Here is a 56,470-nt window from a genome sequence, read left to right as displayed (position 1 = left end):
ACGGGCTCGGTGTCGGCCGCGGTGAGCGCGGACCAGGCCAGGGCGCCGTCCGGGGTGGCCGTGCCGAGCAGCGGGATGTGCACGACGGCGCGCAGCGAGGGCAGTTCGGCCCGCAGCTCGGCGACGGTGTCGCGGCGGTCGTGCTCCTTGCCGCCGTAGCGGTAGCCGTCGACGGTGAACAGGACGACCGGCTCGACCTGCTGGAAGCGGTCGAGGACGCTGCGGGCGCCGAAGTCGGGGGCGCAGGAGGTCCAGACGGCACCCACGGCGGCGGTCGCCAGGAGCGCGACGACGGCCTCGGGGATGTTGGGCAGGTAGCCGCTGACGCGGTCGCCGGGCCGGACCCCGAGGCGGCGGAGTTCGTCGGCGAGGGAGCCGACCTGGCGACGGAGCTCGGCCCAGCTGATCGGGGTCGGCTCATGTGTCTCGTCCACATGGAGCAGTGCCGTGTCGTGGGGGCGTTCCTCGGCGGCGCGCAGCGCGTGCTCGGCGTAGTTGAGGGTGGCCCCCGGGAACCAGTCGGCGCCGGGCATGGAGCGGTCCCCCAGGACCCGCTCGTAGGGGGTGGCGAAGCGGAGGTCGAACCACTCGGCGACGGCTCCCCAGAAGGCTTCGAGGTTCTCGACGGACCAGTGGTGCAGGGCCTCGTAGCCGCCGTCGGCGGGGGCTCCGTGGCGCTCGGCCGCCCAGGCCTGGAAGCGGGTGACGGCGGCCGCGGCGATGCGGGCCTCGTCAGGCTGCCAAAGCGGCTCGGTCTGGGCTGATGTCATGGGTCGGCTCCCTGGCTGTACGCGGGGTCTGCGTGTGTCTCGCGCACGTGCGGGGGTGTGCGCGTGACGCGGCTGACAGGGACGATGCCATGTGATCCTCTTTCGCACCAGGGTTCCCCGCCCATGGTCGGGCAGCTGAATATGTGCTCCCACCACGGGTGAACGACAGTTGAACGAACCCCGCACGGCCTCACTCGGATGGCAGGGTGAGCTGCATGGACGGTCGTGAGCTGGTGCGCTCGGTGAAGGTGCTGGGTTCGGTGCAGGGGTTGCGGGCGGTGCGGTCGGCGTGGCGGCAGCGCCGTACCGACGCGCGGGCGCTGCCGCCGAGAGGGGCGGAGCGGGCTCGGGTTCCGGGTCCGGTGGGCGAGGTGGAACCGCTGCCGGGCGGCGGGATCGTCCGGTTCGCCCGTTCCGAGCTGCGGATCTCGGTGTCGGCGGGCGGCACCGTCTTCTGGGGCTGGGACGGGGCCGGTCCGCTGCCCTCGTACGCGCTGGCCGGCGAGCCGCCCGAGCCCGATCAGCGGGCCGTCCTGGAGCCGGACACGGACGGCGGCTGGCGGGTGGTGTCGGAGCGTGTCACGGTCGCGGTGTCGCGGCACGGGGCCGTGGAGGTGCGCACCCCGGGCGGGGTGGTGCTGCGCCGGGACCTGCCGCCGCGCTGGTGGGAGCCGGTAGGGGGCGGAGAGGCGCGCTGGGTGCAGCGCAGCGAGGTGCCGGCGGACGCCCGGTTCTTCGGCCTGGGCGGCCGTTCCTCGGGGCCGCGGCTGCGGGACGGCGCGTACCGCCTGTGGAACACCGATCCCCAGGGGAGCTTCGCGCCCGGCGACGATCCGCTGTACATCACCATGCCGGTGCAGCTGGTGGTGGCGGACGCGGGCACGCATCTGGCCTTCCACGACAACTCCTGGGACGGGCGGGTCGTCCTCGCCGAGGGCGAGGAGGGCGCCGGGTCCGGGCACGACCGGCCGGGGACCAGCGAGGTGCGGATGGACGGCGGTCCGCTGCGCTGCTGGGTGGTGGTCGGCACCCCCGCGCGCGTGCTGCACGGCTGGGCGGCGCTGACCGGCGCGCCCGCGCTGCCGCCGGGGTGGGCCCTCGGGCCGCAGCACGCGCGCTGGGGCTTCGGCAGCGAGCGCGAGGTGCGGCGGGTGGTGGACGGCTACCGGGAGCGGGGGCTGCCGCTGTCCGTGCTGCACCTGGACATCGACCACTACGACGGGCACCGGGTCTTCACCGTGGACCGGGAGGGGTTCCCCGACCTTCCGGGCCTCGCGGCGGAGCTGCGCGGGCGCGGGGTGCGACTGGTGTCGATCGTGGACCCGGCGGTGAAGGCGGAGCCGGGGAACGAGGTCTACGAGGGCGGCCGTGCCGTCGGGGCGTTCGTCCGGGACGACCGTGGCGAGGAGGTGCACGGGGTGGTGTGGCCCGGCGAGTGCGCCTATCCGGACTTCACCGATCCGCAGGCGCGGAAGTGGTGGGGGACCCTGTACGAGGAGCGGCTGCGGCAGGGCTTCTCCGGGGTGTGGCACGACATGAACGAGCCGGTGTCCTTCGCCCCCTTCGGTGACCAGACGCTGCCCCGCTCGGCCCGGCACGGTCTGGAGGGCCGCGGCGGGGACCACCGCGAGGCGCACAACGTGTACGGGCTCACGATGGCCCGCGCCGGGTACGAGGGGCTGCGCGCGCTGCGGCCCGAGGAGCGGCCCTTCCTGTTCTCCCGGTCCGGATGGGCGGGGATGCAGCGGTACGGCGGGACGTGGTCGGGCGACGTGTCCACGGGCTGGCCGGGGCTGCGGGCCTCGCTGGCCCTGGTCCTCGGGCTCGGCCTGTGCGGGGTGCCGTACTCGGGGCCCGACGTGGGCGGTTTCGACGGGAGCCCGTCACCCGAGCTGTTCCTGCGCTGGTACCAGTTGGGCGCGTGGCTGCCGCTGTTCCGTACGCACGCGGCGATCGACGCGGGGCGGCGCGAGCCGTGGGAGTTCGGGCCGGAGGTCCTGGAGCACGCGCGCGTGGCGCTGGCCGAACGGGAGCGGCTGCGGCCGTACTTCGTGACCCTGTCCCGGCTCGCGCGGATGACGGGGGCGCCCTACGTGCGCCCGGTGTGGTGGGGCACGCCGGAGGACCGGGCGCTGCGGGACTGCGAGGACGCCTTCCTGCTGGGCGACTCGCTCCTGGTCGCCCCGGTGCTCTCGCGCGGCGCGGACCGGCGGGCCGTCCGGCTGCCGCGCGGGCGCTGGTACGACACGGCGACCGGGCAGCCGTACGACGGGCCCGGGCAGGTGCTCCTCGACGCGCCGCTGTCGCGCGTGCCGGTGCTCGCCCGGGCGGGCGCGGTCATCCCGGTGCGGGGCGAGGACGACCGGGAACCGGCCCTGGAGGTGTGGGCACCGGCCCCGGGACGGACGGGCGGCGGTCTGGTGGTGCGGGACACCGGGGACGGCTGGGAGCCGGCGGAGATCGAGCGCTACCAGTCGCGGCTCGTCGACGGGCGGGTCGTGGTGGAGCGGGTGACGGACGAGGGCGTGAGGGAGGCGGAGCCGGCGGTACGGGTGCGGGGGCTCGTGGGGTGATCGGATCCGATGCCGGATCCGGGACCTCTCACCCGTAATCCCCCGCGAAGAACCGTCGCACCGCCTCCGTGTGCAGCGGGAACGCCAGTTCCTCCGGTCCGTGCAGCAGGTGGTGGCCGCTCGTCTCGTCGGTGGCGGTGGGGGGCGGGAGGTCGGCGGCCGGGCGGGCCGGGAGGAGGCCGAAGAGGAGGAGGTGGCCGGCCGGGGAGCTGAGGGCGTCGGCGAGCCGGACGTCGGCGGCGGTGGCCTCGATGCCGGTCTCCTCGCGCAGTTCGCGCGCCACCGCCTCCTGCCAGTCCTCGCCGAAGTCGATGAAGCCGCCGGGCAGGGCGACCCGGCCGGACTGCGGCGGGATGGTGCGGGTGATGACGACGAGGGCGGTGCCGCGGGCGTCGGTGACGGGCAGCAGGGCGACGGCGACCGGCAGCGGGTTGCGGTAGGCGGTGGTGCCGCAGGCCGTACAGGTGCGGGGCCATCCGGCGTCGGCAGCGTGGCGGGCGCCGCAGGACGAGCAGTGGGAGTGCGGTGAGGAGTCGGTCACGAGCCGACCGTATGCGATCACCCTTTCCCGCCGCTGCCGTACCTGATAGACGGTCACCATGACAGGACCGAAGCGACTGACACGACGTGCCTCCCTTCTCCGCGGCCTGGGCGCGCTGGCCGCCGCCGCACTGCTCGGCTGGACGGCCGCCGTCCCCTCGGCCAGTGCCGCCGGCGTCGCCGGCCGCGGGCCGGAGCCGAAGGCGCCGCGGGAGTTCGTTGCCCTCGACCGGGTGGACCGGACGATCCTTCAGGAGATGCGCTACACCACGGAGCACAACTTCGTGGGCGAACGGATCGACGGGTACCGCCAGCCGGTGTGCATCCTGACCCGGCCGGCCGCCGAGGCCTTGCACCGCGCCCAGGTGAAACTGCTGGCCCGGGGCTACACCCTGAAGGTGTACGACTGTTACCGGCCCCAGCGGGCGGTGGACCACTTCGTGCGCTGGGCGAAGGACCTGGCGGACGAGCGGATGAAGCGGGAGTTCTATCCGCTGGTCGACAAGTCGCGTCTGTTCGCGGACGGTTACATCGCGGAGAAGTCCGGGCACAGCCGGGGCTCGACGGTGGACCTGACGGTCGTGCGGCTGCCGGCCCTGCCCACGCGCCCGTATGTGCCGGGCGAGCCGCAGGTGGAGTGCTTCAGGCCCCAGGCCGAGCGCTTCCCGGACAACTCCGTCGACATGGGCACCGGCTTCGACTGCTTCGACACGCTCTCGCACACCGACGACCCGCGGATCGGGGGCGAACAGCGGGCCCACCGCGATCTGCTCCGGGGCGCGCTCGTCGAGCAGGGATTCGTCAACCTGCCCGAGGAGTGGTGGCACTTCACCTTCAAGCCGGAGCCGTTCCCGGCCACCTTCTTCGACTTCCCCGTGGCGCGGAGGTCGGTGGCCGGGCACTGACGTCTTCCCCCGCCGGGCCCTCCGTGCCAGACTTCTGACACATCGTCAGATCTTGGGAGGGGCGACGGATGGCACGGACGCGCAGGCCGGTGGTGGCCGGCTGGTTCACCGACTGCCCCGACGCGGCGGTCCCCGGCTGCGGGTTCCGGCTCCTGGGCACCCGCTGCACGGCCTGCGCGTCGGTCTTCTTCCCCCGCGAGGACGACTGGTGCCGCAATCCGCGCTGCCCCGGCGGGGGCGAACTGGCCGAGACGCCGCTGTCCGACCGGGGCACGGTCTGGTCGTACACCGACGGCCGCTACCGCCCGCCCGCGCCGTACGTCTCCGATCCGGACGTGCCCTGGGAGCCGTACACGCTCGTCGCGGTGGAGCTGGCCGCCGAGGCCATGGTGGTGCTCGGGCAGGCCGCTCCGGGTGTGCGGACGTCGGATCTGACGATCGGCGCGGAGGTGGAGCTGGTGCCGGGCGTGCTGAACGAGGACGCCGAGCACGTCTGGACCACCTGGCACTGGCGGCCGGTCGCGGAGAGGGGTGGGGCATGACCGACGTCGCCGTCCTCGGCGCGGGGATGCACCCGTGGGGCAAGTGGGGCCGCCCGTTCGTCTCGTACGGCACGGCGGCCGCCCGGGCCGCGCTCGCCGACGCGGGGCTCGACTGGCCGGACGTGGGGTCGATCGTCGGCGCGGACACGGTGCGCGGCGGCTATCCCGGATACGTGGCGGGCGCCACCTTCGCCCAGGCGCTGGGCTGGCAGGGCGCCCGGGTCACCAGCGTCTACGCGGCCTGCGCCTCCGGCGCGCAGGCCATCGGCACCGCCCGGGCACAGATCCTCGCCGGCCTCGCGGACGTGGTCCTGGTGGTGGGCGCGGACGCGGCACCGAAGGGTTTCTTCGCCCCGGCGGGCGGCGACCGCCCGGACGATCCGGACTGGCTGCGCTTCCGGGTGCTCGGGGCGACCAATCCCGCCTACTTCGCGCTCTACGCCCGCCGCCGGATGGCCCTGTACGGGGACACGCCGGAGGATTTCGCCCAGGTGAAGGTGAAGAACGCGGCGGCCGGCGCGCTCAATCCGCTGGCCCGCTACCGCAAGCCGGTGACCGCTGGGGAGGTGGCCGCCTCCGCGGTCGTCGCCGATCCGCTGCGGCTGCTCGACATCTGCGCGACCTCCGACGGGGGCGCAGCGCTCGTCCTGTCGAGCATGGAGTTCGCCCGCCGGCACGGGCGCCCGGACCCGGTCCGCATCCGGGCGGTGTCCACGGTCACCCCGACGTACCCCAAGGCGGTCCTGGACCTGCCCGACATCGCGACGGACTCGGCCGCCGCGGTCTCCCCCGCACCGCACACGTTCCGGGCCTCGATCGCCCGCGCCGCCTACGAGGAGGCGGGGCTGGGCCCGGAGGACCTGGCACTGGCGGAGGTGTACGACCTGTCCACGGCCCTGGAGCTGGAGTGGTACGAGGACATCGGCCTGTGCGGGCAGGGCGAGGGCGCGAAGCTGGTGCGGGACGGGGTGACGGCGCTGGGCGGGCGGGTCCCGGTCAACGCGAGCGGCGGTCTCGCCTCGTTCGGGGAGGCGGTGCCGGCGCAGGCGATCGCGCAGGTCTGCGAGTTGACCTGGCAGCTGCGGGGCTCGGCCGGCGACCGGCAGGTGCCGGGTGCGCGGGCCGGCATCACCGCCAACCAGGGCCTGTTCGGCCATGGTTCGGCCGTGGTGGCGGTGCGCTGACCCCGGGGGCACCTGCTCAGGACGGCAGCGCGCCGAGCTGGCGCAGCTGCGTGAGGACGTCGACGACGCCACGGATCTCCGCGATGCGCCCTCCGGCGAAGCGGAAGATGAAGATCTCGCTGTAGCGGACGGTCCTTCCGGTGGGCGGCACGCCCTGGTACGCGCCCAGGTGGGTCCCGGTCACCGTGTTCCGGGCGACGACCTTGTCGCCCTCCGCGATCGTCTCCTCGACGGCCACGTGGAGGTCGGGGTAGGCGCGCAGCAGCACCGCCCACACGCGTTTCAGGGCCGCCGCGCCCGTCAGGCCCGTCGGCACCGGCGCGTGGAAGACCACGTCGGGTGCGACGAGCTCGTCGATGAACCTCTCGACGGCGTGCGGGTCGCCGCTGTTCGTGGCGGAGTGGAACCGTTCCAGCTTCGCCTTGTTGCTGATCGCCTCGGTTGCCGACATGCGGGTCTCCTCTGCTCCGTGCCGGACGGTGTGTCAGCAGGAGGACGAGACGGCGGCCGGGAATGTGACGTGCGCCGGGGAGGCGGGGCGGGCCGCCTCCCCGGCTCAGGTGGCGACGGGCGCCGGTCCGTGCCCGGCGAGCACCAGGGCGTGCTCGACGACGGCCACGAGGACGTTCTTGACCGACTCGCGGTCGCGGGCGTCGCACATGAGCAGTTCGACCCCGGGGTCGAGGTCGAGGGCGCCGCGGACGGTCTCCGGCGGGTAGCGGCGGGCGCCCTCGAAACAGTTGACGGCGACGGTGAAGGGGATGCCGCGCCGCTCGAAGTAGTCGATGGCGGCGAAGCTGTCCTCCAGGCGCCGGGTGTCGGCGAGCACGACCGCGCCGAGGGCGCCCTGGGCGAGCTCGTCCCACAGGAACCAGAAGCGGTCCTGTCCCGGAGTGCCGAAGAGGTACAGGACGAGGTCCTCGCGGAGCGTGATCCGGCCGAAGTCCATGGCGACGGTGGTCGTCGACTTGGACTCGACGCCGTGCAGGTCGTCGACCGGCCGGCCGGCCTCGCTGAGGATCTCCTCCGTACGCAGCGGCCGGATCTCGCTCACCGCACCGACCAGCGTGGTCTTGCCGACCCCGAAGCCGCCCGCGACCAGAATCTTCAGGGTCACCGGCTCGACCGGCGGCTGCTTGCGGCTGGAGCTAGAGCGCCCGAAGGCCATTGATCACCTCGCGAAGGATGCTCACGTCCGGCAGCTCGGCCGGCGGAACGGGGCGGGTCACGTGCACGAGCTCGTCGTCGACGAGGTCGCCGACCAGGACCCGAACCACCCCGACGGGGAGGTCGAGTCCCGCGGCGAGCTCGGCGATCGACTGCGGCTGCTCGGAGCAGCGTTCGACGATCTCCACGTGCTCGGGGGACAGCGTCTGGTCGCGGCCGGGGTCGTCGGCGGCCGGTTCGGGCACCACCACCGCGATGAGGTCGAGCCGGTGGCGGGTCGCGGCGCTGGTGCGGCCGCGGGTCATCGCATAGGGGCGGACCACCGGGCCCGCCTCGTCGTCGAACCAGTGGCCGACCGCGTCCTCGTGGGACTGGTCTGCGTCGGTCATGCCGTCCCCCTTACTCATCCTCCGTTGGGCAGCCCGGTCCTGGGCGCCGTGGCGAGATGCGCTCCGACGCGCTTCACCATCAGGGTCATCTCGTAGGCGACCTGACCGACGTCCGAGTCGGCGTCGGCGAGAACGGCCAGGCAGCTGCCGTCTCCGGCGGCCGTGACGAAGAGGAAGGCGTCCTCCAGCTCGACCACGGTCTGCCGGACCCGGCCGGCCTCGAAGTGCCGGCCCACGCCCTTGGCCAGGCTGTGGAAGCCGGAGGCGACGGCGGCGAGGTGCTCGCCGTCCTCGCGCGAGAGGTCCTGCGAGGCGCCGGTGGGCAGGCCGTCGCTGGAGAGCACCAGGGCCTTGCGGATGGAGCCGACCCGCTGGACCAGCTCGTCGAGGAGCCAGTTCAGCTCTCCGTTGCCGTGGGCGGAGCTGTGGGTTGCTGCGGCGTTCGGTGCGGTCATCGACCGTCCCCCTCGGGTGTCGTTCCTGGTGCTGTCGTTTCGGCGTTCTGCCGCCGGCCGCGCTGCCAGCCGCGCTGCATGGACGCCATGCGGCTGCGCACCTCTTCGGCGTCGCGCTCGAAGGAGTCGGACTCGGTGGCAGGGGATCCGGCCGTGGCGGCCGGCTGGTCGTCGGGGCGCCCGTCGGTGGCGCGCAGCTGTGGCGCGAGGCTGGCCTGCCGGACGCGGCGGGGCAGCCCGCCGAACGGGGCCGGGCCGTCCGGCGGTACGGGGACGAGGGTGGGCCCGGGCCGTACGCGGGCCAGCTCCATGGTGTCGTCGGCGCCGGAACCGGCGGCGGGCTGCCCGGACCCGGCGTCGGCGCGGAGGCCGGACCGGGCGTCCGGCCGGGAGCCGTTGCGCGCACCGTTGCGGGGCTCGTCCTCGTCGGACGGACCGCCGGCCGGGTGGGCGCGGCCCGCCTCGTCGACGCGCCGGCCGTGGTCGACGACGAGTGTCGGCGGGCGGCGGCGGGGCAGCGGGACGGGCGCCGCGGGCGTGTCGTCGTCCCCGGGGCCGCCGGAGCGATCGGGGGTCTGCTGGTGCTGGTCGCCGCGGCGGCGGTGCTCGCGCGCCCGGAACAGGCCGCCGCGCTCGCTCTCGGTGTCGAGGAGGTCGGCCGCGCCGCTCAGGAGATCGTCGAAGCCCTCGCCGAGCGGGGCTTCGAGCTCGACGGGGCCGTCGAGGCCCGCGTCGCGCACCTGGGTGAGGGCGGGGCGGCGGCCCGGCAGCCCCTCGGGGCCGGAGACGCCCTTGCGGTCGGCGTCGTTGCGGTCCAGGTTCTTCCGGTCGAGGCGGAAGCCCGCGCCCTGGGTCTCGGGCGCGTCGGTGAGCAGGGCGGCCGGGATGAACACGACAGCCGTGGTGCCCCCGTACGGCGAGGGCTGCAGCGAGACGCGGACGTTCTGGCGCTGGGCGAGGCGGCTGACCACGAACAGGCCGAGGCGGTCGGTGTCGGAGAGCTCGAACTCGGGGGTCTCGGCGAGCCGGAGGTTGGCGTCGAGGAGGGCGTCCGGGTTCATGCCGAGGCCGCGGTCGTGGATCTCCAGGGTGAAGCCGTTGGCGACGCGCTCGCCGAGCACCTGGACGGCGGTGTGCGGCGGCGAGAACACGGTGGCGTTCTCGAGGAGTTCGGCGATCAGGTGGGTGAGGTCGGCGACGGCGGGGCCGCCGACGCCGAGGCGGGGCAGTCGGCGGACCTCGATGCGCTCGTAGTCCTCGACCTCGGCGACGGCGGCGCGGACGACGTCCATGAGCTGGACGGGCTTGCGCCACTGACGGGAGGGGGCGGCGCCGGAGAGGATCACCAGGCCCTCGGCGTGACGGCGCATGCGGGTGGTGAGGTGGTCGAGCCGGAACAGGTCGGCGAGCTCGTCGGTGTCCTCGGTGCGCCGCTCCATGGTGTCGAGGAGGGTGAGCTGGCGGTGCAGCAGGACCTGATTGCGGCGGGCGAGGTTGACGAAGACCTCGGCGACGCCGCGGCGCATGTCGGCCTGCTTGACGGCGGCCTCGACGGCGGCCCGCTGGAGGGTGTTGAGGGCCTGGCCGACCTGGCCGACCTCGTCGTCCTCGTAGCGGAGGTGGGGCACCTCGGTCTCGACGTCGACGTGTTCACCGGCGGCGAGGCGGCGCATGACGCTGGGCAGGCGGACGCCGGAGACCTCCTGGGCCTCCTTGCGCAGCCGGCGCAGGTCGCGGACGAGCTCGCGGCCGACGCGGACGGAGACGATCACGGAGACGAGCAGGGCGACGAAGCCGAGGACGCCGGCGACGCCGGCCTTGAGCAGGACGCTGTAGGCGGCGGGCTGGACGCGCTCCTGGTAGCGGTCGCCGGCCGCGGTGTTCTCGCGGGCGAGTTCGTCGAGGACGGGGCTCGCCTGCTCCTGCCAGCGTTCGGCGGTGACGGCGCGGGGGTTCTCGGTGGCGCCCGCGGCCATGAGCGCCTCCTCCGACCTGCGCAGGGGGGCGGTCTCGGCGCCGGCCCAGTACTTCTCGAAGCGGTCGCGCTCCGAGCCGGGCAGGATCTCCAGGTTGCTCTCGTAGTAGACCTTGCGGCCCGCGACGAGGTCGCCGATCGTGCGGATCTCCTCGGCGGTGACGCGCTCGGCGAGGAGCGCGGAGACGACGAGGGCGTCCTCGCGGGAGAAGAGCTCGCGGGCGCGGGTGACGCCGACGAGGGCGCGGCCCTGCTTGTCCATCTCGACGTTCTCCAGCGCGTGGAGGCTCAGCAGGAAGCCGTAGCAGGGGTCCACGAGCCGGCTGTAGAAGTCGAGGGCCTGCATGCGGCCGATGCTGCGGTTCTCGACGGAACGGCGCAGTGAGGAGAGGCCGTCGAGGGCGTCCAGGAGGCTGTTGAGCCGCTGGGCGGTCACGGGGTTCATGTCGCCGCGGACGCCGGGCTCCGCGGCGTTGCGCCGGATCAGCGCGATCTGCCGGTCGGTGGCCTCGCGTTGCACGCGCAGCTTGGTCAGGGCCTCGGCGGCGCGGGGGTCGGCGAGGTAGACGAGGGACTGGCGGCGTTCCTTCTGGATGACGCGCGCGGTGTCCTCGATGGGATAGCCGATCCTGTCGACGATGTAGGCGACGTCGAGGAGTTGGGCGGCCTCACGGCCGGTGAGGACCGTGGCGAAACCCCACAGGCCGGTCAGTGAGACGAGCGGCACCAGGAGCAACGCCACGATCTTCCTGCGGATGGACTTCCCGCGAAAGCGCATGGCCTCCCCCAGCTCGGCCCCCGCCGCCACGGAGGTCTCTCACGTCGGCACGCCTCGGCGTCAACACGAAGCGTCAATCTTCATCTTCAACAAACGGCGGCGTGAGCCTACTACTGCATCACAGCCATCTCGAAGACGCGTCCGGGCGATTTTCAGCCGGTCGAGTGAGTGTTGATCATGAGATGTCCCGGTATTCGGGGAGTTGGGTTCCGGCAGTGTGGCGTAGGACACCTGACAGTCCAGCATTTCACGCCCTCGAAAGGGTGTCTGACAGATGGCTGGAACTGTTCGTTCCGCTCGTGGGCGTGGGGAACCCCGGCGAAACCTTTTCCCTCCGTCGTACGTCATTCTGTACCGGGGAGGGTTGTGTCCGCGTAAAGCGACGCAAGACGGGCAGCAGCCACCTTGGAGACGTCGGTGGTGGGGAGAGACAGCGCGATGGAACACGAGGCGCGACCGGTGCGGCAGTTGTGGGTGGATGACGAGAAGGGCCGGCGGCGGATGCCCGACCCGGTCCGCAGGGCGGCGGTGCGGGCGTTGCTGCTGACCTCGGTGACGATGATTCAGGGGATGGTCGCCTTCTTCTGTTCGATCACCGGGTCGTGGCTGGCGTTCCCCGTGACCCTCACGGCGGTGGCCAGCACCGTGGTGGCGACCTGGAGCGTGCTCGACGTGTGGATCACGCGTCAGGTGTGGCGCCAGCGCAACGGGGTGGTGTCGAAGCCGAGCAGCGCGGCCCGCGTGCCGCGCGCCGAGAAGCGCCGCGAGGACCGGGCGCCGCTCACGGAAGCCGCCTGACGCGCGGCACGAGGAAAGGGTCCGGCCCCCCGTGGGGCCGGGCCCTTTCCCGTTCCGTCAGTCCTCGGCGCTCGTTCCCGCCGCCGCCTCCACGGGCGTGCGGCGGAACATGCGCGTCGCCGTGATCTCCCCGTGGATCGCCTCGCCCTCCGCGCTCGGCTGCGGCAGGCCCGGGCGCAGATGCTCCTCCACGCTGATGTACTTCAGACCGGCCCGCAGGTCGGCGTCGTTGCGGAGCCTGATGACCAGCGGGAACTCCGCGAGCGCGGTCGTGTCGAACAGGCCCGTGGTGTACAGCAGCTGCACGCCCAGCGCGTCCGAGACGGCCCGCTGGAGCTCCAGCAGGTACGTGGCGTTGGCGCGGCCGATCGGGTTGTCGAGGAACAGGGTGCCCGCGTGGCGGTGCTTGTCGCGGCCCCGGTCGTTGGAGCGCAGCGCGGCCATCGTGCAGTAGAGGGCGATGGCGGCGGTGAGCAGCTGGCCGCCGGAGAACACGTCGCCCATCTGCCCGACCGGGACGCGCTCGGCGCGCAGCACCGCGTCCGGCTTCAGGATCTCCACGGCGATGCCCTTGGGTTCGAGGGCGGCCTGGACACCGCGGAGCAGCAGGGACATGCCGTCCCGGCGCAGGTCGGAGTTCTTCTTCACGGCGGCGCGGGTGGCCTCGTCGATGACCTCTCCGAGCCGCTCGGTGAGCGTGGCCTGGTCGGGCTCCTCGAAGCGGATGCGCAGGAACTCCTGCCCCGACCACTCCCCCAGGCCCTCGGGCAGCCGGGAGAGCCGCTGGGCCGAGCGCAGGGTGGCGAGCGCGGACTCCACGAGTCCGCGCAGCCGGTCCACGATCGAGTCGCGGTTGCGCTCCAGCTGCGCCAGCTCGTCGGTGAGCACACGCAGCCGCGGCGCGAACGCCTCGGCCCACTTGGCCGCGTGCTCCGGCAGGGCGGCCGCGGGCAGCTCGCGGATCTGCTGCCGGGCCGGGGTGCGGACCTGCTCGAAGCGGGTCGCGTTGGCGTGCCGTACCAGGATGTCGCCGGCCTCGCGGACGGCGGCGTCGGCGGCCGACAGCTCGGCGGCGCAGCCGCGCAGCGAACGCCGCGCCTCCGCCGCGGAGTCACGGGCCTCGGCCAGCGGCCCCGGGTACGGCTCGGGCTGCTCCTGCTCCTCCTCCGCGTGGTCGCGGAGCAGGTCGCGCAGCAGGGCCGCGGTCTCGTCGAAGCCGCCGGCGGCGTCCTCGGCGGCCCGGTGCGCCTGGAGCAGACCGGTGTGGGCGGCGCGCGCGGCCTCCAAAGCGTCGGTGCGGGCGGCGAGTTCGGTGGTGGCGGTACGCAGCAGGGTCTGGGCGTGCTCGGCGTCCGCCGGGACCAGCTCCTCGGGCAGCTCGGTGTGCTCCTCGCCGTCCTCGGGGGCGAGCCGCTCGGCCTCGCCGCGCAGCCGGCCCAGCTTCTCGCTGGCCTCGGAGGCGCGTGACTCCAGCTTCTGGACCAGGGCCTCGGCACGGGCGGCGGCGGCCTGTCGGGACGGGCCGTCGGCCCCGTCGGTCGACTCCAGGAGCTGCTCGGCGCGGGTGCGGACCTTGTTGGTCAGCCGGTCGAGCTCGGCGAGTGCGGCGGACTCGTCGCTCTCGGCGCGGGCCTGCTCGGCGCGCAGGTCGGCGCCGACACCGACCTTCTCGTACACCTGGGAGGCGGCCCGGTAGGCCTCGCGGAGGGTGGGGAGCGCGGCGCGCGGGGCGTCGGCGTCCTCCTCCGGGAGGTTCTCGGGCGCGCCGGCGATCTCGGCGCGCTCGGCACGCAGGGCACGGGCGGTGCGGTGGGCGTCGTCGGCGGTGCGCTGGGCGGCGCGGCGGTCCTCGTCGGCGGCGCGGGCGCGCTCCAGGCAGGTCTGGGCGCGGGCCTCGGACTCGGCGGCGTCGTCGGCGAGCTCGCGCAGCTTGGCCTGCCAGGCGGAGCGCTCGCGCAGCCGGAACGCGAGGCCCGCGAGGGCGTCGGCGGCGCGGCGGGCCCGCTGGGCGGCCTCCTGGCGCTCGTCGCGCACCCGCACGGCGTCGGCTGCGGCCTCGTCGGCCTCGGCCCGGACCGTGCGGGCCTCGGCGAGGGCGGCGACCGCGGCCTCGGCGGCGGTGCGCGCGGAGGCGGCGACGGCGGTCAGCTCGGTGAGCATCCCGGGCGGGCAGTCGGCGCGCCAGGCGCCGATCCGGGCGGCCAGCGAGCGGTCGCCGGTGAGCCGGGCGGCGAGGGTACGGATCTCCTCGTCGCGGGCGGCGGCACGGGCCCGCAGCGCCTGGCGCTCCTCGTCGGCGGCGTGCTCGTCGTGCATGGCCGGGTTCGGCGGTACGAGGAAGACGTCCGCGTCCTGGCCGGCCCCGGGCGCGGGCACCGGCGCGAGCAGGGCCGCGGCGGTGCCGACGGCCACGGTGGAGCGGGGCAGCAGGGCGGCGGCGCCGAGCACCTCGCGGGCGCGGGTGTACGAGACGGGGTCGGTGATCACGACACCGTCGACCAGCTCCGGGCGGGCGGCCAGGACGGCGGCGTGGTCGGCCGGGTCGACGGCCTGGGCGAGGTAGCGCCAGCCGGGGAGGGCCGGGATGCCGTGCTCTCCCAGGTACTCGACGGTGGCGAGCACGTCGGGTCCCGGCGGCAGCAGGCCGCCGTCGCCGAGGGCGCCGAGGATCCGGTTGTCGTCCGCCGCCGCGGTGCGCAGGTCGAAGAGCTGGCGCTCGGCGGAGGCGATGGACCCGTCGAGCAGCGAGCGCAGCTCGTCGGCGTACCGGTCGAAGTCGGTGACGGTGAGCGGGCCGCCGTCGGATCCGGCGCCGGGGCCGAAGGCGGCGCCGGGGGCGTGGGCGGACGGGCCGCCCGCGGTGGAGCCGGAGGCGTCGGCGCCCTGGCCGTCGCCCGCACGCTGGCCGGGCAGCGGGGAGCCCGCGCCCTGCGCCGTGCCGGGGGCCGTGCTCGGCAGGGAGAGGAGTTCGGCCAGGCGCGGGTCGGCGGCGAGGGACTCGGCGGCGCGGCGCTCGGCGTCGTACGCGTTCTCGGCGGCCTCGGCGGCGTCGGAGGCGCGGGCGGAGGCGAGCTCGGCGCGGGACTCGGCGGCGGCGGCCTCGCGGGCCCGCTCGGTGGCCGTGCGGGCCGCCTCGCGGGCCGCGTCCCAGGCGGCGACCGTGGTCTTCTCGGCGTCGCTGGCGGCGAGCGCGGCACGGGCGGGGTCGGCGTCGGGGGCGGAGTCGTCGAGCCAGCCGGCCCGGACGGCCTCGGCCGTCTCCTGCTCGACCTCGGCGAGCCGCTGCCGCAGGTGGCCTGCCTCGCTGCGGGCGCGCTGGGCCTCGGTCGCGGCGGCGGTGGCGTCGCGGTGGGCGGCCTCGCCGGCCTCCTGGAGGGCGGCGGAGCGCTCCTCCTCCTCGGCGGCGTGCCGCTCGCCCTCCTCGGCGGCGGAGGCCAGGGCCCGTACGAGGTCGGCGGCGGCCCTGGCACGGGCGGCGAGCGCGGGCGCGGCGTCGCGCTCGGCCTCGCGGATGGCTGCGGCGACCCGCGCGGACCGGTCGCTCGCGGCGCGGTGGCGGAGCACGGACTCGGCGGCCTGCCACGCGGAGTGCAGGGTGCGGGCGTCGGTGAGCTCGCGGCGCTGGGCCGCGGCGCCCTTCTCGGCGGCGGTCAGGGCCAGCGAGGCGTGCCGGAAGGCGAGCTCGGCGGCGATGAGGGCGCTGCGGCCGCGCGCGGTCTCGGCCTCGGCGACGGCGTGGGAGGCGTGGGTGACCTGCTGGGCGAGCTCGGCGGCGCGGCCGCGCTCCTCGGCGGCGCGGGCGGAGAGCCGGCGGGCGAGGGTGCGGGTGCGGCGCTCGGCGCCGGCGTGCACGTCGCGGGCGCGGGCGCGGGTGTCGGCCGCCTCGACGATGCGGGTGAGCAGGTCGACGGAGCCGGCGGTGAAGTCGCGCTCTGCGGTGAGCTCGGCGCGCCGGCCGAGCTTGTTGCCGAAGCCGCTGACCAGGTCGGCGAGGCCGTCGGTGTCGCGGGTGTCGGTGACGGCGCGCAGCAGGAGGTCGGTGAAGTCGGAGTCCTTCTTGACCGCGAAGAGGCCGGCCGCCTCACCCTCGTCGGCGTTCATCTCACGCTGGTAGCGGAAGAGCTCGGGGTCGAGGCCCAGGTCGCCGAGGTGCTCGTTCCAGCGGTCGTGGATCTCCTCCCAGTAGACCTCCAGGTGCGGGTAGGCCTTGCCGGCCTCGGTGAGGGCGTCGCGGAAGCCCTTCATCGTGCGGCGGCGGCCGGTGGCGCCCGAGCTGCCCTCGACGGGCGGACGCACGGACGTGGCCTCGGCGACCGGCAGGTTGTCGAGGCTGAGCCCGGGGCCGGGGCGGAAGGAGTACCAGGCCTCGGCGAACTTCCGCGGGTCGTTGGAGACCTGGCGGCCGCGCCACTCGCTGGCCTTGCCGACGACGACGAGTTCGCCGGTGAGGGTGTGCTGCCATTCCAGGGCGACGTGGCCGCAGTCGTCGGCGAGCAGGAACTTGCGGAGCACGCCGGAGCTCGCGCCGCCGAGGGTGTTGCGGTGGCCCGGGAGCATGACCGAGAAGATCAGCTTGAGCAGGACGGACTTGCCGCCGCCGTTCTCCAGGAAGAGCACGCCCGCGGGGGCGGGGCGGCGCGGCGGGCCGACCGGCTCCTCCTCGAAGAACTCCGCCTGGGTGGGGGCGGGGTGCGGCACGGGCGCGCCGACTCCGCGCAGGTCCAGGACGGTGTCGGCGTAGCGGGCACCGGCCGGACCGATGGAGTAGAGGCGGACCCGGGACAGCTCGTACATGCGGCGGACTCTCGTCGTGTCGTTCGTGGATCGGGCGGCGTGGAACGGGCGGCTTGATCAGGCGTGGAAGGGCAGGCCGGCGTCGGCGGCGATCTCCAGGTCGTCGCCCTCGGGCGGCGGCAGGAGGGTCGCGGAGCCGTCGCTGACGGGGACGACGCCCAGTTCGATGAGCTCGGCCAGGGCGGCGCTGCCGGCCATGTCCCGGACCTGGAGCTGGTAGCGGGCGGTGGTGCGGTAGGAGCCGCCGGACTCGTCGCCGGTGCGCTGGAGGAAGCCGGAGTCGGTGAGGAAGGCGACGGCCTTGCCGACGATGCCGGTGGTGGAGCCGGCGAGGCGACGCGCGTCCTTGGTGGCGCCGGTGGCGCTGCGGCGGGCGTAGATCCGCCAGGCGGCCTCCAGGCCCGGGGCGTCGGTGGCCGGGTCGGTGTTCTCGCCCCGCTCCTCGGCGCGCTCCTCCAGGCGGCGGCAGGCCTGGCGGACGAAGGCGTCGACGCCGTTGACCGTGAGCCGGCCGATGTAGCCGTCGTCGGCGAGGTCCTCCGGGCGCGGGAAGGCCATCGCGGCCACCGCGAGGTGGGCGAGGCCGTGCAGGAAGCGATCGGCGGAGTCGGTGGAGGCGCGGCGGGCGTAGTCGCCCATCCGGACGGCGAAGACGGAGTCCTCGCCGGCGGTGACGGCCATGCCGGCGCGCGGGGAGACCTCCAGGACGACGAGGCCGAGGCCGGTGGCGACGGCGTCGGCGAGGCGCGCGAAGCCGGGGTCCTCGCGGTAGCGGCGGAGCAGTTCGGCGTACTCGGCGTCGCGGGCGGGCAGCAGCTTGGGCTGCAGGCCGAAGGAGACGAGCCGGGCCGCGTCGGCCGCGTCGGCGGGCGTCACGGCGCTGCCCGCTGTCGAGGTCTGCGGGGCCTCCGGCTCGCTCCACGCGTCGGTGTGCTCGACGTGGTGTTCGCTCACGGCTGGGGCTCCTCGGTACGGCGGTTCGGTGACGCGGGTCGGGGCAGGGGCAGGCGCACGGGCGTGACGGTGACGGGCGGCGGAGCGGGCACCGGCTCGGCGGCACGCCGCTTCCCCCGCGGCAGGGGCACGGGGCGCACGAACGGCCGCGGGGCCGGCTCGGCCGGCGGTCCCGCGGGCAGGGGGACGGCCCGCACCCGCGGCCCGTCCGGGTCGGTCTCCTGCTCCTCCACGGGCGGACGCGCCACGGCGACCCGCGCCACCCGGGGACCGGGGGCGCGCTCGGCACCGTCGGCGGTGGCGGTGGCGGGCGCGGTGACCGGCGTCGGGCCGACCGGCGGCGCGGCGACCGGCGGCGCGTCGGGGAGCGGCACGGCCGGGACGGAGCCGGCGAGGGCTGCCGGGTGCGGCTCGGCGTCCGCCGGGGCGGTGAGCGCGTCGGGGACCGGCCCGACCGGGGCAGGGCCGGGGAGCACGTCGGAGACCGGCCCGACCGCCGCCGGAGCGGCAGGCGCGTCGGGGCCTGGCCCGACCTCCGCCGGAGCGGCAGGCGCGTCGGGGCCTGGCCCGGCGGGGGTCGGGCCGGGCGGCGCGTCGGGGCGCGGCTCGGCGAGGACGGGGGTGGCGGGGGCGCCCGGGTGCGAGTCGGCGTCCGCCGGGGCGGGGGGTGCTTCGGCGGGCGGCGCCGGGACGGCCGTCGCCTCGGGGCGCGGCGCGGGCACCACCGGGGTGGGGGGCGCGTCAGGGCACGGCACGGCGAGCACGTCCGGGCGCGGCACGGCCTCCGTCCGGACGGGAGGTACGTCGACACGCGCCGCCGCTGGCACGGCGAGCACGTCCGGGCGACGTTCGGCCTCCGCGGGGGCGGTGCGGACGTCGCGGTGCGGCGCGGCCGACGGCCCGCCCTTGGGCGGGTCGTCGGGACACGGGGAGTTCGTGGCGGAGGTCTCGTCCTCCGTGGGCGGGGCGGTCACGTGGCCTCCGTGCGGTCGGCGGCCATGCCCACGGCGTCCAGGAGGGCGGTGCCCACGATGAGGTCGGCGCCGCCGAACTCGGGGTCGTCGAGGGGCGTGCCGTCGTCCACGGCGAAGAGGAGGCGCTCCTCGCCCTGGCGGTACGCCGTGCCGACCGGAGGGCTCGCGGCGTGCACGGCGAGGAGGGCGACCAGGTACGGGAGGTCCGGATCGCGGCGGCGGGCGTCGGCGAGGAGGCCCGACAGGCGGCGCGGCGCGTCGTGCTCCAGGTCGAGGAGTTCCATGGCGCTCGTCAGCTGCTCCTCGCTGAAGCGGCTGTCGTCGGGGGTGGCGATCAGGTCCGGCTCGGGCATCTCGGCGCCGAGGTGCTGGCGCTCCACCGGCGGGGTGAGCAGCAGGTCGACGAGGTCGCCGACGCGGACGGACACGGGCGTGCGCAGTCCGGTGCCGTGGGCGAAGAAGGCGTCGGTGACCTTGCCGGCCTGTTCGACGGGGAGCGGCAGGATCGGGGCGACCAGCTGCCCGTACAGGTCGAGGCCCGTGTACGCGGTGGGGGCGGCGAAGGCCTGGCGGTCCTGCTCGGCGCGGAACAGCGGACCGGCCTCCAGGAGGCGGGACTGGAGCTGGGTGTGCCGCCGGATGCAGTCCTTGACGATGTCGACGAGCTCGGCGGCCCGGCGTTTGTGCTCCTGGTCCTCGGCCTCGTCCCGGGCCTTGCGGATGTTGGTGAGGATCGCGTTCTCGTGGCGGTAGCGGTCGGCCACGTGGTCGAGCGCCTCGGCGATCATGTCGGGCACGGCGTTGAGCCAGTCGACCGCGCGGACGTTGCGCCGGGTGGCCTCCAGGGTCTTGCGGAGGGTCTCCGCGTACTGCACGGTCCGGTAGCGGGCCTGCTCGGCCGCGAGCTGCGCGTCGGCGAGGCGGCCCCGGCTGATCAGGACCTCCAGCTTCACCTCGGCGGCGATCTGGGCGCTGGTGACGTCGGTGTCGAGGGCGCCGACGAGCACGTTGACGGCCTCGTCGGTGGTGCGCAGATAGACCCCGCCGCCGTAGCCGGGGACCTCTTCGATGAGCTTGAAGTCGTAGTCGCGACGCGTGTAGACGCCGTCGGAGCCGAAGGTGCCGTAGACGGCGCGGAAGCCGCGGTCGACACTGCCGACGTTGATCAGGTTCTCCAGGACCCAGCGGGCCACCCGCTCGTGCTCGGCGGCGGGGCGCTCGGGGGCCTGGGCGGCGACGCGGGGCAGCAGGCGGGCGATTATCTGCTCGCTGTCGGCTCCGGTGTCGAAGTCCATGTTGAGGGTGACCAGGTCGATCGCGGCGAGGGCGACCTCGGCCATCGCGTAGACCGAGTACTCGCCCGCCAGGTTCGCCTTGCGCGTGTCCAGGTCGTGCAGCGGCGCGGTGCACGCGAGCGCGCGGAGCCGCCGCGCGAGCCCTTCGTCGGCGGCCGGGCCCTGCGCGGGGCGCGGCCCCGCGCTGAGCTGGGGCGGAGCGAGGTCCGTCGAGGCAGGCGAAGTCACGGTGCACAGAGTAGGTCCTCGCACAGACAACGGTCGAAACGGCGCTTATACGACCCCGGCCGGCCCCCGGCCTGTACGACCCGGTCGGCCGGCCTGCACGACCGCCGCCGCGCGGCCCGTGCGCCCAGTCCGCGCGCACCGCCCGCACGCCCCGCCCGGGTCCGCAGGCAACGCCCCCGTGCCCCGCTCACCCGCCCCGCTCACCGCTGCGGCTCGTCGACCGCCTTCGCGTACGCCTCGCCGATGCGGGTGCGGGAGTCGTCGAGGTAGCGGGCCAGGAGGTGCTCCGCCCGGTTCCGGTCGCCGGCCCGCAGGGCGTCCAGAATCTCCCGGTTTCGCAGGAGATACGGCTCATGGAGCCCGCGCGGGTCGTCCACGATGTGGAAGGCGAGGCGGAGTTCGGCGAGCACGCCGCGCATGAGCTCGTCGGTGCGGGCGCTGCCGGCCAGGGCGACGAGTTCCCGGTGGAAGTGGATGTTGGCGGTGGAGACGCCCTTCCAGTCCTCGTCCCGCGCGGCGCGCTCACCCTCCGCGACGGCGGCCACGAGTCCGTCGACGGGGAACGGCGGTGCGCCCAGCCCGCGGACGACGGCGCATTCGACGAGCCGGCGGGTGCGGTAGATGTCGGCCACGTCGTCGACGGCGAGGACGCGGACGAACACGCCCCGGTTGAGCTGGTGGACGAGCAGCCGCTCGTGGGTGAGCAGCCGGAAGGCCTCGCGGAGGGTGTTGCGGGAGACCCCGAGGGCGCCGCCGATGCTGTCCTCGGAGAGGCGGGTCCCGGGCGGGAAGAACCCTTCGGCGATCCGGGTGCGCAGGATGTCGGCGACCCGTTCCGCCGTGCTCGTGCGGCCCAGCAGCGCGCGGTCGTCCGCCAGTTCGCCGATTCCGTCCATCGTGCCTCGTTCCCTCCGTCGTTCGCGGCGAGTCAATCGCAGGACCCCCTCCGAGACAAGGACATGCCTCCGCGAGGGTTGTCGGATCGTTGAACGATCCCTACATTGAACGACACCGCACAGCCCGTCAGCACGCCTCTCCAGCACCCCTCCTCCCCTCTGTGAGGTGCAGATGAGCACGACTCAGACCCCGCGGCAGACCCTCGGCGAACGGCCGGACGACACCGGCGCGTTCGCCTGGCTGCACGCCCTCGGCCCGCGCGGCAGGCGCGCGTTCGGTGGCGCCTTCGGGGGCTATGCCCTTGATTCGTACGATTTCTTCACGCTGCCGCTGTCGATGGTGGCCATCGCCGCCTACTTCGGCCTCGACAAGGGGCAGACCGGTCTCCTGACCACCGTCACGCTGGTGGTCTCCGCCGTCGGCGGCGCGCTCGCCGGCATCCTCGCCGACCGCATCGGGCGGGTGCGGGCACTGATGATCACGGTCGTCACGTACGCCCTCTTCACCGTCCTGTGCGGCTTCGCGCCCGATTACGAGACCCTGATGGTCTTCCGCGCCCTCCAGGGCCTCGGCTTCGGCGGTGAGTGGGCGGTCGGCGCGATCCTGGTCGCCGAGTACGCCTCCGCGAGGCACCGGGGCCGTACCCTCGGCGGCATCCAGAGCGCGTGGGCGGCCGGCTGGGCGCTCGCCGTGGTCGTCTACACGCTGGTGTTCCAGTTCGTCGACGCCGACACCGCCTGGCGGGTCATGTTCTGGACCGGCGCCCTGCCCGCCCTGCTCGTGGTCTACGTGCGCCGTAACGTCGAGGACGCCCCGCAGGCCGCCGAGGTGCGGCGCGCGAGCGCCGACCGCGGCTCCTTCGGCGCCGTCTTCAAGGGTCCGCTGCTGCGCACCACCCTCTTCGCGGTGCTGCTGTCGACGGGCGTCCAGGGTGGCTACTACACGCTCGCCACCTGGGTGCCGACCTATCTGAAGACCGAGCGCGGGCTCACCGTCGTCGGCACGGGCGGCTACCTCACCTTCCTGATCTCCGGGGCCTTCGTCGGCTACCTCACCGGCGGCTACCTCACCGACCGGCTCGGCCGGAAGAAGAACATCGCGCTCTTCGCGGTGCTGTCCGCCGCCGCCGTCCTCGCCTACACCCGCATCCCGGACGGGGCGAACACCCTGCTCCTGGTCCTCGGATTCCCGCTCGGCTTCTGCATGTCGGCCATCTTCAGCGGCTTCGGCTCCTTCCTGGCCGAGCTCTATCCGACGCCCGTCCGCGGCACCGGACAGGGCCTCACCTACAACACCGGACGCGCGGTCGGCGCGCTCTTCCCCACCCTGGTCGGCTTCCTCGCCGACAGCTGGGGCGTGGGCGGAGCGCTGGTCTTCGGCGCGGTCGGTTACGGACTCGCCGTCCTCGCCCTGCTGGGCCTGCCGGAGACCCGCGGCAGGGAGCTCGTATGAACCGCGTGACGGACCCGCCCCCCGTCCCCGGCGCCCGTGCGGCACGCGCGCGTGCCCACGCCTCGCCGGTCCCCGCCACGGTGTTCCGGGCCCGCGGGGTCACGCCGGAGGCGGCGGGAACGGGCTCACGGCCGCCGTTCCCGATCACCCACGCACCGGGCCGGGTGCTCGTGCCGGACGTACGGGACGCGGAGCACCGCGTCCCGGCCTGACCGGAACCGGGCTCTCTTGCGCACGAAGGAAGGAAACCTCTCATGACCGGGGTCTCGATCGACCTCAACGCCGATCTCGGCGAGGGCTTCGGCCGCTGGACGCTGACCGACGACGAACGGCTGCTCTCGGTCGTCACCAGCGCCAATGTGGCCTGCGGCTTCCACGCCGGGGACGCGGCGACCATGCGGCGCGTCTGCGAGCTGGCGGCGGAGCGCGGGGTACGGATCGGGGCCCAGGTCTCCTACCGCGACCTGGCCGGCTTCGGCCGGCGCGCCATGGACGTGCCGGCGGCCGAGCTGGCGGCGGAGGTCGCGTACCAGATCGGCGCCCTGGAGGTGTTCGCCCGGGCGGCCGGCTCGCGGGTGGCGTACGTGAAGCCGCACGGCGCGCTCTACAACCGCGTGGTGCACGACGAGGAGCAGGCGGCGGCGGTCGTGGACGGGGTGCTCCTCGCCTCGGCCGGCGGGGCCGGGGCCGGACTGCCGGTGCTCGGGTTGCCCGGATCGCGGCTGCACGGGGCCGCCGGGGAGGCCGGACTGCCCGTGGTCGGCGAGGCGTTCGGCGACCGCGCCTACCGGGCGGACGGCACCCTGCTGCCACGGGGGCAGGAGGGTGCCGTCGTGACCGAGCCGGCCGAGGTCGTGGAGCGGTCGGTGTCCATGGCCCGGTTCGGGGTGGTCGCCGCCCACTGCGGACGCCCGGTGGCGGTGCGGGCCCGCTCGCTGTGCCTGCACGGCGACACGCCCGGCGCCGTGGACCTGGCCCGGCGCGTGCGGGCCGAGCTGGAGTCCGCCGGGGTCCGCGTGGAGGCCTTCGCATGAGGGCGCGCAAGGTCTTCCGGGTGGGTGAACGCGGGCTGCTCGTCGAGCTGGTGAGCGGCGAGGCCACGGAGGCCTTCCACGCCGAACTGCTGCGCCGCCGCGCGGAGGGCGCGCTGCCCGCCGTGCGGGAGATCGTGCCGGCGGCGCGGACCGTGCTCCTGGAGGGGGTGGCCGCTCCGGACCGGCTGGCGGCCGAGCTGCGCTCGTGGGACGTGCCCGCGCTCCGCGCGCGCGTGGCGGCGTCCGTGACGGTGCCGGTGCGCTACGACGGACCCGACCTGGCCGAGGTCGCCGCCCTGTGGGGCGTGTCCGTGGAGGCGGCTGTGCGGATCCACGCGGAGACCGAGTTCCGGGTCGCCTTCTGCGGCTTCGCGCCGGGCTTCGGCTATCTCACGGGCCTCGGGCCGCGCTACGAGGTGCCGCGCCGGGCCACTCCGCGTACGGCGGTCCCTGCCGGGTCCGTCGCGCTCGCGGGCCCGTACACGGGGGTGTATCCGCGGTCCTCGCCGGGCGGCTGGCAGCTGATCGGGGCGACGGACGCGGTGCTGTGGGACACCGCCCGGGAGCCCGCCGCGCTGCTCTCCCCCGGCACCCGGGTGCGTTTCACGGCGGCGGGCCGATGACCGACCGTGCCTTCGCCGTCGTACGGGCCGGGGCGCTCACCACCGTGCAGGACCTGGGGCGCGCGGGACACGCGCACCTGGGGGTGCCGCGCTCGGGGGCGCTCGACCCGGGCGCGGTACGGCTCGTGAACCGGCTGCTCGGCAATGCGGAGGGCGCGGCCGTCCTGGAGACCACCCTCACCGGGTGCGCGGTGCGCCCGCGGTGCGCCGTGGCGGTCGTCGTGGGCGGGGCGCCGTGCCCGGTCCGGGTCGACGGCCGGCCCGCGGCCTGGGGCACGCCGGTACGGGTCGGGCCCGGGCAGCTCCTGGAGGTGGGCGCGGCCGTGCGCGGGCTGCGCTCGTACGTGGGCTTCGGCGGCGGGATCGCGGTGGACCCGGTGCTCGGCAGCCGCTCCACCGACCTGCTGTCGGGCCTCGGCCCGGCGCCGCTGGCGGACGGGGCGGTGCTGCCGCTGGGAACGGCCTCGGCCGTACGGGGGTCGGTCGACGTTCCCGCCTGGCCGGGCCCGCCGGACGAACTCGTCCTGCGGGTCCGGCTCGGCCCGCGCGACGACTGGTTCACGCCCGCCGCGCTGCGGACGCTCGGCACGCGCGCGTGGCGGGTGTCCCCGGCCGCCAACCGCATCGGGCTGCGCACCGAGGGACCGTCCCTGGAACGGGCCGTCGGCGGCGAACTGCCCAGTGAGGGCATGCCCCTGGGCGCCGTGCAGGTGCCGCCGGACGGGCGTCCGGTGGTGTTCCTCGCCGACCATCCGACCACCGGCGGCTATCCGGTGGTGGCCGTCGTCCGGGAGGCGGACCTGTCGGCCGCGGCGCAGGCGGTGCCGGGGACGGTGGTGCGGTTCGTGCCGTACGCCTGACCGCGCCCGGGCAGCCGCGGAGGACCGGTGACGACGGCCGGAGCCGGCCGGGGCGGGTCAGCTGTCCGTGGCGTCGTCGGGCGGCCCGTAGCCCCCGCCGCCTGGGGTGCGGACGACGAGTACGTCGCCGGGGCCGACGTCGGTGGTGTCGACGCCGGCCAGCTGGTCGACGGTGCCGTCGGCGCGTTCGACGGAGTTGGCGCCGAGCGCGCCCGGTTCGCCGCCCGCCATGCCGTACGGCGGGACGCGGCGGTGGCCGGTCAGCAGCGCGACGGTCATGGGTTCCAGGAACCGGATGCGGCGTTCGACCCCGCGGCCGCCGGGCCGGCGGCCGCGGCCTCCGCTGCGCTCGCGGACGGCGAAGGAGTCGACGCGGACGGGGTGGCGCCACTCCAGGATCTCGGGGTCGGTGAGCCGTGAGTTGGTCATGTGGGTCTGCACGGCGTCGGCGCCGGCGAAGTCCTCGCCCGCGCCGGAGCCGCTGGCGACGGTCTCGTAGTACTGCACGCGGTCGTTGCCGAAGGTGACGTTGTTCATGGTGCCGGAGCCCTCCGCCTGGACGCCGAGGGCCGCGTAGAGGGCGCCGGTGACGGCCTGGGAGGTCTCGACGTTGCCGGCGACGGTGGCGGCCGGGTAGCTCGGGGCGAGCATCGAGCCGGCCGGGACGCGGACGTCGAGCGGTTCCAGGCAGCCGCTGTTGAGCGGGATGTCGTCGTCGACGAGGGTCCGGAAGACGTAGAGGACGGCGGCCATGACGACGGACGTGGGCGCGTTGGCGTTGCCGGGCTGCTGCGGCGAGGTACCCGTGAAGTCGAGGACGGCGGAGCGCTGCTCGCGGTCGACGCGGACGGCCACCTGGACCACGGCGCCGCCGTCCGTCTCGTAGCGGTACGAGCCGTCCCGCAGCCGGGCGACGATGCGCCGTACGGACTCCTCGGCGTTGGCGCGGACGTGCCGCATGTAGGCGTGGACGACGTCGAGGCCGAACTGGGCGACGGTCCTGCGGAGTTCCTCGATGCCCTTCTCGTTGGCGGCGATCTGGGCGCGCAGGTCGGCGAGGTTGGTGTCGGGGTCGCGCGAGGGGTAGGGGGCTCCGGTGAGCAGGGCGCGGGTCTCCTCCTCGCGGAACCGGCCGTCGCGGACGAGAAGCCAGTTGTCGAAGAGGACGCCCTCCTCGTGGACGGTGGTGCTGAAGGCGGGCATGGAGCCGGGGGTGATGCCGCCGATCTCGGCGTGGTGGCCGCGGGAGGCGACGAGGAAGCGCAGGTCGGTACCGGTGTCGTCGAAGACGGGGGTGACGACGGTGACGTCGGGGAGGTGGGTGCCTCCGTGGTACGGGTCGTTGACGGCGTAGACGTCCCCGGGGCGCAGCTCGCCCTCGTTGCGGCGCAGGACCTCCTTGATGGACTCGCCCATGGAGCCGAGGTGGACGGGGATGTGGGGGGCGTTGGCGATGAGGTTGCCGGCGGGGTCGAAGAGCGCGCAGGAGAAGTCGAGCCGTTCCTTGATGTTGACGGAGTGGGCGGTGTTCTCCAGGCGGACGCCCATCTGCTCGGCGATCGCCATGAAGAGGTTGTTGAAGACCTCCAGGAGGACCGGGTCGACGTCGGTGCCGGCGGCCGTGCGCGCGGGGCGGGGGGTGACCCGGCGCAGGAGCAGGTGTCCCTCCTCGGCGGCGGTGGCGGCCCAGCCGGGGTCGACGACGGTGGTGGCGTCGGCCTCGGCGAGGATCGCGGGCCCGGTGACGGTGTCGCCGGGGCGCAGGTCGTCGCGGCGGTGCAGCGGGGTCGGGGTGGGCTCTCCCGCGCTGTGGGTGGTGACCGTGGCCCGGGGCGCGAGGTCACCCTCCCGCGTGCCGTGGGGGACGACGACGGGCCCGTGCGGTCCCGCGGTGCCGACGGCCTCGACGGAGACGGCCTCGACGACGACCGGCGCGTCCGTGGTGAAGCCGTAGCGCGTCCGGTGGGCGGCCGTGAAGGCGGTGGTCATCCCTTCCGGGGTGGAGAGCGGCACCGGGAGGCTCGCGTCGGTGCCGGCGTACCGGAGCAGCACGCGCGCGTGGGTGGTGATCGCGTCGTCGGGCAGTCCGTCGGCACGCAGTTCGTCACGGGTGCGTTCGGCGAGTTCACGGCAGAGGCCGGTGACGCGCGTCCCGGTGCCGGGGGCGTCGAGTCGGGCCTCGACGGACTGCTCCCGCATGGCGGTGGCGTCGGCGAGGCCGATGCCGTACGCGGAGAGGACGCCGGCCAGCGGCGGTACGAGGACGGTGTCGATGCCGAGGGCGTCGGCGACGGCGCAGGCGTGCTGGCCGCCGGCGCCGCCGAAGGAGGTGAGGGCGTAGCGGGTGACGTCGTGGCCGCGCTGGACGGAGATCTTCTTGACGGCGTTGGCCATGTTGAGGACGGCGATCTCCAGGAACCCGGCGGCGACCTGCTCGGGCGTCCGGCCGCCGCCGATCTCGGCGGCGAGGGCGGTGAAGCGCTCCCGGACCACGTCGGCGTCGAGCGGCTGGTCGCCGTCCTCGCCGAACACGGCGGGGAAGTGGTCCGGCTGGATCCGCCCGAGCATCACGTTGGCGTCGGTGACGGTCAGGGGGCCGCCGCGGCGGTAGCAGGCGGGGCCGGGGACGGCGCCCGCGGAGTCGGGGCCGACGCGGTAGCGCTGCCCGTCGTAGTGGAGGACCGAGCCGCCGCCCGCGGCGACGGTGTGGATGTTCATCATGGGGGCGCGCATCCGGACCCCGGCGACCTCGGTGCCGAGTTCGCGCTCGAACTCGCCCGCGTAGTGCGACACGTCGGTGGAGGTGCCGCCCATGTCGAAGCCGACGACCCGGTCGAAGCCGGCCTGTTCCGAGGTGCGGGCCATGCCGACGACGCCGCCCGCGGGGCCGGAGAGGACGGCGTCCTTGCCACGGAAGTGGGCGGCCTCCCGCAGGCCGCCGTTGGACTGCATGAACATGAGGCGGATGCCGGCGAGTTCGCGGGCCACCTCGTCGACGTAACGGCGCAGGATCGGCGAGAGGTAGGCGTCCACGACCGTGGTGTCCCCGCGGGGGACGAGCTTGATGAGGGGGCTGACCTCGTGGGAGCAGCTGACCTGGGGGAAGCCGGCGGCCCGCGCGAGCGCGGCGACCCGGGTCTCGTGGGCGGGGTGGCGGTAGCCGTGGAGGAGGACCACGGCCGCGGAGCGGAGCCCGTCGCGGTGGGCGTCGGCCAGGGCGGCGGCGACGGCGTCCTCGTCGAGCGGGGTGACGACCCCGCCGTGGGCGTCGACCCGCTCGGGGACCTCGATCACCCGCGCGTAGACCGCTTCGGGGAGCACGATGCGGCGGTCGAAGATGCGGGGACGGTTCTGGTACGCGATGCGCAGGGCGTCACGGAAACCGGCCGTGATCAGCAGGACGGTGGGCTCGCCGCGCCGTTCGAGGAGGGCGTTGGTGGCGACGGTGGTCCCCATCTTGACGACGGCGATCCGGTCGGCGGGGACGGGGTCGTCGGGGCCGAGGTCCAGGAGGAGCCGGATGCCGGCGACGGCGGCGTCGTGAGAGCGGGCGGGGTCGTGCGAGAGCAGTTTGCGGGTGACGAGCCGCCCGTCGGGGCGCCGGCCCACGACGTCCGTGAAGGTGCCGCCCCGGTCGATCCAGAACTCCCAGCGTCCGGTCATTCCCTCATTGTGGCCGTGAGGGCACGGGTGAGGGCGTGTTCGGCGCGTGCGTCGAGACGGGCGCGGGTGCCGGTGGCCGAGTGGCGGACCTCGGCGGCGGCGAGCAGGAGCAGCTGGGGCAACAGGTCGCCGCAGCGGCGCACGACCCAGGCGGTGCCGGCGGTGGCCAGCCAGAGCAGGGCGTCGGAGCGGGTCGGAGCGGGTTGCTCGGGGTCGGGCGACGGGGGTGCGCCGTCGGCGAGCCCCCGGGCGTGGAGGAGCCGGTGGAAGGCGGCGGCGATGGCACGGTGACCGCGCTCGCCGGGGTGCAGTCGGTCGGCGCTCCACAGGGACCGGTCGTCGGTCCAGGCGGGGGCGTCGAGGTGGAGGTGGACGGCGCCGTAGCGGATGGAGAGCGCGTGCACGACGGCGTTGACGGCCCGCTGCCGCCGGGCCAGCGGTCGGGCGAGCGGCGCGGGCAGACCGAGCATGAGCCCGGGGTCGGGCAGGCAGGCCGTGAGCAGCACGGTCCCGGCCGCCGTGAGTTCCGCGCACACCCGGTCGAGGCGGCGCGCGAGCAGCCCGATGTCGAAGGTGCGGCGCAGCGTGTCGTTGACCCCGACGACGACGGAGGCGAGCTGGGGACGCAATGCCAGCGCCTCGGGCAGCTGGTCCTCGGCCACGTCCCGGCTCTGCGCCCCGCTGACGGAGAGATTGGTGAAGGCGAGGCCCTCACCGGCGGGCCGCAGCCCTGCGGCGAGCAGCGCGGCCCACCCCCGCCAGCCCTCTCCGACCCGGTCCCCGACGCCCTCGCTCAGCGAGTCGCCGAGCGCGACGAACCGGGTGACGGGCGGCGGCGCGGTCGGGGGGCAGCCCGGCGGCACGGGGGAGGCGGCAGCGCCGGGGGCGCGGTCGGGGGCGGGCGCCGGGGCAGAGCAGATGCCGGAGGCCGGGGCAGGGGCCGGGGCGGGGACCGAGGCGGAGGCGCAGGCCGAGGCGGAGGCCGAGGCGGGGGCGGAGGCGGGGGCGGAGGCGGGGGCGGAGGCCGAGGCGGGGGCGGAGGCCGAGGCAAGCGCCGTGTCAGCGGGGACGGCGGCCGGAGCGGGAGCGCTGACGGCGGCTGTGCCGAGGGCCGGAGCAGCACTGACGGCGACCGGAGCGGGAGCGCCGAAGGCCGGAGCACCGCTGACGGCGACCGGAGCAGCCCTGCCGAGGACGGAAGCACCGCTGACGCCGACCGGAGCAGCCCTGCCGAAGGCCGGAGCGGCCGTGCCGGGGGGCGGCGCGGGGGCTTCGCGGGTGACCGAGGGCTGACCGGGCGTCATCGGAGCGTCTCCTGGGGCGTTCTGACGTCGAGGGGTGCCGGGTTCGCGTCATGGGCCGCGAGGAAGGCGGCGGTCGCACGGTGCCACGAGAAGAGCTCGGCGCGGGCACGGGCGGTGGAGCGGCGCTGGGCCTCGTCCCGGCCGAGCAGGGTCCGCACGGCCCGGGCGAAGGAGCCGGGATCGTCGGCCGCGCAGGCGCCCGCGTCCGCGACGACCTCGGGGAGGGCGGAGGAGGCGCTGCAGACGACGGGCGTGCCGCAGGCGAGCGCTTCGAGGGCCGCGAGACCGAAGGTCTCCGCGGGTCCCGGCGCCAGGCACACGTCGGCCGCCGCCTGGAGGTCGGCGAGGGCCTCGCGGTCCTCCAGGTGGCCGAGGAACCGCACCGGCAGCCGCTGCTCCCGCGCGCGTCGCTCCAGGGCGCCCCGCAGCGGTCCCTCGCCGGCCACGACGAGCGAGGCCCGCACGCCCTGGGCGCGCAGCACGGCGAGGGCGTCGAGGGCCGTGCCGGGACGCTTCTCGACGGAGAGCCGGGAGCACAGGACGAGCAGCACCCGCTCGCCGTCCGCGTACCGGGCCCGCAGCAGCGTGCTGTGCCGTTCGGGCCGGCAGCGTGCCAGGTCGACGCCGAGCGGGGCCCGTACGACATTGCGCGCCCCGATCCGCACGAACTCCCGCTCGGCCCACTCCGTGGTGCAGACGATCCTCGAATAGGCCCATGCCGTACGCCGGTTGAGCCGGTCGGCGGCCCGCTCCGCGAAGGCGCCCGGCACGCCCCAGGTGCGCAGCACCCCGTCGGCGGTCTCGTGGGAGACCATCACGGACGGCACCCGGGCGCGGCGCGCCCACTCCCCCGTCCAGCGCAGCGTGGTGCGGTCGGAGACCTCCAGGCGGTCGGGGGCCAGCTCCTCCAGGAGGCGGCGCAGGCCGCGCCGGTCGGCGAGGACGCGGTAGCCGCCGGTGCCGGGGAGTCCGGGCCCGGGCAAGGTGATCACCCGGCCCTGTTCGGTCTCCCGGTCGCTCGCCGCGTCGCCGGGGACGACGAGGACCGGTTCGTGGCCGGCGGCGCGGTAGCCGCGCCCGAGCTGATCGAGGGCGGTACGCAGTCCGCCGGAGGTCGGGGTGACGAAGTTGGCGAGCCGCACGATGCGCAGCGGGCCTCCGGCGCCTCTCACGCAGCCACCGCCGTCCGCTCGCGCAGCACCTCCAGGTAGTGCCCGATCAGTTCGTCCCCGACGGCCTCCCAGGTGCGGCGTTCGACGGCCGCCCGCCCGGCGGCGCCGTAGGCGGTGCGCAGTGCGGGCGCGGCCGCCAGGGAGGCGACGGCGTCGCGCAGCGCGTCCGGGTCCTCGGGCGGGACGAGGAGTCCGGTGCGGCGGTGCGCGACCAGGTCGAGGGGGCCGCCGGCGGCGGGGGCGACGACGGGGACGCCGCTCGCCATCGCCTCCTGGACGGTCTGGCAGAAGGTCTCGTACGGCCCGGTGTGGGCGAACACGTCGAGCGAGGCGAAGACCCGGGCCAGGTCGCTCCCGGTGCGGCGGCCCAGGAAGACGGCGTCGGGCAGCGCGTCCCTCAGGCCCGGCCCGCTGGGCCCGTCGCCGACGACCACGACCCGTACGCCGGGCAGCCGGGACGCCGGGGCGAGCAGGTCGACGCGCTTCTCGGGGGCGAGCCGGCCCACGTAGCCGACGATCGTCTCGCCGCCGGGGGCGAGTTCGCGGCGCAGCCGCTCGTCGCGGAGCTCGGGGCGGAAGCGCGCGGTGTCGACGCCGCGCCGCCAGAGCCGGATGCGCCCGATCCCGTGGGCCTCCAGGTCGCGTACGGCGGCGCTGGACGGGGCGAGGGTGCGGTCGGCGGCGCTGTGGACGGCGCGCAGGCGGCGCCAGGCGGTGGACTCGCCGGCGTTGAGGTAGGTGCGGGCGTACCCGGCGAGGTCGGTCTGGTACACGGCGACGGCGGGCAGCCCGAGCCGTGCGGCGGCGGTCATGCCGCGCACGCCGAGGACGAAGGGGCTCGCCAGGTGGACGATGTCGGCGCGGTGCGCGGCGATGGCGGCGGCGACCCGCCGGCTGGGCAGCGCGACCCGCACCTGCGGGTAGCCGGGGAGGGGCACGGAGGGGACGCGGACGACGGGGCAGGGCGCGTCGGCGTCCGGGGCCGGGGCGGCTGCGGAGACCGCGGGGGCCACGACGAGGGGGTCGTGGCCGCGGCGGAGGAGGTGGCGGGCGGTCTGCAGGGCGCAGTGCGCCACGCCGTTGACGTCGGGCGGAAAGGACTCGGTGACGATGACGACACGCATACCGGTGTTGTCGTCGGACTCGGCGTGTCCCCGTCAAAGTGGATCTGGACGTCCGGGGAACGTCCCATGAGCAATTGCCCCGGGCGCACCGCGACGCACCTCGCCGCGCCCGAGCCCCGCCTTCGCCGGCGCCCGCCCCGTTCGCCGCGCCGCCCCGCCCTCGCCGGGCGCCCGACCGGACTCGCCGCGCGCCCGCCCTGACCTCGTTGGGCGCGCCCGACCGGACTCGCCGCCCGCCCGCCCTGACCTCTTGGACGCGCCCGACCGGACTCGCCGCCCGCCCGCCCATCCCTCGCCGAGCGCCCCGCCTTCGCCGGGCGCACCGCGACGCACCACCCGCGGCACCCCGGCGCGCGCCAGTCCCGACTCTCCGCGCGCCCGCCCGGACTCTCCGCGCGCCCGCCCGGACTCTCCGCGCGCCCGCCCGGTCTCGCCGGGCCGTCCGCCGCGTCCCCGTCACGAGGACGAGCGCGCACGACGGCGGGGGCGGCCCGGTGGGCCGCCCCCGCTCACCCGTTCTCGCGGGTGTCAGACCTGCAGGTCGAGGTCCGGCCCTATCCGGTTGCGCACCGCGTCCTGGACCTCCGCCTCCTCGGCGGGGTCGGCGGCGAGGCGGCGCAGGCGCTCGGCGACGCGTACGTCGCCCGTCTCGGCGTGGAGCGCGGCGAGCTCGCGGGTGGTCTCCTCGCAGTCCCACAGGCACTCGACGGCGAATCCGTTCGGGAAGCCGGCGTCGGTGGCGGCGAGGGCCCGGGCGGTGCGGCCGCGGAGCTGCGAGGAGGCGGTCTCGCGGTAGACGTGGCGCAGCACGGGGGCGGCGCACGCGATGCCGAGGCGGCCGGCGCCGTCGACGAGGGGATAGAGGGCGGGGGCGTCGGGGCCCTGGGCACGGACGGTCTCGCGGAGGGCACCGAGGACGAGGGGGGAGTCCTCGGGGCCGCCGCGGAAGGCGAGCGTGCCGGCCGCGGCCGCGCCGAGCGCGTCCGGGCGGTGGATCCAGCCGCGGGCGCGGTCCACGGCGGCTTCGCCGTGCATGCGCTGGTACGCGGCGACGGCGGCGTCGGCGACCGTGCGGGAGCCGTCGCCGACGGCGAGCTCGACGAGGTCGAGGACGGCGGGGTCCTGTGACTCGGCGAGGTAGTGCAGGGCGGCGCAGCGGGCGCCGTCGGGGCCGCCGCGGGCGGCGCCGAGGAGGGTGTCGCGGTCCTCGGGTCCGGCGACGGCGACCAGGCAGCGGGCGGCGGGCCCGTGCAGCTCGGCGCCCCGCTCGTGGCCCTCCTGGGCCCAGTCGAGGACGGCCTGCACGCTCCAGCCGGGCCGGGGGCCGGTGGGGCGGAGCTGCCGCTGCCAGCGGTCGAAGGAGCCCTGTTCGCGGGCGGCCTTGATGCGGGCGCCGACGGACTCCCTGGGGTCCTCGGCCCACAGGCGCCAGGGCCGCGGCTCGAAGGCGTCGCGGACGGTGGCGGCGAGCTCCGCCTCGCCCTCGGCGGTGGCCGGGAAGCGGGCGAGGACGGGTCCGGCGAGGGCGCGCAGGCCCGCGTCGTCGTCGCGCAGCGCGAGCTCGTCGAGGGCCCAGGCCCAGTTGGTCCCGGTGGCGGCGTAGCGCCGCAGGAGCAACAGGGCGTCCTGGCGTCCGTAGGAGGCGAGGTGGCCGAGGACGGCGAGCGCGAGCCCGGTCCTGGACTCCTCGGTGTCGAGGTGGTCCTCGGCTCCGAAGAGGTGCGCCTCGATCTCCTCCAGACCTCCGTGGAGGTCCAGGTAGAGCCGTGCGTAGTAGAGGGAGCGGTTCTCGACCTGCCAGTCGTGGCGGGGGTCGTCGAGAACGCAGTGGTTGAGGGCCGCGAGGGCCTCGGCGCGTGGCGCGGCGAGCGCGTGGAGGGTGCCGTCGCCGCGGCCCCTCTGCAGCAGACCGAGCAGGGTGCCGCTCGGCGCTATGACTGGATCGAACATGGAAGACGCCTCACATCAAGCTGTCGACACGACCGGGGGGAATCCGGGATGAACCGGGTCAGGCTGTTCGCCTAGGCCGTGCGGCAACATGTCGGGCCGCCCGTCGTCCTGCGCTTGCCAGTGACCATCTTCCTCTGCCTCTCGTCGGTGGCCCCCTGCGGGCCCGACGTCATGATGACCCACCCATTTCGCCACCGCGACCACATTTACGGCGCCGTCTCACCTGGGGTTCAACCCTCGTTCACCCGGTTCGTTCACCGGGCCCCGAAGAGCTCCAGGAGTTCCGTCTTCCCAAACATCCGCGCGGTATCCACGGCGGACGGAGTTCCGGCTTCCGGATTCGCCCCGCCGGCGAGGAGGGCGCGGACCACGGAGTCCTCCCCCTTGAAGACGGCGCCGGCGAGCGGGGTCTGGCCGCGGTCGTTGGCGCGGTCGGCGTCCGCGCCGCGCGTCAGCAGGGCGGTGACCGCCTCGGCATGGCCGTGGTAGGCGGCGAGCATGACGAGCGAGTCGCCCTTCTCGTTGCTGAGGTTCGCCGGGACTCCGGCGTCGACGTACGCGGCCAGGGTCACCGCGTCCCCGGCGCGCGCCAGGTCGAAGACCTTGGAGGCCAGCTCGACGACCTCGGGGTCCGGGGTCTCGTTCTCGCTCATCGTTCACAACCACCCTTCGTGCTCGTCCCCGCACGCCGAGCGCGGCCGTACGAGTGAATCGACAGGGTACTGCCCGTCGGACGACATGAGGGGGCGCGTCCGCGGCAAGGATCACCGCAGCTCGCGCCGGGGAGCCGGTGCACTACCGCACCCGGCGGGTTTCGCCACCCGGAGAGCGGGTCGACGTCCGCCGGTCAAGTGAAATCGCCCGCCATTCACCCATTTGCACCTTTAGTCACATAGATACTTGCTGTGAACCTGGAAGGACTCAAGGTGACTGTCCCCTCAACCAGGAGAACACCTCATGATCCTGTCCTTCTCTGTGGTCGTCCTTCTCGGCATCGTCTGCTTCTTGTTCTTCAAGAAGGACGGACTCAAGGTCTCGCACGCGCTCGTCTCGGCGCTCTTCGGCTTCTACCTGGCGGGCACCGCCATCGCCCCGAGCATCACCGCAGGCGGCCAGAGCCTCGCCAGCCTCTTGGGCGGGATCAAGTTCTGACCTCCCTCCACCCCTTCCACCACTTCAGGAGTACGACGTGGCCCGGCGACCACTCCCCCGCATTCTGAGCAGCGGCAGCGCCCAGATCGCTCGCAGCCGAGAGATCGCGCGCACGGCCGCCGACAGCGCCACCGATGTGCTCCATCCGCTGATCACCATCTCGCGTGGTCTGCGGAAGCTGGCCGCGACCGCGCGTGCCAGGTGGGCCGCGACCCCCAAGGAGCGGCGTGGTCCCACGCTGTTCCTGGTCGCGGCCTGCGTCCTGGTCGTCGCGCTCGTGCCGTACGGCCCGCTCCTCGCGCTCGTCGCGGTGATGGGCGCGGCCGCCTGGCAGGGCCGTGAGCGCCCGGTCGTGAAGACCGGGCCCGACGACGCGGAGATCGCCCGGCTCAAGGGCCTGTACGAGGCGCTGGTGCCGTACCTGTCCCTCCCGGAGGACCCGGAGCCGCTCTTCGCCCACGGCGGCGACTGGGGCGGGCCCTTCTCGGACTACGCCTTCGACGAGGACGGGCGGCTGACCCGGCTGCGGATCTCCTACCCCCCGTACTTCACGGACGGCGAACCGGCCGCCCGGGCCCGGATCGAGCACCTGCTGCACGCCAAGTCGGGCCGCGGCCGCGAGTACCTCTTCGACTGGGACGAGGAGGGCAACCGGCTCACCATGCACGTGCTGCCCGCGCTGCCCACCACGATCGCCGCCCAGCGCTTCGTCACGGTGCCCGGCGAGACCGTCCTCGGCTTCACCGACGCCGACGCCGTCCAGCGGACCGTGCCGGTCCAGGCCTCCGACGGGACCGAGGACGCCCCGGCCGTCGTGTGGCGCACCGGGCCCCGCTCCACCGAGCCGCATCTGCTCGCCGTCGGCCAGCCCGGCAGCGGCACGACCTCCCTGCTCCGCTCGATCGCGCTCCAGGCCCTGCCGCACGGCGACGTGCTGATCGTCGAGGGCAGCGGCACGGGCGAGTACGCGTGCCTCGTCGGCCGCGACGGCGTGCTCGCCGTCGAGTGCGGGCTGTCGGGCGCGCTCGCCAGCCTGGAATGGGCCGCGCACGAGACCGAGCGCCGTCTGATCGCCGCGAACCGGGCCCGCCAGTCCGGCCACGCGGCGCCCGAGGACACCCGCCGCCCGCTGTGGATCCTGCTCGACCGGCCCAGCATCCTCGGACACCTGGCCGCCGCCGCCGGGCGGCCCGACCCGCAGGACCTGCTCCAGGTGCCGCTGCGGCACGGGCGTGCGGCACAGGTGACGGTCGTGGTCGCCGAGCAGTTCGACAGCCTGGAGGCGCTCGGCGAGACCGTACGCGGCCACACCCGCGCCCGGGTCGTGCTCGGGCCCGCCGCACCGGAGCAGATCGCGGCCGTGCTGGGCGCCGGGCCGCACACCACCCCGGTGCCCGACGTTCCGCCCGGCCGCGGCTACGCCCGGCTCGGCGCCGGCCCGGTGCTCCGGCTCCAGGTCCCGGCCACCCCCGACCCGTACGACGACGCGACGGCGGAGGCGCACCGCCGGGCGGTCCTGGAGCTGCTGCCGGAGCGCCGCACGGCGACGGCGGCGGCGGTCGACACCGCGCCGGGCTCGGCCCCCGAGCCGGACCTGGCCCCGGACACGGCGCCGGCCATGCGCAAGGAGCCGGGCACGACCCCGTTCCCCTCCCCCGTCCCGGCGGAGGGCTGAGCACCCGCCCGGGCAAGGAAGAGGGCGGTCGCACCCGGACGGGTGCGGCCGCCCTCTCCGTTGCGAGGAGATACGGCCCGTACGAGGGGATACGGGGTGCTACGCCACGAAGGGCCGGGGCGCCTCCACGCCGGAACCCGCACCCGACTCCACCAGGCGGGCGGCGGCGGCCAGCCGGGCGGCGGCCTCCTCGGCGACCGGGCCGCCCACGGTGAAGGGCAGCCGGACATAGCCCTCGAAGGCGCCGTCCACACCGAAGCGGGGGCCGGAGGGGACGCGGACGCCGACGCGTTCGCCGACCTCGGCCAGCCGCGAGCCGGACAGGCCCCCGGTGCGCACCCAGAGGGTCAGACCGCCGCGCGGGACCTCGAACTCCCAGTCGGGCAGTTCCCGGCGGACGGCGGCCACGAGGGCGTCGCGGTTCTCTCGGGCCTGATTGCGGCGCAGGTCGACGGCCTCCTCCCAGCCGCCGGTGCGCATCAGCCAGTTCACGCCGAGCTGCTCCAGGACGGGGGTGCCGAGGTCCGCGTAGGCGCGGGCGGCCACGAGGGAACGGATCACGTCGGGCGCGGCCCGCACCCAGCCGATCCGCATGCCGGCCCAGAACGCCTTGCTCGCCGAGCCGACCGTGACGACGGTGGCGCCGGCCGGGTCGAAGGCGCAGACCCGCCGGGGCATCTCCAGGTCCTCGTCGAGGAACAGCTCGGTCATCGTCTCGTCGACCACGAGCACCGTGCCGGCCGAGCGGGCCGCCTCCACGAGCTGCCGCCGCTGGTCCTCGTCGGCGAGGGCGCCGGTGGGGTTGTGGAAGTCGGCGACGACGTACGCCAGGCGGGGCGCGGCGTCGCGCAGCACCTGGCGCCAGCGGCCGAGGTCCCAGCCGCCGAGCCCCTCGGCCATGGCGACGGGCACGAGCCGGGCGCCGGCCTCCCGCATCAGCTGGAGGATGTTGGCGTACGAGGGGGACTCGACGGCGATCCGTTCGCCGCGGCCCGCGAAGAGGTGGCAGATCGCGTCGATCGCGCCCATGGCGCCGGTGGTCACCATGATCTGCTCGGGCATGGTCGGGATGCCGCGCTCGGTGTAGCGGTCGGCGAGCATCTGCCGGAGCGCGGGCAGACCGGCCGGGTAGTCGCCGTGGGTGTGGGCGTACGGCGGCAGCTCCTCCAGGGCACCCTGGATGGACCGGGTGAGCCACGGCTCGGGCGCGGGCAGCGCCGCGCAGCCCAGGTCGATCATCGAGCCGAGGGACTCGGGGGGCAGCGGTTCGAGGCCGCGGGCGGGCAGCGGGTTGCCGGCCGGGACCGCGGTCCAGCTGCCGGCGCCGCGCCGGGACTCCAGGAAGCCCTCCGTGCGCAGGGCCTCGTAGGCGGCGGCGACGGTGGTACGGCTCACGGTGAGGGCGAGGGCCAGTTCGCGCTCGGCGGGCAGCCGGGCGGCGACCGGGACCCGGCCCTCCAGGACGAGCAGGCGGATGCCGTCGGCGAGGGCACGGTACGCGGGCGGCTTGCGGGCGCCGGGGGCGGCGGGCCGGGGCTGCTGCGCCTGGAGTTGCCGGGCGAGCTGGGCAGGCCCCACGGCCGAAGTCCACTGGGCCATGGAAATCAGTCCACCTTCCGCGAATTGGCCATGGTTGGCATGTCGCCCCCCGCCACAGAGTGTCATGAGCCAGTCCACCATCACCACTCCGGTCGTCACACACCGGGTCGTCTCCCAGGGGGGCAGTCCTTTGTCCATCGCCTCCGGTCTCCGCGGCCGGCACCTGACCCGCCGACTCGTCCAGCTCTACGCCGGTCTCGCGCTCTACGGGATCAGCTCCGCGCTGCTCGTGCGCGGCGGTCTCGGCCTGGAGCCCTGGGGCGTGCTGCACCAGGGGCTCGCCGAGCGGACGGGGCTCAGCATCGGCGTCGTGTCGATCGCCGTGGGAGCGGTCGTGCTCCTGCTGTGGATCCCCATCCGGCAGAGGCCCGGCCTCGGCACCGTCTCCAACGTCTTCGTCATCGGGCTCGCCATGGACGGCACCCTGGCCCTGGTCCCGGAGACGGACGGCCTCCCGGCCGGGATCGCGCTGCTGGCGCTCGGCATCGTGCTGAACGGCGCGGCGACCGGCCTCTACATCGCGGCCCGCTTCGGTCCCGGCCCGCGCGACGGCCTCATGACCGGTCTGCACCGGCTGACCGGCCGCTCGATCCGGCTGGTCCGTACGGCGATCGAGATCGCGGTGGTCGCCACCGGCTTCCTGCTCGGCGGCTCGGTGGGTGTCGGCACGGTGCTGTACGCGCTGGCGATCGGTCCGCTGGCGCAGTTCTTCCTGCGGTGGTTCGCGGTGCCGGAGCGCGATGGTGGATCCGACATTCCGGATTCTGGATCCCATCCCCACACCTCTGGATCCAGTATTCAGAATCCGGGGTCCGAACCCGTTGCCCCGACGACACCTGATCAGGCCATACTGCGGCGGTGACGCGCGTACCCCACCCCTATCTCGACCACCCGGCACCCATCCCCTTCGCCCACCGCGGCGGCACGGCGGACGGCCTGGAGAACACGGCGGCCGCCTTCCGGCGGGCCGCCGCCGCCGGTTACCGCTACTTCGAGACCGATGTTCACACGACCGCGGACGGCCGGCTCGTCGCCTTCCACGACGCGACCCTGGACCGGGTCACGGACACCGGAGGCCGGATCCGGGACCTGCCGTGGGCGGCGGTCCGGGAAGCCAGGGTGGCCGGGAAGGAGCCGCTGCCGCTGTTCCAGGACCTGCTGGACGAGTTCCCCGAGGCCCGCTGGAACGTGGACCTGAAGGCCGAATCGGCGCTGCTGCCGCTGCTCGACCTGATCCGCAAGAAGCGCGCCTGGGACCGGGTGTGCGTGAGTTCCTTCACCGAGTCCCGGATCGCCCGGGCCCAGAAGCTCGCCGGGCCGAAGCTGGCCACCTCGTACGGGGTGACCGGCGTCCTCGGTCTGCGGCTGCGCTCCCTCGGCATCCCGGCGGCGCTGCGCGCCGGCGCGGTCGCCGCGCAGGTCCCCGAGCGCCAGGCCGGCGTCACGGTGGTCGACCGGCGCTTCGTCCGCGAGGCGCACGCCCGCGGCCTGCAGGTCCACGTGTGGACCGTGAACGATCCGGCACGGATGAACTCTCTCCTCGACCTGGGGGTGGATGGCATCATGACCGATCATCTGGAGACGCTGCGCGAGGTCATGACCGAGCGGGGAGTCTGGTCCTGAAGGCCCGGAACCCGAGCGCGCGTCCCGTCCACGGGGACGAACGAGGGGACGCGCACGTGACCGCAGGGACCACCGATCCGGAAGGCCGGACCGCCGACCCCGCCGAGCGCCGGCGCGAGCAGCGGGGCTGGTACTTCTACGACTTCGCGTGTTCGGTCTACTCGACGAGCGTCGTGACCGTCTTCCTCGGGCCGTACCTCACCGCGGTCGCGAAGGCGGCGGCGGACTCCGAGGGCTTCGTGCACCCGCTGGGCATACCGGTGCGGGCCGGCTCCCTCTTCGCGTACGCCGTCTCGCTCTCGATCGTCGTCGCGGTGCTCGCGATGCCGCTGGTGGGCGCCGCGGCGGACCGTACGGGCCGGAAGAAGCCGCTGCTCGCGGCCGCGGCGTACGTGGGCGCGGCGGCGACGACGGGGATGTTCTTCCTGGGCGGTGAGCGCTATCTGCTCGGAGCCTTCCTGCTGATCGTGGCGAACGCGTCGCTGTCGGTGTCGATGGTGCTCTACAACGCCTACCTCCCGCAGATCGCCGAGCCCGACGAGCGGGACACCGTCTCCTCGCGCGGCTGGGCCTTCGGCTACACCTCGGGCGCGCTGGTCCTGGTGCTCAACCTGGTCCTCTACTCGGGCCACGACTCCTTCGGCCTGTCGGAGGGCACGGCGGTCCGGATCTGTCTGGCCTCGGCCGGTCTGTGGTGGGGCGCCTTCACCCTGATCCCGCTGCGGCGGCTGCGCGACCGGCGGATCGACCGCGCCCACGGCGAGGGCGCGGTCGGCAGCGGCTGGAAGCAGCTGGTCGCCACGCTGCGGGACATGCGCCGGCATCCGCTGACGCTGTCCTTCCTGCTCGCGTACCTGATCTACAACGACGGCGTGCAGACGGTGATCTCCCAGGCCTCGGTGTTCGGGTCGGAGGAGCTGGGCCTGGACCAGACGACGCTGATCACGGCGGTGCTCCTGGTGCAGGTCCTGGCCGTCGCGGGCGCCCTCGGCATGGGCCGGATGGCGCGGTCGTACGGCGCCAAGCGGACGATCCTGATGTCGCTCGCGGTGTGGACGGCGATCCTGCTGGCCGGCTACTTCCTGCCGGCCGACGCGCCCGTCTTCTTCTACTGCCTGGCGGCGGCGATCGGCCTGGTCCTCGGCGGCAGCCAGGCGCTGTCGAGGTCGCTCTTCTCACACCTGGTGCCGCGCGGCAAGGAGGCGGAGTATTTCTCCGCCTACGAGATGAGCGACCGGGGGCTGAGCTGGCTGGGTCCGTTGGTGTTCGGTATCGCGTATCAGCTGACCGGGAGCTACCGGGATGCCATCATCTCCCTGGTGATCTTCTTCGCCGTCGGTTTCGTCCTGCTCGCCAGGGTCCCCGTGCGGCGCGCGGTGGCCGCCGCGGGCAACCCCGTACCCGACCGGATTTAGACGTAGGAGTGAAAGGGCGGTAGTGTACGCGTTTGGCCTGCCAGGCGGACCGTTACTGCGTGCTGACTTGGTGAAGACGTTGCGTTACATCTGCTGCCAGATGTGACAAAACGGGCACTGGTGGGTACAACAAGGGGCGGCACGACGGGCGACGCATGACCCGGAACGGGAATCTTTACCGCCGACCGGACGTTGACCGGATGACGACGACAGCGACACCTGTCCTGTGGGCGACAAGCCCGGGAGGCACGATTCATGAGTGAGCGAGCTCTTCGCGGCACGCGCCTCGTGGTGACCAGCTACGAGACCGACCGCGGCATCGATCTGGCCCCGCGCCAGGCGGTGGAGTACGCATGCGAGAAGGGGCATCGGTTCGAGATGCCCTTCTCGGTCGAGGCGGAAATTCCGCCGGAGTGGGAGTGCAAGGTCTGCGGAAGCCAGGCACTCCTGGTGGACGGGGACGGCCCCGAGGAGAAGAAGGGCAAGCCGGCGCGTACGCACTGGGACATGCTCATGGAGCGGCGTACCCGCGAGGAGCTGGAGGAGGTGCTGGCCGAGCGGCTGGCGGTCCTTCGGTCCGGCGCCATGAACATCGCCGTGCATCCGCGCGACAGCCGCAAGTCCGCCTGACGGACGGTCGCACGGCCTGAGAGTGCAACGCCGCGGGGCCCGGTACACCCATCGTGTACCGGGCCCCGCGGCGTTCGCGTACCCGCACGGCCCTCGTCCGCACGACCTTTCGTTCGACCCCACGCGGGGGGCGCGCGCCCGGCCCCCGCCGGGGAGTGGCTCGCGCGTCAGGCCCGGAGGAGAGGCCCGCGGGGAAACACCTGGCCTTCCCCAGGGAAGGCCAGAGGGGAAACCCGGTTCCGGAGGGGAACCCGGCCCTGGAGGGGAACCCGGCCCCGGACGGGAAACCGGGAGGGAGACCCGGAAGGCGCCCGAGAACGCCCGAAGGGAAGGCCCGAAGGGAAGGCCCGAAGGGAAGGCCCGAAGGGAAGGCCCGGAGGGAAGAAGGCCAGGGGAGGGACGCGGCGGACGGCCCGGCCCCGCGCGGCACGGGAGACCTGCGCGGGACGGGCCGTCCGCTCGGCGTCGGCTCAGGGCATCAGGGGCGGGCGGGACCCGTCGGGCCGCCGCGGCCCCTGGGGCGCCTCCTCGCGGATGACCTCACCCTGCACGACCTTTCCGTCGGGCCGGTGCATACGGGCCTGCTGGAAGGCGTCCTGGAGGCTTCCGGGCGGCGCGGCGCTCATGCGGCGCTCCACCGCCCGCTCCGCGTACTTCCCGACGGCCGCACGGACCTGGGGGACGAGCAGCAGCAGCCCGGCCGCGTCGGAGAGGAGGCCGGGGAGCATCAGGAGGAGCCCGCCGAGCATCAGGAAGCCGTTGCGGTCCTCCGCGCCGGCCCGGTCGGCCGCCGTGGGCGCCTCGCCGCGCCGCGCGGCCTCCTGGGCGCGCTGGAACGTCCCGGTGAGGTTGGCGAAGGCCCGGCGGCCGGCGCGCTTGATCACGGCGGCGCCGAGCAGGGCGCCGCCGAGGAGCAGCAGGAACACGGTGAGACCGCCCGCCGCGTTCGCCACGACGGTGAGCAGCCAGATCTCGAGGACCAGCCAGGCGGCGATGCCCAGCGGCAGGTAGGAACGCGCGCGGGAGCGCTGGGGGGCGAGGGAAGGCGTTGCGCCGGTCGTCATGCCCCCCAGTGTGCCTGGCGGCCCGCCGGAACGTCGTAAAGGAGAGATCAGTGCGACGGGCAGCGGGCCCGGGTCAGGCGGCCTTGCGGCCGAGCAGCTTGCCGACCTTCTGCGCGCGGGCGGAGAGGCCCCAGCCGGTGACCCGCCACAGCGCCTCGACGACGATGTTCCGGCTCATCTTGGAGTCGCCGATCTCGCGCTCGACGAAGGTGATGGGGACCTCCACCACGTGGAAGCCGGCGGCGACGGCGCGACGGGCGAGGTCGACCTGGAAGCAGTAGCCGGCGGAGGCGACCTCGTCGAGGCCGAGGCCCTCCAGGGTCTCCTTGCGGAAGGCGCGGTAGCCGCCGGTGACGTCGCGGATGGGGACGTCGAGCATGAGGCGGGAGTAGAGGCTGCCGCCGCGGGAGATGAACTCGCGGGACTTGGGCCAGTTCACGATCCGGCCGCCGGGCACCCAGCGGGAACCGAGCACCAGGTCCGCGCCCTTGAGGGCGGTGAGCAGCCGGGGCAGCTCCTCGGGCTGGTGGGAGCCGTCGGCGTCCATCTCGACGAGGACGTCGTAGCCGTGGTCCATGCCCCAGCGGAAGCCGGCCAGGTAGGCGGCGCCGAGGCCTTCCTTGCCCTTGCGGTGCAGCACGTGGACGTGATCGTCCTCGGCGGCGATCTCGTCGGCGAACTTCCCCGTGCCGTCGGGGCTGTTGTCGTCGGCGACGAGAATGTGCACCTCGGGCACCGCCTCCCGTACGCGCGAGACGATCGGCTTGATGTTCTCCGCCTCGTTGTAGGTCGGAATGATCACCAAGGCCTTGCCGAGCGGGCCGTAACGCCTCTGGCCACCGTCGTTCACTACTGCCCCTTCGGATACATACGCGAGCCCCCACCATAGCGAGCCTTGCGCGTGGGGTGCGGGATCGGGGCCCGGCGTCCTTCGGGCCGACCCGGGATCCGCTGGCTGCGGATCGACCGAGGCCGTTGTCTACTGAACGCCGGGGCCCCACCCGGGTCGCACCCTCCGCCGGAAAAACCTTCCCTCGCCCCCGAGGCGCGGGCGGCGTTCGGTGCCTGCGTGGAGGTTTGAAACCGGTCGGACGTCCTTGGTGGACGCGCCGAACCTACCGGCCGGTGGCGGCCCGCTGTCAACACCCGTTTGACCTGCGGCGATGATCCGTTCCCCCTGGACGACCAGGAAGATCCGCAGGTCGAGGGCGAACGGTGCCCGGATCGAGCGGTGGTGCGAAATGTCCTTACGTCACTCGTTCGGCCGTACGAACACCGTTTGTCCGAAGACCACGGTCCGCAGGCAGACCGGGAGCTCACGACCGGGGGACAGATCGGGCAGACCAGGCGTCCCGGAGCGTGGATCGGTCGACCAGCGGGCCACTCGGTCGTCGGGCGCCTGGACCACCAGTTCGCCGGTCCGCCAGATCGCGTAATCGGCCGGCGCGCCGGGCACGAGGGTGCCGGCGTCGTCGCGGCCGACCGCGCGCCAGCCGCCCCGGGTGTGCGCGGTGAAGGCGGCGCGCACGGAGATACGGTGCTCCGGGGTCCGGTGGAAGGCGGCGGCGCGGACGGTCCCCCACGGGTCGAGCGGGGTGACCGGGCTGTCCGAGCCGAAGGCGAGCGGCACGCCGGCGCGCAGCAGGGCGGCGTACGGGTTGAGGGCGCGGGCCCGCTCGACGCCGAGGCGGTCGGCGTACATGCCGTCCTCGCCGCCCCAGTACGCGTCGAAGGCCGGCTGCACGGACGCGGTGAGGCCCAGCTCGGCGAAGGCGGCGACCGCCTCGGGGCTGAGCATCTCGGCGTGCTCGACGCGGTGCCGGGCGGCCCGGATCCGGGCCAGGCCCAGCTTGTCCGCGGCGGTCCTGACACCCTCGACGACCGCGTCGACGGCGGCGTCGCCGATGGCGTGGAAGCCGGCCTGGAGGCCCGCCTCGGTGCAGGCCACGACGTGCGCGGCGACGGCGTCCGCGTCGAGGTGGGCGACGCCGGCGCCGGCGTGGTCGGCGTACGGCTCGTGGAGGCAGGCGGTGTGGGAGCCGAGGGAGCCGTCGGCGAAGAGGTCGCCGGCCGCGCCGAGGGCGCCGAGCGCGCGGGCCCGCTCGACGTCGAGGTCGGCCCAGTAGCCGACGACCCGGGGGCCGGGCTCGCTGCGCGCGAGGTCCAGCAGACCGGTGAAGTCGTCCTCGGAGGAGATCTCCGGGCCGCCGCACTCGTGCAGGGTGCCGATGCCCAGCGAGGCCGCGTGCTCCCGGGCGGCGCGCTGGGCCTCGGTCCGCTGCTGCGGGGAGAGCGCGGCGTAGGCGGCGGCGCGGACGGCGTGGTGCGCGTCGCCGGTGAGCGGCTGCTGTCCGTCGTGGAAGCCGTCGCGTTCACGGATCCCCGGGACGAGGTCGAGCATCGCGGTGGTCACGACGGCCGAGTGGACGTCGATCCGGGTGAGGTAGAGGGGGCGGCCGCCGGTGAGTTCGTCGAGCTCCGCGCGGGCCGGCGGGCGGCGTTCCGGCCAGCGGGCGGCGTCCCAGCCGTGCCCGATGAGGATCCGGTCGGCGGGGCGGGCGGCGGCGTACGAGCGGATCCGGTCCGCCGCCTCGGCGAGCGAGGCGGCGGCCGACAGGTCGAGCCCGGTCAGCGCGAGACCGGTCGCGGTGGTGTGCACGTGGGCGTCGACGAACGCCGGGGTGACGAGCGCGCCGTCCAGGTCGACCACCTCGTCCACACCGGAGGCGAAGGCGTCGGCCGCGCCCTCCGAGCCCACCCAGGCGATGTGCCCGCGCTCCACCACCATGGCGGTGGCGAAGGGATCGGCGGGGCTGTGGACTTCTCCACCGCGCAGCAGCACGGTGCGGTGTTCGTACGCGCTCATCCCACCAGGCTAGGGCGTGGCGGGACCCGGAACGCGCGCCGGGGCCCGGCAGGTGTCAGATGCGCGGGGGCCTGGCCTCGTACGGGGTGGACAGGACGACGGTGGTGCGACTGGAGACATGGGCCTGGGAGCGGATGCGGCTGAGCAGGTGCTCCAGCTCCAGCGGGGTGGCGACCCGCACCTTGAGGATGTAGTTCTCCTCCCCCGCGACGCTGTGGCAGGCCTCGATCTCGGGGATGTCGGCGAGCCGGTCGGGGGTGTCGTCGGGGGCGCTGGGGTCGAAGGGTTTGACCGAGATGAAGGCGGTGAGCGGCAGGCCCACGGCCTCCGGGTCGACGACGGCGGCATAGCCGCGGATGACACCGCGCTGCTCGAGCCGGCGGACGCGCTGATGTACGGCCGAGGTGGACAGGCCGGTGGCCTTGCCCAGGTCGGTGTAGCTCATGCGCCCGTCCTTGACGAGCAACTCGACGATCTGACGATCCAGCTCCTCCATGCGGTGACCCTATTGCCCCGGAGGCGCCGCGGCACAGTCAGGACCGGCTCCCATCCCACTCTTTGGGCAGTTCCGGGGCACCTGCGCCAGGCATGTGACCAACGCCACAGGTTTTGCGCGGCCTCGGGCGTGACCTCACGGTTATGCGGCATGCCGCATGGGAATTGGTTGCTGTGGTCGAGGCCACTCAGATCCGGCCGACCCGTCCGAGGGGGAGATTCTCCATGCAGGAGCCTGTTGATTCCGTCGACACGTCCGACGAGCTCGACGCGTACGACACCTTTGAGATGTACCGGGTGATCTGCCCGGACTGCGAGCAGCCGATCGCGCTGCTCGCGGACGAGGACGTCCTGCCGGAGCACGCGCTCTGCCCGACGCCGTGGAACCCCTTCGTCCTGACGGTCTGCACCGGCACCGGCCGGTCCGCCGCCGAGACCCGTGCCGCGGACGAGACCCTGGAGGTCCAGGAGCAGGACACCGCCCTGCTCCTGACGCTCCCCCAGGGCCTGGACTGGCGGATGCAGCCCTTCTCGCACGTGGGTGGCCCGGGCTCGCGGCCCATCAAGGCGGCCCAGCTGCGCCGCGCGGCCTGAGACCGCGCGACCCCGCTCCCTTCACCAGTAGCGCCCCTGCACCATCGCCGTGAGCGTGGCGTGGTGCAGGATCAGGCTGTCCACGTCCTCGGACCTCGCCGGCACCTGGACCTCCCCGAAGTGCGCCTGGCGGTAGGCGATCCTGAGCATCACGATCGCGTGCCGCAGCGCCGCGTAGAGGGTGTGGAACTCCATGTCCCGGGGCGTGTGCCCGGTGAGTTCTGCGTAGCGCCGCTCGATGGCGTCGCGGCGCAGGAAGTCCGGCAGTCCGGGCTGGCCGAAGCTCACGGTGAGGTCCTGGAAGAAGCGGTGCAGATAGACCGTCCAGCCGAGGTCGACCTCGCGCGGGGCGAAGGCCGCCATCTCCCAGTCGAGGACGGCGGCGGGGCGGAACCCGTCGTAGACGATGTTGCCGATCCGGGCGTCGCCCCAGGTGAGGACCGCCGGCCCCTCGTCCTCGGGCCAGAGCTCCGTCAGCCGGTCGAAGGCCGACTCGATGAGCGGCGAGGGCGCGAGTCCGTCCATCACCCAGGCGTAGTAGGCGCGTTGGGCGTCGACGTGGCGGCGCAGCGGGCTGCCCTCGCCGGCCGGCATCAGGAACTCGGCCTCCTTCGCCGGGAACTGGTCGTGCAGCCGGGCGATCACGGCGACCGACTCGGCCTCCAGGCCCGCCCGTTCGGCGTCGGTGGCGGCGTGCAGCCAGTTGCCCTCGTACGTGTAGGGCATGACGTCCGGGGGGACGCGGCCCTCGGCGCGGGCCATCACGAAGAACGGCGCACCGAGCGGCCCGGGGTCCTCCTCCAGCCAGAGCACCCGCGGCACGGGGACGTCGGTGTGCTCGCCGACCAGGCGCATCACCCGGTGCTGGCGCGCCATGTCGTAGACGGGGAAGACCGTGTACGCGGCGGGGTCGGCGGCGAGCCGGAGCGCGCAGCCGCGGACCGGGGCGCCGGGGTGCTCCAGGTCGAAGAGCAGCGTCTCGCTGGACATGCCGTTGGAGCCGGGCACGGAGAGCCCGGTGACGCGGGCTCCGGGGAGCCGCCGGTCGAGCCAGGCGGCGAGCCGGCGGCCCAGCTCCTCGGGATCCCGGGTGGTGGTGCGGGGTCTGGGCGCGGTGGCCATGGAGGCGCTCCTCTTTCTCGGGGCTCGGTTCGCCTCCGGGCGCTTCGAGCCGGGCTCGCGGGACCGACCGTGCTCGCCTCCCCGTTCCTCGGGGAGGCCGCGCGCACGCGGCCCCGTTCCCCCGGCAACGCCGTTCGGCTCACTCGTCGGTTCGTCGGACGGGCCGAGGCCTGGCCTTCGGGACGGGCTCAGGGGGCGGTGGCGGCGTAGTCGGCGAAGCCGCTGGGGTCGTGGCGGCCGAAGGAGCCGTGCTCGAAGATGCCGTAGCCGGTGCGGCCTTCGAGGGTGAAGCGGGCGGCGTGGTCGGTGACGCCGTAGGCGGCCATGGGGTGGGCGGCCGGGTCGGAGAGGTCGTAGACGCGGCGGTCGGTCCAGTTCCGGCCCTGCCAGCTGCCGTGCTGCCAGTCGGGGGCGGGCGGGTAACCGGCGCCGACGGCGAGCGGGGAGGAGGCGAGGATCTCGACACCGATCTCCAGGGGTTTGCCGGCCGGGTCGGCGACGTGCACGACGGCCCGTTCGGGGTCGCGGGTGCCGGGGCGGTAGGTGATGTCGGTACGGGGCCAGCCGAGCTGGGTGTCGCGCCGCCCGTTCCGCACCAGCAGGGCCTCGTTGAGGGTCCGGTAGCCGTCGGCGTCCTCCTGGGCGATGACCATGAGGAAGCGGTCCTCGAAGCGCATGGGGACCCAGAGCCAGTGGAAGCCCTCGGGACGGAACTCCTCGGCGCGTCCCGGCTCCTCGCCCGGCAGCGGGCGGACCCCCCAGCTGCGGTCGCGGGTTCCGGTCCACTCCCCCGCGGTAACGGCGAACTCCTCGCCGCCCGCCCGGATGACGCCGGCGGCCCGGCCGGCCTGGACGAAGCGGCGGCCTTCCAGGGTGAGGCGGTCGCCGCGGCGCTGGGTGTGGTGCGGCTCCCAGACGGCCGGGAAGTCCCCGGTCCAGGTGAGGTCGTAGGAGAGTCCGTCGGGGTCGTCGGGGTCGGGGTCGCAGTGCAGGGTGAGCCGCCGCAGGGGTTCGTCGACCGTGATGCGCAGGGGGCCGACGGAGAGGTCCATGCGGTCGTCGCCGAGGGCGTCGGAGGCACGGACGGCGTGCAGCCGGTCGCCCGTGCGGAGGGTCGCGTAGGCGTCGACGACCCCCGTGTTGGGGTAGACGCCGAGGCCGGCGATGAGCAGCGCGCGGCCGTGGTGGTCGAAGACGTGGAAGATGCACCGGTCGTAGGCGTTCCGGTCGCCGCTGACGTGGTGCTTCATGGACAACGGCGCCTGGTGCACCGGGTATTCGTCGAGCGGGACGGGCCGGTCGTCTGACACGTGTGACCTCCTGATCGGCGAGCGAGAATTGACGGTACGTCAGAAACTGAGCCGGGGGCCAGAGTCGTGCAGCGCGGGGAGTGGGACGCGGGGGTGCGCCGGCGGCACCGGGAGCGGGGGCCGACGGAGCGGGAGCGGGGACGGGCGCAGGCACCGGAGCAGGGTCGGGAGCGGGAGCCGGCACGGGAGCGCGGGAGCCGGCACGGGCACGGGGTCGGGAGCGGGAGCCGGCACGGGAGCGCGGGAGCCGGCACGGGCACGGGAGCGGGAGCGGGAGCCGGCACGGGCACGGGCACGGGCACCCGAGGGGGCTTCGACACCTCGGGGACGCGTCGAACTGCCGCTCGACGGGCCTCGGCGGTGACCGGGGACGGGTCAGGAGCGTTGGGCTGGGCATGAGCACGCTGTATACGACACCCAGCGGATACGGCCGGCACAGGCAGTCCGGGCCGTACTTTGAAGAATCGGTTCCGCTGGAGGTCCCGGCGCCCGTGCCGGCGCCCGCTCCGGCACCCGTCCCCGCACCGGTGCCGGTATCGGTACCGGCACCGACGCCGACGCCCGAGCCCGCACCCTCGCCCTCGCCCTCGCCCTCGCCCGTATCCGTGTCGCACCACCCGGCGGATCCGCCCATCTACTCGGCGGTACTCCGGCTGTGGGCCAGCCACGGCAGGACCCTGCCGGGCCACCGCGACCAGGAGTGGAGCCGGCTCGCGGCCGGCCCGGTGTGGGCCGACCGCACCGTCCGCGTCAGCGGGACTCTGGTCCGGCGAGGTGACGGGCGATGACCACCCGCTGGATCTGATTGGTGCCCTCGACGATCTGAAGCACCTTCGCCTCGCGCAGGAAGCGTTCGACGGGGAAGTCCGCGGTGTAGCCGTAGCCGCCGAGCACCTGCACGGCGTCCGTCGTGACCCGCATCGCCGCGTCCGAGCAGAAGAGCTTCGCCATCGCCGCCTGCCGGCCGAACGGCCGGCCCTCGTCGCGCAGCCGCGCCGCCTCCAGGTACAGGGCCCGGCCGGCCTCCACCTGCGTGGCCATGTCGGCGAGCAGGAAGCGCAGGCCCTGGAAGTCCGCGATCGGCCGGCCGAACTGGCGCCGTTCGCGCGCGTACCCGACTGCGGTGTCCAGCGCGGCCTGCGCCAGGCCGACCGCACAGGCCGCGATGCCGAGCCGCCCCGAGTCCAGGGCGGCGAGGGCGATCGCGAAGCCCTGGCCCTCCGCCCCGATCCGCCGCGCGTCGGGCACGCGGACGCCGTCGAGGTGCACCTGGGCGGTGGGCGAGCCCTTCATGCCCATCTTCCGCTCCGGAGCGGCGGCGCTGAGACCCGGCGCGTCGCCGGGCACCAGGAAGGCGGTGATCCCCTTCGGTCCCGCACCGCCGGTACGCGCCAGCACCGTGTAGAAGTCGGCGATCCCGCCATGCGTGATCCACGCCTTCGTACCGTCCATGACCCAGGCGTCGCCGTCCCTGACGGCACGGGTGCGCAGCGCGGCCGCGTCGGAGCCCGAGGACGGCTCGGAGAGGCAGTACGCCCCGAGCAGTCCGCCGCCGAGCATCGCGGGCAGGTGCGCGGCCCGCTGCTCCTCGGTGCCGAAGGCGGCCAGGGCGTGGCAGGACAGGCTGTGCACGCTCACCCCCAGGGCGACGGTGAGGCGGGCGGCGGCCAGTTCCTCCAGGACCTGGAGGTAGACGGTGTACGGCTGGTCGCCGCCGCCGTACGCGGAGTCGTACGGGAGCCCGAGCAGCCCCGAGGCGGAGAGCAGCGAGAAGAGTTCCCGGGGGAAGCGCCCCGCGGCCTCCTCGTCGGCGGCGTGGGGGGCGATCTCGCGCGCCGCGATCTCCCGGACGAGACCGAACAGCTCCCGGGCCTCGTCGGTGGGCAGCCGGCGTTCCACGGGCTGCGGGGCACGATCGGACATGTCGGCGCGCTCCTCCCTCTGGGGCTTCGACACTATGCCCGTTCTGCGGCGTGTGCTCACATTCCGCGCGCCGCCGCCGCGCCCTCGGGGCGACTCCGGCCGCCCACCTCCGGGGATCCGCTGCCCTGTGGTCGACCGGTGCCCGGGCGCTCCGTGGGCCGTCCCGCCGTCGCGAGCCGTCGCTGAGCCGTCGTCGAGCCGTCGTCGAGCCGTCGCTGAGACGTCGTTGACTCCTTCCGGGCGCGCCCCTACGCTCCCCGGCCTGTCGCAGCCCTCGGGAGGCCGTCGATGAAGTCGTCCGCGTCGCTCCGGATCGTCGTGCCGCTCGCGGTCGTGGGCGGAGGGATGGTGCTCCTGCCGCTCGCCCGGCCCACGGGGCTCGTCGCACTCGGGGTCGCCGGGATCGGTTCCGTCGGCGTCGGGCTCGTGGTGCTCGTCGCCGCGGGGGTGCTGTGGCGGTGGCCGCCGTCGCCCGGGCAGGCCTGGCTGCTCGCCGGGCTCTCGTGCGTCGCGACCGTGCTCGGTGGGTACCCGGTCGGCGTGCTGCTCGGCGTGCTCGCCGGGTCCACATCAGTCCGGTCCGGGTGACGAGGACGGCGAGGACCACCACCAGGTCCGGCCGAGGAGGTGCTCCAGGATCTCGGGTCCTTCGTCCTTGGGGCCGCCCGTGCGCGCGGACGCGCCCGCCGGCGCGGGAGGTCGCGCTCGTGCGCGTCAGGGTGCCGGAGGCCGGTGGCCGGTGGCCGGTGGCCGGTGGCCGGAGCAGCGAAGCCGATCACGCGCCCCGGGGCCCACAGGACCGGATCGGGGGCGCCGAGCGGCTGAAGGGGCTTGCGCTGAAGGGGAGTCGGGCGCTCCGGGCGGGAGGCGGGGCGGTCCGGTCGTGTGACGGAGAACTCCGGAACGGCCCGGACACGTGCTCACCGTCCGTCCGTCTTCCGGGACAGCACCGGGCGAGGGGGACGGACACCGGAACCCGATCTCGCTCGCGGGCTCTCTTGGGCATCATGAGGGGTGCACGGCGAGGACCTTCGGAGCGGGAGGACGGGACTTCATGGCGCGGAAACCGCGGAAGTCGGGTACACAGCAGCCGGTGCAGCGGATCGTCCTGCCCGTCGAGCGAGGCGCCACGCCGTCGAGCGGCGGCCCGTCAGCCGCCCGCTCGCCCGCCACTCCGCCGTCGCCCGCTCCCCGGCCCCGTACCGATGAGCATGCGCCTCGGAAGATCCAGCTCCCGCAGGAGAGGTCGCTCCCGCCGGCCACCCCTCCCCGGAAGCAGACCGACGGCGTCCGCCCCGGGAAGCCGCCACAGCCGCCCGCCCCCAAGGCACCGCCGAGCGTGCCCGTCCAGCGCACCCCCCTCCCGGGCTCGGCCATCGACCAGGCGCAGCACCTGCGGAGCGTCCAGCAGAGGGGCGACCGCCAACTGCTACGGCGTGACATCGCGCGCCTCTTCCGAAGCGGGCCCGCGCGGACCGCGAAGGTCATGAAGAATCTCCGGGGCCGGAAGGACCGTCGCCTGCTCGTGCTGACCGTGCACCAGGTCGCCGAGGACCTCGACCGGGCGCTGGCGGTCTACGCCCATCTCCGCGTGCGCAGCGTGGACCACTGTGCCGTCGCCGTACTCTTCGCCGCGGTGGACGGGCGCCCCGCCCGCCTGCCGGTCGTCCTCGAACAGCTGCGGGAGAGACGGCGGATCGGGGATGCCGAACTGCTCCGGTGCGCCACCGCCTCCCTTGCGGACGCTCGGAGGACCGCCCCGATGGACGAGCAGGTGGCTCGAGTCCTGCAGTACACCTCGTACAGGGTGGCAGCGGACCGGGAGCTGTCCCGCATCAGACGCCTGAGGAGGGCCGAGCGGGCAGAGCGCGGGACGGCGGGCCCGCCCCCCGCGCCGGGCACGGGAGGCGGCGGGCCCGCGTGGCGGCGGCTCCTGCGATGGCTGGCGGCGCTGTTCCGGACCTGAGGCCTGTCCCGTGCACGATCTCCGACGCGCTGGGGTGGGGTGTCGTGGTCGGGCTGCTCGACCAGCCGGTGGGGGTGAGGCCGTGCCGCTCGTGGCACAGACATGAGGGAACCGGTCCTGCGGTGATCGTCATGGCGAGGGGCGAGTGCCCCTGTCAGTGGGCCAGTGCGGTCATGTGGTCGGGGTGGTCGGCGGCGACGTCGTGGGCGGCTCGGACGAAGGCGGCGACGGCCGCGGATCGCGAGGTCTCCGGCCAGACGACCATGACCGCGCTGGGGCTGAGGCCGGTGACCGGCCGGTAGGCGATGTCCGGGCGCTGGTGCCGCTGGGTGGTGGAGAGTGCCAGGAACGCCACCGCCTGGCCCAGCGCGACCACCTCCAGGAGTTGCTCGACGCTGGCCACGAGCGGCCCCTCAGGAGGGTCGGCCGGCGCCGACCCCGTGGGGCCGTCGCCTGCTTCCGCTCCGTCACTTCCCGTGTGGTGGGCGGTGGCGGAGGGGGCGGCCCCTTTCCAGCGTGGGATCGGTTCGCCCTCGAGGTCGGTCAGCCGCAGTCGCCGGCGTCCGGCCAGACGGTGCGCGGCGGGGAGGACGGCCAGTCGCGGCTCGACCACGAGCGTCTGGGCATCCAGTCCTCGGCCGTCGAACGGGCTGCGCACCAGCGCTACGTCGGCACGGCCGTCGCGCAGCATGGCGAGCGGCTCTCCGCTGCCGCCGACGACGACTTCAGGCGGCGGCAGGTGCGAAGCCGTTCCCCGGTAGGCGGCGAGGATCTCCCGCAGCAGCCCGGCATCGCCCCCCGGCTTGACCGCCACGACGAGCCGGGGTGTCGGCTGACCGGCACGCCGTGCACGCCGGGCCGCCGCGTGCACCGCGTCGACCGCGATCCGGGCCTGGTCGAGCAGCACCTGACCGGCGTCGGTCAGCCTCACCTGCCGGGTGGTGCGCTCCAGCAGGCGTACACCGAGCCGGGACTCCATCTGGGCGATCGCCTTCGACAGCGGGGGCTGCGCCATCCCCAGGCGTTGCGCGGCCCGGCTGAAGTTCAGTTCCTCGGCGACCGCGATGAAGTACCTCAGCTCCCGTACCTCCAGCTCACTCATATCCGTGGACTATAGATCCAGAGCCTTCTGGTCTTTCCCTGCCCCTCGTGGGCGGGGGGAGGCTGGGTGCCATGACGATTTCGCAGAAGACTGCTCTGATCACCGGCGCCAACAAGGGCATCGGCAAGGAAACGGCGCGCAGGCTCGCGGCCCTCGGCATCACCGTGCTGATCGGCGCCCGCAACGCAGGGCGTGGCGAGGCGGCGGCCGAGGAGCTCCGCGCCGACGGCGCCGACGTACGGTTCGTACCGCTGGACGTCACCGACGAGCTCTCGGTCCAGGCCGCCGCCGAGCACATCGACGCCACGTTCGGCCGCCTCGACATCCTCGTCAACAACGCCGCGATCGCCGCCGGACCGCAGGAACCGAGTGCAACCCCCGCCGCCACCGTCCGGCAGGTCTACGAGACCAACGTCTTCGGCGTCATCGCGGTGACCCACGCCATGCTCCCCCTGCTGCGCCGCTCCGCCGCCGCACGCATCGTCAACATGTCCAGCGAACTCGGCTCCCTCACCCACCTGGCCGACCCGGGCAGCCCGTGGTCCGCCTACTACTCGGCCCTCCTCCCCTACTGCACCTCGAAGAGCGCGCTGAACGCGATCACCGTGCTCTATGCCGATGAACTGCGCGCCGAGGGCATCCTGGTCAACGCGGTGAGTCCCGGCTACTGCGCGACCGACCTCAACCGCCACACCGGGATACGCACGGCGGAGGCGGGCGCGGCCGTCGCGGTCGACCTGGCGACCGTGGGCGAGGACGGCCCGACGGGCGCCTTTCTGGCCGAGGACGGGCCCATTCCCTGGTGAGACCGTCGGCGCCGGCTCCGCCCGGAGCCTGACGGACCGCTGCCCCGCGCACCGCGCCGCCCGAACGGAAGTCGCATCACCTCGGGCTCGGCCGCTCCCCCCGGTGCTGCTGTGGCGTGGCGAACGGGTCTGCCTTTTACTTGTAGACATACAGAGAGTGGCCGGCGCCAGGCCTGGACACTGGTCGATCCCTTCACCTGACCAGAATGCGCATTCGACAGGCCGCCCCGCGCGCCCACCCCACTGGTATTCCGATCCAGCACGTCATCCATCAGATGCGTCAGCTCCGTGCGCACATCGGCATTCCCGCGTTACCCGATGCATCCGATCCGCATGACCGCGGTAGGTGAGCTTATGCTGAAGCTTCGCACATGGGGCACGGCCGTGCTCGTGCTCTCGGCAGTCACCCTGGCCCCCGTTCCAGGTCGTACGCCGGCCGCCCCTTCGGACGCCAAGCTTTCCGACACCAGCCACACCAGCCTTTCCGACGGCGAGCTTTCCGATGCCAGCCTTTCCGCCGGCCTTTCCGACGCCAACCTGTCCACTGCGGTCTACCTGTCCAATGGCACGCGGTTCCCGGGATGGTCACAGTGGAGCGACCGGGACGGCGGATGGATAGAGGGAACCCCGTGGGTCGCCGGGGACTTCAACGGCGACAAGAAAGCCGACCTCGCCACCGTCTGGAACAACGGCGGCTCCAACACCATAACGGTGAGCCTCTCGACCGG

48 protein-coding genes (1 of these 48 running past the window's edge) are annotated in these 56,470 nt (G+C 74.5%); 21 read left to right on the top strand and 27 right to left on the bottom strand.

Features of this window, described 5'->3' with window-relative positions:
* Positions 1-770, bottom strand: partial view of an acetoacetate--CoA ligase gene (locus AB0M16_RS15125; protein WP_365342758.1) — the start only. The gene continues 1,204 nt to the left of window position 1, outside the view; 770 of the gene's 1,974 nt are visible here — the first part of the coding sequence; the start codon lies at positions 768-770; the stop codon falls past the left edge of the window.
* A gap of 215 nt (positions 771-985) precedes the next feature.
* Here AB0M16_RS15125 and AB0M16_RS15120 point away from each other — a divergent pair, with 215 nt between their 5' ends.
* Positions 986-3,343, top strand: a complete 2,358-nt coding sequence (locus AB0M16_RS15120) for a glycoside hydrolase family 31 protein (RefSeq protein ID WP_365342756.1) — start codon at positions 986-988, stop codon at positions 3,341-3,343.
* Positions 3,344-3,371: 28 nt separating this feature from the next.
* Here the strand turns inward: AB0M16_RS15120 and AB0M16_RS15115 are convergent, their stop codons facing one another.
* Positions 3,372-3,944, bottom strand: coding sequence for an NUDIX domain-containing protein (locus AB0M16_RS15115; protein ID WP_365342754.1), 573 nt, complete (start codon positions 3,942-3,944; stop codon positions 3,372-3,374).
* Positions 3,945-3,960: 16 nt separating this feature from the next.
* On the opposite strand from AB0M16_RS15115, the gene AB0M16_RS15110 reads away from it, so the two are divergent.
* The 3 genes from AB0M16_RS15110 to AB0M16_RS15100 all read left to right on the top strand — a co-directional run bounded on the left by AB0M16_RS15110 (position 3,961) and on the right by AB0M16_RS15100 (position 6,514).
* The gene (locus AB0M16_RS15110) at positions 3,961-4,788 is read left to right on the top strand and encodes a M15 family metallopeptidase (RefSeq protein WP_365342797.1); all 828 of its coding nucleotides are present in this window, start codon (positions 3,961-3,963) and stop codon (positions 4,786-4,788) included.
* 68 nt (positions 4,789-4,856) lie between these two features.
* Positions 4,857-5,330, top strand: coding sequence for a zinc ribbon domain-containing protein (locus tag AB0M16_RS15105; RefSeq protein WP_365342752.1), 474 nt, complete (start codon positions 4,857-4,859; stop codon positions 5,328-5,330).
* Entirely contained in the window at positions 5,327-6,514 is a 1,188-nt protein-coding gene (locus tag AB0M16_RS15100; protein ID WP_365342750.1) for a lipid-transfer protein, read from the top strand. Before AB0M16_RS15105 ends, AB0M16_RS15100 begins: the two co-directional genes overlap by 4 nt.
* Positions 6,515-6,530: 16 nt before the next feature.
* Here AB0M16_RS15100 and AB0M16_RS15095 read toward each other — a convergent pair whose 3' ends face one another.
* From AB0M16_RS15095 to AB0M16_RS15075, 5 genes are all read right to left on the bottom strand, one after another.
* Positions 6,531-6,965 carry an ester cyclase gene (locus tag AB0M16_RS15095; RefSeq protein WP_365342748.1) on the bottom strand — a complete coding sequence of 145 codons (435 nt, stop codon included), beginning with the start codon at positions 6,963-6,965 and terminating at the stop codon, positions 6,531-6,533.
* Between the two features lie 105 nt (positions 6,966-7,070).
* Complete coding sequence (locus AB0M16_RS15090) at positions 7,071-7,682, bottom strand: ATP/GTP-binding protein (protein ID WP_365342746.1); 612 nt, start codon at positions 7,680-7,682, stop codon at positions 7,071-7,073.
* Positions 7,663-8,070, bottom strand: a complete 408-nt coding sequence (locus AB0M16_RS15085) for a DUF742 domain-containing protein (RefSeq protein ID WP_365342744.1) — start codon at positions 8,068-8,070, stop codon at positions 7,663-7,665. Before AB0M16_RS15085 ends, AB0M16_RS15090 begins: the two co-directional genes overlap by 20 nt.
* Before the next feature lie 14 nt (positions 8,071-8,084).
* Entirely contained in the window at positions 8,085-8,525 is a 441-nt protein-coding gene (locus AB0M16_RS15080) for a roadblock/LC7 domain-containing protein (protein ID WP_365332472.1), read from the bottom strand.
* Entirely contained in the window at positions 8,522-11,278 is a 2,757-nt protein-coding gene (locus tag AB0M16_RS15075) for a nitrate- and nitrite sensing domain-containing protein (protein ID WP_365342741.1), read from the bottom strand. Before AB0M16_RS15075 ends, AB0M16_RS15080 begins: the two co-directional genes overlap by 4 nt.
* A gap of 438 nt (positions 11,279-11,716) precedes the next feature.
* Between AB0M16_RS15075 and AB0M16_RS15070 the strand changes: the two genes are divergently transcribed.
* Positions 11,717-12,076, top strand: a complete 360-nt coding sequence (locus AB0M16_RS15070; RefSeq protein WP_365342739.1) for a hypothetical protein — start codon at positions 11,717-11,719, stop codon at positions 12,074-12,076.
* A gap of 57 nt (positions 12,077-12,133) precedes the next feature.
* On the opposite strand, the gene AB0M16_RS15065 is transcribed toward AB0M16_RS15070, so the two are convergent.
* From AB0M16_RS15065 to AB0M16_RS15045, 5 genes are all read right to left on the bottom strand, one after another.
* Complete coding sequence (locus tag AB0M16_RS15065; RefSeq protein ID WP_365342737.1) at positions 12,134-16,870, bottom strand: hypothetical protein; 4,737 nt, start codon at positions 16,868-16,870, stop codon at positions 12,134-12,136.
* Between the two features lie 57 nt (positions 16,871-16,927).
* Positions 16,928-17,824: a hypothetical protein gene (locus tag AB0M16_RS15060; RefSeq protein WP_365342735.1), complete on the bottom strand. Its 897-nt coding sequence runs from the start codon at positions 17,822-17,824 to the stop codon at positions 16,928-16,930.
* A complete protein-coding gene (locus AB0M16_RS15055) occupies positions 17,821-18,798 on the bottom strand; it encodes a hypothetical protein (RefSeq protein ID WP_365342733.1) in 978 nt (325 codons plus the stop codon). Before AB0M16_RS15055 ends, AB0M16_RS15060 begins: the two co-directional genes overlap by 4 nt.
* Complete coding sequence (locus AB0M16_RS15050) at positions 18,795-20,321, bottom strand: hypothetical protein (RefSeq protein WP_365342731.1); 1,527 nt, start codon at positions 20,319-20,321, stop codon at positions 18,795-18,797. The genes AB0M16_RS15055 and AB0M16_RS15050 overlap by 4 nt, the downstream gene beginning before the upstream one ends.
* 200 nt (positions 20,322-20,521) lie before the next feature.
* A complete protein-coding gene (locus tag AB0M16_RS15045) occupies positions 20,522-21,217 on the bottom strand; it encodes a GntR family transcriptional regulator (protein ID WP_365342729.1) in 696 nt (231 codons plus the stop codon).
* Positions 21,218-21,389: 172 nt separating this feature from the next.
* Between AB0M16_RS15045 and AB0M16_RS15040 the strand changes: the two genes are divergently transcribed.
* The 5 genes from AB0M16_RS15040 to AB0M16_RS15020 are packed head-to-tail and all read left to right on the top strand — an operon-like array spanning position 21,390 to position 25,187.
* The gene (locus tag AB0M16_RS15040; protein ID WP_365342727.1) at positions 21,390-22,670 is read left to right on the top strand and encodes an MFS transporter; all 1,281 of its coding nucleotides are present in this window, start codon (positions 21,390-21,392) and stop codon (positions 22,668-22,670) included.
* Positions 22,667-22,882 (top strand): hypothetical protein, encoded by a 216-nt coding sequence (locus AB0M16_RS15035; protein WP_365342725.1) that lies wholly within the window; start codon positions 22,667-22,669, stop codon positions 22,880-22,882. The genes AB0M16_RS15040 and AB0M16_RS15035 overlap by 4 nt, the downstream gene beginning before the upstream one ends.
* A 42-nt stretch (positions 22,883-22,924) precedes the next feature.
* On the top strand, positions 22,925-23,704 hold the full coding sequence (locus AB0M16_RS15030) for a 5-oxoprolinase subunit PxpA (protein ID WP_365342723.1): 780 nt from the start codon (positions 22,925-22,927) through the stop codon (positions 23,702-23,704).
* A complete protein-coding gene (locus AB0M16_RS15025) occupies positions 23,701-24,327 on the top strand; it encodes an allophanate hydrolase subunit 1 (protein ID WP_365342721.1) in 627 nt (208 codons plus the stop codon). The genes AB0M16_RS15030 and AB0M16_RS15025 overlap by 4 nt, the downstream gene beginning before the upstream one ends.
* Positions 24,324-25,187, top strand: coding sequence for a biotin-dependent carboxyltransferase family protein (locus tag AB0M16_RS15020; RefSeq protein ID WP_365342719.1), 864 nt, complete (start codon positions 24,324-24,326; stop codon positions 25,185-25,187). The genes AB0M16_RS15025 and AB0M16_RS15020 overlap by 4 nt, the downstream gene beginning before the upstream one ends.
* 57 nt (positions 25,188-25,244) lie before the next feature.
* Here AB0M16_RS15020 and AB0M16_RS15015 read toward each other — a convergent pair whose 3' ends face one another.
* The 6 genes from AB0M16_RS15015 to AB0M16_RS14990 form a co-directional block, all read right to left on the bottom strand.
* Positions 25,245-28,850 (bottom strand): hydantoinase B/oxoprolinase family protein, encoded by a 3,606-nt coding sequence (locus tag AB0M16_RS15015; RefSeq protein WP_365342717.1) that lies wholly within the window; start codon positions 28,848-28,850, stop codon positions 25,245-25,247.
* Positions 28,847-29,713, bottom strand: a complete 867-nt coding sequence (locus AB0M16_RS15010; protein ID WP_365342795.1) for an SGNH/GDSL hydrolase family protein — start codon at positions 29,711-29,713, stop codon at positions 28,847-28,849. Before AB0M16_RS15010 ends, AB0M16_RS15015 begins: the two co-directional genes overlap by 4 nt.
* A 437-nt stretch (positions 29,714-30,150) precedes the next feature.
* Entirely contained in the window at positions 30,151-31,326 is a 1,176-nt protein-coding gene (locus AB0M16_RS15005; RefSeq protein WP_365342715.1) for a glycosyltransferase, read from the bottom strand.
* Positions 31,323-32,450 carry a glycosyltransferase family 1 protein gene (locus AB0M16_RS15000; RefSeq protein ID WP_365342713.1) on the bottom strand — a complete coding sequence of 376 codons (1,128 nt, stop codon included), beginning with the start codon at positions 32,448-32,450 and terminating at the stop codon, positions 31,323-31,325. Before AB0M16_RS15000 ends, AB0M16_RS15005 begins: the two co-directional genes overlap by 4 nt.
* 528 nt (positions 32,451-32,978) lie before the next feature.
* Entirely contained in the window at positions 32,979-34,400 is a 1,422-nt protein-coding gene (locus tag AB0M16_RS14995) for a HEAT repeat domain-containing protein (RefSeq protein WP_365342711.1), read from the bottom strand.
* A gap of 254 nt (positions 34,401-34,654) precedes the next feature.
* Positions 34,655-35,053, bottom strand: coding sequence for an ankyrin repeat domain-containing protein (locus AB0M16_RS14990; RefSeq protein ID WP_365342709.1), 399 nt, complete (start codon positions 35,051-35,053; stop codon positions 34,655-34,657).
* A gap of 304 nt (positions 35,054-35,357) precedes the next feature.
* Here AB0M16_RS14990 and AB0M16_RS14985 point away from each other — a divergent pair, with 304 nt between their 5' ends.
* Both AB0M16_RS14985 and AB0M16_RS14980 read left to right on the top strand, forming a co-directional pair.
* Positions 35,358-35,552 carry a hypothetical protein gene (locus AB0M16_RS14985; protein ID WP_362537449.1) on the top strand — a complete coding sequence of 65 codons (195 nt, stop codon included), beginning with the start codon at positions 35,358-35,360 and terminating at the stop codon, positions 35,550-35,552.
* Between the two features lie 37 nt (positions 35,553-35,589).
* On the top strand, positions 35,590-37,227 hold the full coding sequence (locus tag AB0M16_RS14980; protein WP_365342707.1) for a hypothetical protein: 1,638 nt from the start codon (positions 35,590-35,592) through the stop codon (positions 37,225-37,227).
* A gap of 99 nt (positions 37,228-37,326) precedes the next feature.
* On the opposite strand, the gene AB0M16_RS14975 is transcribed toward AB0M16_RS14980, so the two are convergent.
* Positions 37,327-38,826 (bottom strand): PLP-dependent aminotransferase family protein, encoded by a 1,500-nt coding sequence (locus AB0M16_RS14975; protein ID WP_365342705.1) that lies wholly within the window; start codon positions 38,824-38,826, stop codon positions 37,327-37,329.
* 130 nt (positions 38,827-38,956) lie between these two features.
* Here AB0M16_RS14975 and AB0M16_RS14970 point away from each other — a divergent pair, with 130 nt between their 5' ends.
* The 4 genes from AB0M16_RS14970 to AB0M16_RS14955 all read left to right on the top strand — a co-directional run bounded on the left by AB0M16_RS14970 (position 38,957) and on the right by AB0M16_RS14955 (position 42,494).
* Positions 38,957-39,688 carry a hypothetical protein gene (locus AB0M16_RS14970; RefSeq protein WP_365342793.1) on the top strand — a complete coding sequence of 244 codons (732 nt, stop codon included), beginning with the start codon at positions 38,957-38,959 and terminating at the stop codon, positions 39,686-39,688.
* A complete protein-coding gene (locus AB0M16_RS14965; protein WP_365342703.1) occupies positions 39,685-40,449 on the top strand; it encodes a glycerophosphodiester phosphodiesterase in 765 nt (254 codons plus the stop codon). Before AB0M16_RS14970 ends, AB0M16_RS14965 begins: the two co-directional genes overlap by 4 nt.
* A gap of 56 nt (positions 40,450-40,505) precedes the next feature.
* Entirely contained in the window at positions 40,506-41,864 is a 1,359-nt protein-coding gene (locus tag AB0M16_RS14960; RefSeq protein ID WP_365342701.1) for an MFS transporter, read from the top strand.
* Between the two features lie 255 nt (positions 41,865-42,119).
* The gene (locus AB0M16_RS14955; RefSeq protein ID WP_026278069.1) at positions 42,120-42,494 is read left to right on the top strand and encodes an RNA polymerase-binding protein RbpA; all 375 of its coding nucleotides are present in this window, start codon (positions 42,120-42,122) and stop codon (positions 42,492-42,494) included.
* 470 nt (positions 42,495-42,964) lie between these two features.
* Here the strand turns inward: AB0M16_RS14955 and fxsA are convergent, their stop codons facing one another.
* The 4 genes from fxsA to AB0M16_RS14935 all read right to left on the bottom strand — a co-directional run bounded on the left by fxsA (position 42,965) and on the right by AB0M16_RS14935 (position 46,920).
* On the bottom strand, positions 42,965-43,558 hold the full coding sequence (fxsA, locus tag AB0M16_RS14950) for an FxsA family membrane protein (protein ID WP_365342699.1): 594 nt from the start codon (positions 43,556-43,558) through the stop codon (positions 42,965-42,967).
* 73 nt (positions 43,559-43,631) lie between these two features.
* Positions 43,632-44,408 (bottom strand): polyprenol monophosphomannose synthase, encoded by a 777-nt coding sequence (locus tag AB0M16_RS14945; RefSeq protein ID WP_365342697.1) that lies wholly within the window; start codon positions 44,406-44,408, stop codon positions 43,632-43,634.
* 402 nt (positions 44,409-44,810) lie between these two features.
* Positions 44,811-46,424: an amidohydrolase gene (locus AB0M16_RS14940; protein WP_365342695.1), complete on the bottom strand. Its 1,614-nt coding sequence runs from the start codon at positions 46,422-46,424 to the stop codon at positions 44,811-44,813.
* Positions 46,425-46,479: 55 nt separating this feature from the next.
* The gene (locus AB0M16_RS14935; RefSeq protein ID WP_189976755.1) at positions 46,480-46,920 is read right to left on the bottom strand and encodes an Lrp/AsnC family transcriptional regulator; all 441 of its coding nucleotides are present in this window, start codon (positions 46,918-46,920) and stop codon (positions 46,480-46,482) included.
* Between the two features lie 224 nt (positions 46,921-47,144).
* Here AB0M16_RS14935 and AB0M16_RS14930 point away from each other — a divergent pair, with 224 nt between their 5' ends.
* Positions 47,145-47,513, top strand: coding sequence for a hypothetical protein (locus tag AB0M16_RS14930; protein WP_365342693.1), 369 nt, complete (start codon positions 47,145-47,147; stop codon positions 47,511-47,513).
* Positions 47,514-47,534: 21 nt separating this feature from the next.
* Here AB0M16_RS14930 and AB0M16_RS14925 read toward each other — a convergent pair whose 3' ends face one another.
* The 3 genes from AB0M16_RS14925 to AB0M16_RS14915 form a co-directional block, all read right to left on the bottom strand.
* Positions 47,535-48,635, bottom strand: coding sequence for a phosphotransferase family protein (locus AB0M16_RS14925; RefSeq protein ID WP_365342691.1), 1,101 nt, complete (start codon positions 48,633-48,635; stop codon positions 47,535-47,537).
* 188 nt (positions 48,636-48,823) lie between these two features.
* Entirely contained in the window at positions 48,824-49,945 is a 1,122-nt protein-coding gene (locus AB0M16_RS14920) for a hypothetical protein (protein ID WP_365342689.1), read from the bottom strand.
* A gap of 750 nt (positions 49,946-50,695) precedes the next feature.
* Positions 50,696-51,868 (bottom strand): acyl-CoA dehydrogenase family protein, encoded by a 1,173-nt coding sequence (locus AB0M16_RS14915; protein WP_365342687.1) that lies wholly within the window; start codon positions 51,866-51,868, stop codon positions 50,696-50,698.
* Between the two features lie 288 nt (positions 51,869-52,156).
* Between AB0M16_RS14915 and AB0M16_RS14910 the strand changes: the two genes are divergently transcribed.
* Together AB0M16_RS14910 and AB0M16_RS14905 are read left to right on the top strand one after the other, a co-directional pair.
* Positions 52,157-52,456: a hypothetical protein gene (locus AB0M16_RS14910; protein WP_365342685.1), complete on the top strand. Its 300-nt coding sequence runs from the start codon at positions 52,157-52,159 to the stop codon at positions 52,454-52,456.
* An 898-nt stretch (positions 52,457-53,354) separates the two neighbouring features.
* Entirely contained in the window at positions 53,355-53,834 is a 480-nt protein-coding gene (locus tag AB0M16_RS14905) for a hypothetical protein (protein WP_365342683.1), read from the top strand.
* Between the two features lie 154 nt (positions 53,835-53,988).
* On the opposite strand, the gene AB0M16_RS14900 is transcribed toward AB0M16_RS14905, so the two are convergent.
* Entirely contained in the window at positions 53,989-54,936 is a 948-nt protein-coding gene (locus tag AB0M16_RS14900) for a LysR family transcriptional regulator (protein ID WP_365342681.1), read from the bottom strand.
* Positions 54,937-55,007: 71 nt separating this feature from the next.
* On the opposite strand from AB0M16_RS14900, the gene AB0M16_RS14895 reads away from it, so the two are divergent.
* On the top strand, positions 55,008-55,742 hold the full coding sequence (locus tag AB0M16_RS14895) for an SDR family oxidoreductase (protein ID WP_365342679.1): 735 nt from the start codon (positions 55,008-55,010) through the stop codon (positions 55,740-55,742).
* Positions 55,743-56,096: 354 nt separating this feature from the next.
* On the top strand, positions 56,097-56,470 hold a 374-nt coding region (locus AB0M16_RS14890; RefSeq protein WP_365342677.1), incomplete at its 3' end, for a hypothetical protein.

Origin of the sequence: Streptomyces sp. NPDC051921 (genome assembly GCF_040680975.1) — a bacterium.
In the GTDB taxonomy this organism is placed as follows: Bacteria; Actinomycetota; Actinomycetes; order Streptomycetales; family Streptomycetaceae; genus Streptomyces.
The sequence above is the reverse complement of the archived record's forward strand: the minus strand, read 5'-3'. Positions and strand labels throughout refer to the sequence as shown.

Coding starts and splice junctions, on each gene's coding strand:
- AB0M16_RS15120 (WP_365342756.1), top strand. CDS start 986: ATGGACGGTCGTGAGCTGGTGCGCTCGGTGAAGGTGCTGGGTTCGGTG.
- AB0M16_RS15115 (WP_365342754.1), bottom strand. CDS start 3,944: ATGGTGACCGTCTATCAGGTACGGCAGCGGCGGGAAAGGGTGATCGCA.
- AB0M16_RS15105 (WP_365342752.1), top strand. CDS start 4,857: ATGGCACGGACGCGCAGGCCGGTGGTGGCCGGCTGGTTCACCGACTGC.
- AB0M16_RS15100 (WP_365342750.1), top strand. CDS start 5,327: ATGACCGACGTCGCCGTCCTCGGCGCGGGGATGCACCCGTGGGGCAAG.
- AB0M16_RS15095 (WP_365342748.1), bottom strand. CDS start 6,965: ATGTCGGCAACCGAGGCGATCAGCAACAAGGCGAAGCTGGAACGGTTC.
- AB0M16_RS15090 (WP_365342746.1), bottom strand. CDS start 7,682: ATGGCCTTCGGGCGCTCTAGCTCCAGCCGCAAGCAGCCGCCGGTCGAG.
- AB0M16_RS15085 (WP_365342744.1), bottom strand. CDS start 8,070: ATGACCGACGCAGACCAGTCCCACGAGGACGCGGTCGGCCACTGGTTC.
- AB0M16_RS15080 (WP_365332472.1), bottom strand. CDS start 8,525: ATGACCGCACCGAACGCCGCAGCAACCCACAGCTCCGCCCACGGCAAC.
- AB0M16_RS15075 (WP_365342741.1), bottom strand. CDS start 11,278: ATGCGCTTTCGCGGGAAGTCCATCCGCAGGAAGATCGTGGCGTTGCTC.
- AB0M16_RS15070 (WP_365342739.1), top strand. CDS start 11,717: ATGGAACACGAGGCGCGACCGGTGCGGCAGTTGTGGGTGGATGACGAG.
- AB0M16_RS15065 (WP_365342737.1), bottom strand. CDS start 16,870: ATGTACGAGCTGTCCCGGGTCCGCCTCTACTCCATCGGTCCGGCCGGT.
- AB0M16_RS15045 (WP_365342729.1), bottom strand. CDS start 21,217: ATGGACGGAATCGGCGAACTGGCGGACGACCGCGCGCTGCTGGGCCGC.
- AB0M16_RS15040 (WP_365342727.1), top strand. CDS start 21,390: ATGAGCACGACTCAGACCCCGCGGCAGACCCTCGGCGAACGGCCGGAC.
- AB0M16_RS15035 (WP_365342725.1), top strand. CDS start 22,667: ATGAACCGCGTGACGGACCCGCCCCCCGTCCCCGGCGCCCGTGCGGCA.
- AB0M16_RS15030 (WP_365342723.1), top strand. CDS start 22,925: ATGACCGGGGTCTCGATCGACCTCAACGCCGATCTCGGCGAGGGCTTC.
- AB0M16_RS15025 (WP_365342721.1), top strand. CDS start 23,701: ATGAGGGCGCGCAAGGTCTTCCGGGTGGGTGAACGCGGGCTGCTCGTC.
- AB0M16_RS15020 (WP_365342719.1), top strand. CDS start 24,324: ATGACCGACCGTGCCTTCGCCGTCGTACGGGCCGGGGCGCTCACCACC.
- AB0M16_RS15015 (WP_365342717.1), bottom strand. CDS start 28,850: ATGACCGGACGCTGGGAGTTCTGGATCGACCGGGGCGGCACCTTCACG.
- AB0M16_RS15000 (WP_365342713.1), bottom strand. CDS start 32,450: ATGCGTGTCGTCATCGTCACCGAGTCCTTTCCGCCCGACGTCAACGGC.
- AB0M16_RS14995 (WP_365342711.1), bottom strand. CDS start 34,400: ATGTTCGATCCAGTCATAGCGCCGAGCGGCACCCTGCTCGGTCTGCTG.
- AB0M16_RS14990 (WP_365342709.1), bottom strand. CDS start 35,053: ATGAGCGAGAACGAGACCCCGGACCCCGAGGTCGTCGAGCTGGCCTCC.
- AB0M16_RS14985 (WP_362537449.1), top strand. CDS start 35,358: ATGATCCTGTCCTTCTCTGTGGTCGTCCTTCTCGGCATCGTCTGCTTC.
- AB0M16_RS14975 (WP_365342705.1), bottom strand. CDS start 38,826: ATGGCCCAGTGGACTTCGGCCGTGGGGCCTGCCCAGCTCGCCCGGCAA.
- AB0M16_RS14955 (WP_026278069.1), top strand. CDS start 42,120: ATGAGTGAGCGAGCTCTTCGCGGCACGCGCCTCGTGGTGACCAGCTAC.
- fxsA (WP_365342699.1), bottom strand. CDS start 43,558: ATGACGACCGGCGCAACGCCTTCCCTCGCCCCCCAGCGCTCCCGCGCG.
- AB0M16_RS14940 (WP_365342695.1), bottom strand. CDS start 46,424: ATGAGCGCGTACGAACACCGCACCGTGCTGCTGCGCGGTGGAGAAGTC.
- AB0M16_RS14935 (WP_189976755.1), bottom strand. CDS start 46,920: ATGGAGGAGCTGGATCGTCAGATCGTCGAGTTGCTCGTCAAGGACGGG.
- AB0M16_RS14930 (WP_365342693.1), top strand. CDS start 47,145: ATGCAGGAGCCTGTTGATTCCGTCGACACGTCCGACGAGCTCGACGCG.
- AB0M16_RS14925 (WP_365342691.1), bottom strand. CDS start 48,635: ATGGCCACCGCGCCCAGACCCCGCACCACCACCCGGGATCCCGAGGAG.
- AB0M16_RS14915 (WP_365342687.1), bottom strand. CDS start 51,868: ATGTCCGATCGTGCCCCGCAGCCCGTGGAACGCCGGCTGCCCACCGAC.
- AB0M16_RS14910 (WP_365342685.1), top strand. CDS start 52,157: ATGAAGTCGTCCGCGTCGCTCCGGATCGTCGTGCCGCTCGCGGTCGTG.
- AB0M16_RS14905 (WP_365342683.1), top strand. CDS start 53,355: ATGAAGAATCTCCGGGGCCGGAAGGACCGTCGCCTGCTCGTGCTGACC.
- AB0M16_RS14900 (WP_365342681.1), bottom strand. CDS start 54,936: ATGAGTGAGCTGGAGGTACGGGAGCTGAGGTACTTCATCGCGGTCGCC.
- AB0M16_RS14895 (WP_365342679.1), top strand. CDS start 55,008: ATGACGATTTCGCAGAAGACTGCTCTGATCACCGGCGCCAACAAGGGC.